Annotated in this window: 55 protein-coding genes and 1 riboswitch (1 of these 56 only partly in view); of the genes, 23 read left to right on the top strand and 32 right to left on the bottom strand. The window is 58.9% G+C overall.

Annotated elements, in window-relative coordinates:
* The 4 genes from WG622_RS08815 to cobU form a co-directional block, all read right to left on the bottom strand.
* Positions 1-860: magnesium chelatase domain-containing protein (locus WG622_RS08815; protein WP_339403267.1), on the bottom strand; the 860-nt coding region annotated here is incomplete at its 3' end.
* A 116-nt stretch (positions 861-976) separates the two neighbouring features.
* Positions 977-1,660 carry a glutathione S-transferase gene (locus tag WG622_RS08820; protein WP_339403268.1) on the bottom strand — a complete coding sequence of 228 codons (684 nt, stop codon included), beginning with the start codon at positions 1,658-1,660 and terminating at the stop codon, positions 977-979.
* Between the two features lie 58 nt (positions 1,661-1,718).
* The gene (locus WG622_RS08825; RefSeq protein ID WP_339403269.1) at positions 1,719-2,291 is read right to left on the bottom strand and encodes a histidine phosphatase family protein; all 573 of its coding nucleotides are present in this window, start codon (positions 2,289-2,291) and stop codon (positions 1,719-1,721) included.
* Positions 2,288-2,815, bottom strand: a complete 528-nt coding sequence (gene cobU / locus WG622_RS08830) for a bifunctional adenosylcobinamide kinase/adenosylcobinamide-phosphate guanylyltransferase (RefSeq protein WP_339403270.1) — start codon at positions 2,813-2,815, stop codon at positions 2,288-2,290. Before cobU ends, WG622_RS08825 begins: the two co-directional genes overlap by 4 nt.
* A gap of 77 nt (positions 2,816-2,892) precedes the next feature.
* On the opposite strand from cobU, the gene WG622_RS08835 reads away from it, so the two are divergent.
* Genes WG622_RS08835 through WG622_RS08855 form a run of 5 tightly spaced genes read left to right on the top strand, consistent with a single transcriptional unit; the run spans position 2,893 to position 8,588 of the window.
* A complete protein-coding gene (locus tag WG622_RS08835) occupies positions 2,893-3,753 on the top strand; it encodes an RNA polymerase factor sigma-32 (protein ID WP_339403271.1) in 861 nt (286 codons plus the stop codon).
* A 60-nt stretch (positions 3,754-3,813) separates the two neighbouring features.
* The gene (coaBC, locus tag WG622_RS08840; protein WP_339403272.1) at positions 3,814-5,010 is read left to right on the top strand and encodes a bifunctional phosphopantothenoylcysteine decarboxylase/phosphopantothenate--cysteine ligase CoaBC; all 1,197 of its coding nucleotides are present in this window, start codon (positions 3,814-3,816) and stop codon (positions 5,008-5,010) included.
* Between the two features lie 3 nt (positions 5,011-5,013).
* Positions 5,014-5,466 carry a dUTP diphosphatase gene (gene dut / locus WG622_RS08845; protein WP_339403273.1) on the top strand — a complete coding sequence of 151 codons (453 nt, stop codon included), beginning with the start codon at positions 5,014-5,016 and terminating at the stop codon, positions 5,464-5,466.
* The gene (locus WG622_RS08850; RefSeq protein WP_339403274.1) at positions 5,467-6,516 is read left to right on the top strand and encodes a HesA/MoeB/ThiF family protein; all 1,050 of its coding nucleotides are present in this window, start codon (positions 5,467-5,469) and stop codon (positions 6,514-6,516) included.
* A 59-nt stretch (positions 6,517-6,575) separates the two neighbouring features.
* Positions 6,576-8,588, top strand: coding sequence for a M3 family metallopeptidase (locus tag WG622_RS08855; RefSeq protein WP_339403275.1), 2,013 nt, complete (start codon positions 6,576-6,578; stop codon positions 8,586-8,588).
* 180 nt (positions 8,589-8,768) lie between these two features.
* Here WG622_RS08855 and kdsA read toward each other — a convergent pair whose 3' ends face one another.
* From kdsA to WG622_RS08885, 6 genes are all read right to left on the bottom strand, one after another.
* Complete coding sequence (kdsA, locus tag WG622_RS08860) at positions 8,769-9,602, bottom strand: 3-deoxy-8-phosphooctulonate synthase (protein WP_339403276.1); 834 nt, start codon at positions 9,600-9,602, stop codon at positions 8,769-8,771.
* Positions 9,602-11,377, bottom strand: a complete 1,776-nt coding sequence (locus WG622_RS08865) for a KpsE/RkpR family capsule polysaccharide export protein (RefSeq protein ID WP_339403277.1) — start codon at positions 11,375-11,377, stop codon at positions 9,602-9,604. Before WG622_RS08865 ends, kdsA begins: the two co-directional genes overlap by 1 nt.
* Positions 11,355-12,014, bottom strand: coding sequence for an ABC transporter ATP-binding protein (locus WG622_RS08870; RefSeq protein WP_209357283.1), 660 nt, complete (start codon positions 12,012-12,014; stop codon positions 11,355-11,357). The genes WG622_RS08865 and WG622_RS08870 overlap by 23 nt, the downstream gene beginning before the upstream one ends.
* Positions 12,015-12,216: 202 nt before the next feature.
* The gene (locus WG622_RS08875; protein ID WP_339403278.1) at positions 12,217-13,515 is read right to left on the bottom strand and encodes a Na+/H+ antiporter NhaA; all 1,299 of its coding nucleotides are present in this window, start codon (positions 13,513-13,515) and stop codon (positions 12,217-12,219) included.
* Between the two features lie 191 nt (positions 13,516-13,706).
* Complete coding sequence (locus WG622_RS08880; protein ID WP_339403279.1) at positions 13,707-14,735, bottom strand: permease; 1,029 nt, start codon at positions 14,733-14,735, stop codon at positions 13,707-13,709.
* Positions 14,728-15,066, bottom strand: a complete 339-nt coding sequence (locus tag WG622_RS08885) for an ArsR/SmtB family transcription factor (protein WP_339403280.1) — start codon at positions 15,064-15,066, stop codon at positions 14,728-14,730. The genes WG622_RS08880 and WG622_RS08885 overlap by 8 nt, the downstream gene beginning before the upstream one ends.
* A gap of 120 nt (positions 15,067-15,186) precedes the next feature.
* On the opposite strand from WG622_RS08885, the gene WG622_RS08890 reads away from it, so the two are divergent.
* Positions 15,187-15,765, top strand: coding sequence for a uracil-DNA glycosylase family protein (locus tag WG622_RS08890; RefSeq protein WP_339403281.1), 579 nt, complete (start codon positions 15,187-15,189; stop codon positions 15,763-15,765).
* Positions 15,762-16,550, top strand: a complete 789-nt coding sequence (locus WG622_RS08895; RefSeq protein ID WP_339403282.1) for an SseB family protein — start codon at positions 15,762-15,764, stop codon at positions 16,548-16,550. Before WG622_RS08890 ends, WG622_RS08895 begins: the two co-directional genes overlap by 4 nt.
* A 66-nt stretch (positions 16,551-16,616) precedes the next feature.
* On the opposite strand, the gene WG622_RS08900 is transcribed toward WG622_RS08895, so the two are convergent.
* From WG622_RS08900 to WG622_RS08930, 7 genes are all read right to left on the bottom strand, one after another.
* The gene (locus WG622_RS08900; protein WP_339403283.1) at positions 16,617-17,546 is read right to left on the bottom strand and encodes a 2-hydroxyacid dehydrogenase; all 930 of its coding nucleotides are present in this window, start codon (positions 17,544-17,546) and stop codon (positions 16,617-16,619) included.
* Positions 17,543-17,953: a VOC family protein gene (locus WG622_RS08905; RefSeq protein ID WP_209357276.1), complete on the bottom strand. Its 411-nt coding sequence runs from the start codon at positions 17,951-17,953 to the stop codon at positions 17,543-17,545. Before WG622_RS08905 ends, WG622_RS08900 begins: the two co-directional genes overlap by 4 nt.
* A gap of 12 nt (positions 17,954-17,965) precedes the next feature.
* Positions 17,966-19,105: a rod shape-determining protein RodA gene (gene rodA, locus WG622_RS08910; RefSeq protein ID WP_339403284.1), complete on the bottom strand. Its 1,140-nt coding sequence runs from the start codon at positions 19,103-19,105 to the stop codon at positions 17,966-17,968.
* Positions 19,102-21,045, bottom strand: coding sequence for a penicillin-binding protein 2 (gene mrdA, locus WG622_RS08915; RefSeq protein ID WP_339403285.1), 1,944 nt, complete (start codon positions 21,043-21,045; stop codon positions 19,102-19,104). Before mrdA ends, rodA begins: the two co-directional genes overlap by 4 nt.
* Entirely contained in the window at positions 21,042-21,581 is a 540-nt protein-coding gene (locus tag WG622_RS08920; protein WP_339403286.1) for a rod shape-determining protein MreD, read from the bottom strand. The genes mrdA and WG622_RS08920 overlap by 4 nt, the downstream gene beginning before the upstream one ends.
* A complete protein-coding gene (gene mreC, locus WG622_RS08925; RefSeq protein ID WP_209357272.1) occupies positions 21,574-22,482 on the bottom strand; it encodes a rod shape-determining protein MreC in 909 nt (302 codons plus the stop codon). Before mreC ends, WG622_RS08920 begins: the two co-directional genes overlap by 8 nt.
* 93 nt (positions 22,483-22,575) lie before the next feature.
* Positions 22,576-23,616, bottom strand: coding sequence for a rod shape-determining protein (locus WG622_RS08930; RefSeq protein ID WP_209357271.1), 1,041 nt, complete (start codon positions 23,614-23,616; stop codon positions 22,576-22,578).
* Positions 23,617-23,823: 207 nt separating this feature from the next.
* On the opposite strand from WG622_RS08930, the gene rlmJ reads away from it, so the two are divergent.
* Positions 23,824-24,603 (top strand): 23S rRNA (adenine(2030)-N(6))-methyltransferase RlmJ, encoded by a 780-nt coding sequence (gene rlmJ, locus WG622_RS08935; protein WP_339403287.1) that lies wholly within the window; start codon positions 23,824-23,826, stop codon positions 24,601-24,603.
* A 106-nt stretch (positions 24,604-24,709) separates the two neighbouring features.
* Here rlmJ and WG622_RS08940 read toward each other — a convergent pair whose 3' ends face one another.
* Genes WG622_RS08940 through WG622_RS08950 form a run of 3 tightly spaced genes read right to left on the bottom strand, consistent with a single transcriptional unit; the run spans position 24,710 to position 27,286 of the window.
* A complete protein-coding gene (locus tag WG622_RS08940) occupies positions 24,710-25,273 on the bottom strand; it encodes a CIA30 family protein (RefSeq protein WP_339403288.1) in 564 nt (187 codons plus the stop codon).
* Between the two features lie 57 nt (positions 25,274-25,330).
* Positions 25,331-26,902, bottom strand: a complete 1,572-nt coding sequence (locus tag WG622_RS08945) for a 2-isopropylmalate synthase (RefSeq protein WP_339403289.1) — start codon at positions 26,900-26,902, stop codon at positions 25,331-25,333.
* 15 nt (positions 26,903-26,917) lie between these two features.
* Positions 26,918-27,286, bottom strand: a complete 369-nt coding sequence (locus WG622_RS08950) for a cupin domain-containing protein (RefSeq protein WP_339403290.1) — start codon at positions 27,284-27,286, stop codon at positions 26,918-26,920.
* A 294-nt stretch (positions 27,287-27,580) separates the two neighbouring features.
* Between WG622_RS08950 and WG622_RS08955 the strand changes: the two genes are divergently transcribed.
* Entirely contained in the window at positions 27,581-28,243 is a 663-nt protein-coding gene (locus WG622_RS08955) for an SDR family oxidoreductase (RefSeq protein ID WP_339403291.1), read from the top strand.
* A 3-nt stretch (positions 28,244-28,246) separates the two neighbouring features.
* Here WG622_RS08955 and WG622_RS08960 read toward each other — a convergent pair whose 3' ends face one another.
* Complete coding sequence (locus WG622_RS08960; protein WP_438839163.1) at positions 28,247-29,647, bottom strand: MORN repeat-containing protein; 1,401 nt, start codon at positions 29,645-29,647, stop codon at positions 28,247-28,249.
* 176 nt (positions 29,648-29,823) lie between these two features.
* On the opposite strand from WG622_RS08960, the gene WG622_RS08965 reads away from it, so the two are divergent.
* The gene (locus tag WG622_RS08965; RefSeq protein WP_339403292.1) at positions 29,824-31,488 is read left to right on the top strand and encodes an NAD+ synthase; all 1,665 of its coding nucleotides are present in this window, start codon (positions 29,824-29,826) and stop codon (positions 31,486-31,488) included.
* Here WG622_RS08965 and WG622_RS08970 read toward each other — a convergent pair.
* Positions 31,485-32,090, bottom strand: coding sequence for a Pr6Pr family membrane protein (locus WG622_RS08970; protein WP_339403293.1), 606 nt, complete (start codon positions 32,088-32,090; stop codon positions 31,485-31,487). The two genes, WG622_RS08965 and WG622_RS08970, sit on opposite strands and share 4 nt — an antisense overlap.
* Positions 32,091-32,221: 131 nt before the next feature.
* Here WG622_RS08970 and WG622_RS08975 point away from each other — a divergent pair, with 131 nt between their 5' ends.
* From WG622_RS08975 to WG622_RS08990, 4 genes are all read left to right on the top strand, one after another.
* Positions 32,222-32,650 (top strand): DUF1801 domain-containing protein, encoded by a 429-nt coding sequence (locus WG622_RS08975; protein WP_339403294.1) that lies wholly within the window; start codon positions 32,222-32,224, stop codon positions 32,648-32,650.
* A 318-nt stretch (positions 32,651-32,968) separates the two neighbouring features.
* Positions 32,969-33,367, top strand: a complete 399-nt coding sequence (locus WG622_RS08980; protein WP_339403295.1) for a Rap1a/Tai family immunity protein — start codon at positions 32,969-32,971, stop codon at positions 33,365-33,367.
* A gap of 67 nt (positions 33,368-33,434) precedes the next feature.
* A complete protein-coding gene (gltX, locus tag WG622_RS08985; protein ID WP_339403296.1) occupies positions 33,435-34,760 on the top strand; it encodes a glutamate--tRNA ligase in 1,326 nt (441 codons plus the stop codon).
* 150 nt (positions 34,761-34,910) lie between these two features.
* The gene (locus WG622_RS08990) at positions 34,911-36,299 is read left to right on the top strand and encodes an MATE family efflux transporter (RefSeq protein ID WP_339403297.1); all 1,389 of its coding nucleotides are present in this window, start codon (positions 34,911-34,913) and stop codon (positions 36,297-36,299) included.
* Here WG622_RS08990 and WG622_RS08995 read toward each other — a convergent pair.
* The gene (locus WG622_RS08995; RefSeq protein ID WP_339403298.1) at positions 36,296-36,850 is read right to left on the bottom strand and encodes a gamma-glutamylcyclotransferase family protein; all 555 of its coding nucleotides are present in this window, start codon (positions 36,848-36,850) and stop codon (positions 36,296-36,298) included. The two genes, WG622_RS08990 and WG622_RS08995, sit on opposite strands and share 4 nt — an antisense overlap.
* 231 nt (positions 36,851-37,081) lie before the next feature.
* Positions 37,082-37,169, top strand: a riboswitch (glycine riboswitch).
* Positions 37,170-37,324: 155 nt separating this feature from the next.
* Here WG622_RS08995 and gcvT point away from each other — a divergent pair.
* The 4 genes from gcvT (at position 37,325) to WG622_RS09015 (ending at position 42,820) form a co-directional block, all read left to right on the top strand.
* Positions 37,325-38,458, top strand: coding sequence for a glycine cleavage system aminomethyltransferase GcvT (gene gcvT, locus WG622_RS09000; protein WP_339403299.1), 1,134 nt, complete (start codon positions 37,325-37,327; stop codon positions 38,456-38,458).
* A gap of 18 nt (positions 38,459-38,476) precedes the next feature.
* Positions 38,477-38,836, top strand: coding sequence for a glycine cleavage system protein GcvH (gene gcvH, locus WG622_RS09005; protein ID WP_209357258.1), 360 nt, complete (start codon positions 38,477-38,479; stop codon positions 38,834-38,836).
* Between the two features lie 87 nt (positions 38,837-38,923).
* Entirely contained in the window at positions 38,924-41,773 is a 2,850-nt protein-coding gene (gcvP, locus tag WG622_RS09010) for an aminomethyl-transferring glycine dehydrogenase (RefSeq protein WP_339403300.1), read from the top strand.
* Between the two features lie 243 nt (positions 41,774-42,016).
* Positions 42,017-42,820, top strand: a complete 804-nt coding sequence (locus WG622_RS09015; RefSeq protein WP_339403301.1) for a LytTR family DNA-binding domain-containing protein — start codon at positions 42,017-42,019, stop codon at positions 42,818-42,820.
* Positions 42,821-43,205: 385 nt separating this feature from the next.
* Here the strand turns inward: WG622_RS09015 and WG622_RS09020 are convergent, their stop codons facing one another.
* Together WG622_RS09020 and WG622_RS09025 are read right to left on the bottom strand one after the other, a co-directional pair.
* Positions 43,206-45,734 (bottom strand): ABC transporter permease, encoded by a 2,529-nt coding sequence (locus WG622_RS09020; RefSeq protein ID WP_339403302.1) that lies wholly within the window; start codon positions 45,732-45,734, stop codon positions 43,206-43,208.
* Positions 45,731-46,417 carry an ABC transporter ATP-binding protein gene (locus tag WG622_RS09025; RefSeq protein ID WP_339403303.1) on the bottom strand — a complete coding sequence of 229 codons (687 nt, stop codon included), beginning with the start codon at positions 46,415-46,417 and terminating at the stop codon, positions 45,731-45,733. The genes WG622_RS09020 and WG622_RS09025 overlap by 4 nt, the downstream gene beginning before the upstream one ends.
* 15 nt (positions 46,418-46,432) lie before the next feature.
* On the opposite strand from WG622_RS09025, the gene WG622_RS09030 reads away from it, so the two are divergent.
* Complete coding sequence (locus WG622_RS09030) at positions 46,433-47,095, top strand: arylesterase (protein ID WP_339403304.1); 663 nt, start codon at positions 46,433-46,435, stop codon at positions 47,093-47,095.
* Here the strand turns inward: WG622_RS09030 and WG622_RS09035 are convergent.
* The 3 genes from WG622_RS09035 to WG622_RS09045 all read right to left on the bottom strand — a co-directional run bounded on the left by WG622_RS09035 (position 47,092) and on the right by WG622_RS09045 (position 49,801).
* Positions 47,092-48,264 (bottom strand): MFS transporter, encoded by a 1,173-nt coding sequence (locus WG622_RS09035; protein ID WP_339403305.1) that lies wholly within the window; start codon positions 48,262-48,264, stop codon positions 47,092-47,094. The two genes, WG622_RS09030 and WG622_RS09035, sit on opposite strands and share 4 nt — an antisense overlap.
* Before the next feature lie 16 nt (positions 48,265-48,280).
* Positions 48,281-49,444, bottom strand: a complete 1,164-nt coding sequence (locus WG622_RS09040) for a geranylgeranyl reductase family protein (protein WP_339403306.1) — start codon at positions 49,442-49,444, stop codon at positions 48,281-48,283.
* A gap of 189 nt (positions 49,445-49,633) precedes the next feature.
* The gene (locus WG622_RS09045; protein ID WP_339403307.1) at positions 49,634-49,801 is read right to left on the bottom strand and encodes a hypothetical protein; all 168 of its coding nucleotides are present in this window, start codon (positions 49,799-49,801) and stop codon (positions 49,634-49,636) included.
* A gap of 267 nt (positions 49,802-50,068) precedes the next feature.
* On the opposite strand from WG622_RS09045, the gene yciA reads away from it, so the two are divergent.
* Both yciA and WG622_RS09055 read left to right on the top strand, forming a co-directional pair.
* Positions 50,069-50,461: an acyl-CoA thioester hydrolase YciA gene (gene yciA / locus WG622_RS09050; protein WP_339403308.1), complete on the top strand. Its 393-nt coding sequence runs from the start codon at positions 50,069-50,071 to the stop codon at positions 50,459-50,461.
* Between the two features lie 3 nt (positions 50,462-50,464).
* Entirely contained in the window at positions 50,465-50,929 is a 465-nt protein-coding gene (locus tag WG622_RS09055; RefSeq protein ID WP_339403309.1) for a HugZ family pyridoxamine 5'-phosphate oxidase, read from the top strand.
* A gap of 6 nt (positions 50,930-50,935) precedes the next feature.
* Here WG622_RS09055 and WG622_RS09060 read toward each other — a convergent pair whose 3' ends face one another.
* From WG622_RS09060 to WG622_RS09075, 4 genes are all read right to left on the bottom strand, one after another.
* Positions 50,936-51,172, bottom strand: a complete 237-nt coding sequence (locus WG622_RS09060) for an HP1242/YdcH family protein (protein ID WP_339403310.1) — start codon at positions 51,170-51,172, stop codon at positions 50,936-50,938.
* A 239-nt stretch (positions 51,173-51,411) separates the two neighbouring features.
* Entirely contained in the window at positions 51,412-53,079 is a 1,668-nt protein-coding gene (gene ettA / locus WG622_RS09065; protein ID WP_339403311.1) for an energy-dependent translational throttle protein EttA, read from the bottom strand.
* Between the two features lie 102 nt (positions 53,080-53,181).
* Positions 53,182-53,565, bottom strand: a complete 384-nt coding sequence (locus WG622_RS09070) for a DUF1353 domain-containing protein (protein WP_339403312.1) — start codon at positions 53,563-53,565, stop codon at positions 53,182-53,184.
* A gap of 43 nt (positions 53,566-53,608) precedes the next feature.
* Positions 53,609-54,085 (bottom strand): GNAT family N-acetyltransferase, encoded by a 477-nt coding sequence (locus WG622_RS09075; RefSeq protein ID WP_339403313.1) that lies wholly within the window; start codon positions 54,083-54,085, stop codon positions 53,609-53,611.
* A gap of 128 nt (positions 54,086-54,213) precedes the next feature.
* Between WG622_RS09075 and WG622_RS09080 the strand changes: the two genes are divergently transcribed.
* Together WG622_RS09080 and dacB are read left to right on the top strand one after the other, a co-directional pair.
* Positions 54,214-54,786, top strand: coding sequence for a nicotinate-nucleotide adenylyltransferase (locus tag WG622_RS09080; RefSeq protein ID WP_438839164.1), 573 nt, complete (start codon positions 54,214-54,216; stop codon positions 54,784-54,786).
* A gap of 129 nt (positions 54,787-54,915) precedes the next feature.
* Positions 54,916-55,704, top strand: the 5' portion of a protein-coding gene (gene dacB, locus WG622_RS09085; RefSeq protein ID WP_339403483.1) for a D-alanyl-D-alanine carboxypeptidase/D-alanyl-D-alanine endopeptidase. 663 nt of this gene lie beyond the right edge of the window; only the first 789 of its 1,452 coding nucleotides appear in the window; its start codon is at positions 54,916-54,918; its stop codon lies off the right edge, out of view.

The following is a 55,704-nucleotide window of genomic DNA, read 5'->3' on the forward strand; positions in this document are numbered from 1 at the left end:
CGTAAAACAAAGCCGCCTGCGCTTCTTGTCTCGGTCCCATCATCACTCAATCCCCCGTTCAATATGGAAATTGAATCAGTGACTTCGGCCTCGATCAAGGGTGAGTTTTTCAACAGAATACGCCCTTCGCTGTTTTTCAGTAAGATCACATTGAAAGTTGAAATGGCCTTTCCGGTTTGAGAAATAGCATTGTGATTGGTTGTGTTAATTAGGCACAACGTTAAGAGATGATGCCGTCCCGCTGCCGCGATCTCGAGCGCGCGTTTGGCTCGATATTGGCTTTTGACGTCCCTGAGGTCTTTGAGCGAGTCTTCTTTAATGACTTCGCCGGGCTGACTGGGTGCAATCGGGTTTTGGCCGGTGAAATGTCGCAACGCTTCGGTCAGTCCCCGCGGCGCAATGACTTCGGTTGCGCCAACCCATGCGGCTTCGGGGCCCGAGGCGGCGGGGCAAAGCAATCTGCGATTTTCGCGCGCGGCTGTCATCGCGGCGGGGAGGGCGCCGGTGACGGGGATCAAGGTGCCATCCAGAGAGAGTTCGCCAAGAGCCAATGTGGCCTCGGCGGCGTCTTTTGGGATGATGTCCAGCACGGCCAGCAAAGCGATAGCGATCGGAAGGTCGAAATGACTGCCTTCCTTTGGAAGATCCGCCGGAGACAGGTTTACGGTGATGCGCTTGGACGGCAAAGCGATGGCGAGCGCATTCATTGCCGCGCGGATTCGCTCTCGCGCCTCAGAGACGGCTTTGTCTGGGAGGCCAACGATGGAGAACGCTGGCATGCCCGGGGTGATCGCACATTGAACTTCGACGAGATGGGCGTCCACGCCCTCAAAGGCGACGGTATAGCTGCGCGCGGACATGGGGCCTCTTACGGTTTTCGTCAGGCTAGGCGCGCTTGGTTAGCAAAGTGTTAAGGCCGCCTGAGTTTGCGAAGCAGGCGGCCTTGGATTTGAGTATTTTGAGCAAGATGAAAGGCTTAGGCGGGCCAGTCTTTGACCGGGTAGTCCTTTTTGTACCAAGGCAGGGTTTCGCCGATTTCCAGACCCAAGGCCCGCCATTTTTGGAAGGCGGGGTCGGTGAGGTGTGCGGTGACATAGGCTTCGGCCATCTCACTCATGGGAAGGCTATAGCCCGCGAGACGTGCCGCGACAGGCGCAAAGAAAGCGTCGGCTGCCGAGTAGTTTCCGCAGAGCCAGGGTGTGTCGCTTTCACATGTCTCGCGCGCCCAATTCCAGATGGTTTCCAGGCGGGCAACGTCGGCCAGAACTTCCTTGCGGGGGGCGCTGTCGGCATATGCGGTGCGTAGGTTCATCGGGCAATCGCCGCGCAGCGCCGTAAATCCAGAGTGCATTTCGGCCGCCAAAGTCCGGGCAACTGCGCGATGTTTAGGGTTAGTCGGCCAGAGGCCCGCGTCAGGGTGCCGGCTGGCGAGTTCTTCGGCGATGGCGAGGCTGTCGGACACGGGGATTCCGTCCTCGGTGACCATGGTCGGCACGGTTTTGGCCGGAGCGTGATCGGCCATCTGGGCCGCGACGCCTACGTCGTCAAAGAAACTGAGCAAAGTTTCCCTACGCGGAATGCCGAATTTTTCAAACAGCAGCCATCCACGCAGGGACCAGGAAGAATAGGCGTAATCGCCGAGGATCAAATGATAGGTCATGACGAGAGCCTAGGCGGCTTGTGCGGCCAGGTAAAACGAAGATCTGTCATGCGGCAGATCACGGGGTGTGATTGATCGTCATGGTGTGCCAGCCCGACTTTGTGATGTCGATTTCGGTCACTGAAAGGTTGTCGATCCGATGGCTAAAGGCCTCATAGGCTGTCAGCTTTTCTGAGCGTTGCAGCTGGGTCAGGATTGCGCCGAAGTGGGCGACAACAATCAGGTCTTTGTCTGGATGAGCCGCGAGAGCTGCGTCAACGGCTTTGCCAACGCGGGCTTCGAGTTCGTGCCATGATTCCCCGTTTGGCGGTTTTACATCGCCCGGGGTTTCCCAAAAGGCTCGGTAGGTTTCTTGGTCTTCGACCTCGTCAAAACGTTGCAGCTCCCAATCGCCGAAGTTCATTTCGCGCAAGTCGGGATCATGCGGGAGACGCATGCGTGCACCCTGAATTGCATCTGCAGTTGCGACGGCGCGGCTGAGGTCAGAGGAAATCACCAAAGCATCCGCTGGGAGGTGCTCTGCCAGCCGCGCGATCGCTGCATGATCGGAAAGGTCCGCTGGCAGATCACTCCAGCCGACCATGGTTTTGGCATGGGTTGGGCCATGGCGAACAAGGCAGAGCCGCCTCATGGCAGGTCGCCCTTCAGAACCTGTGGCAGGCCCGCGATCACGAAAACTGCGAGGTCCGCGGCTGCGGCCAGCCGTTGGTTCAGCTTTCCCTGCGCGATGCGAAACCTTCGGGCCAAGGCATTGTCGGGTACGATCCCCATGCCAACTTCGTTGGACACGACGATGACTCGTCCTTTGCATGCGGCAAGCGCCGCAATAAGCGCTTCGGTTTCTACCGCCAGATCGTGCTCTGCCATCATTTGATTGGTCAGCCACATGGAGGCGCAATCCAGTAACACGACCTGATCCTCGCCAACCTGAGAGAGAGCTTTGGCCATATCCAAAGGCTCTTCGATCGTGTGCCAGTCGTTCCCCCGCGCAGCCACGTGATCACGCACCTTTGCGGCCATTTCGTCATCATAGATCTGAGACGTGGCCACATAGACCCGAGGGGCTCCGGTCGCCACCACAAGTCCTTCTGCAAAAGCGGATTTTCCAGAGGACGCCCCGCCTAGTACGAATGTCAGCTTTGGCAGCTCTGCCATGGAATGCCTCAAAAAGTGATCCGTTCCGATGGTCCTTGCGTAACCAACATGAATATCCAGCGCAAGGAGGGGGCCTCATGACGCATATGGACCAAACTTTCATGCGTGGTGCCATGAAAGCGGAACTCTTGGATGCCGAGACGGAAACAGCTCTGGCGATTGCATGGCGCGATGACCGAGATGAACGCGCTCTGCACCGGTTGATCACCGCCTACATGCGGCTTGCCATTTCGATGGCGTCGAAGTTCCGCAGATACGGCGTGCCAATGAACGACCTGGTGCAAGAAGCGGGGCTTGGCCTCATGAAAGCTGCCGACAAATTTGACCCAGATCGTGGTGTGCGCTTTTCGACTTACGCCGTTTGGTGGATCAAAGCCTCGATTCAGGACCACGTAATGCGCAATTGGTCTTTGGTGCGCACCGGCTCGACCTCGGCCCAAAAATCCTTGTTCTTTAACCTCAAGCGGGTCGAGGCGCAGATTTTGCGGGAAAGCGGTGAGTCACTAGATTCCCATCAACTGACCGAAAAGATCGCCACGGAAATCGGTGTGTCCGTGCGGGATGTTGAAATGATGCAGGGCCGGTTGTCTGGGGGCGACTATTCCCTGAATGCTCAGCAGGGCGGCGATGAGGACGGCCGCGAATGGATCGATGTGCTCGAAGACGACACGATGCAAGGCTCCGAACAGGTTGACGAGGCGCGGGACTCTGCGGTTCTGAAATCCTGGCTCGAAGAGGCGATGGAGGACCTCAATGACCGCGAAAAGCTGATCGTGCGTCAGCGGCGTTTGTCTGAAAAGGGCCGTACGCTTGAGATGATCGGTCAGGATCTTGGGATCTCCAAAGAACGTGTGCGCCAGCTTGAGGTCGCAGCCCTCGCCAAGATGCGGACCAAGCTGGAACGCCATGGCGCCGAAGTGCGGGCGCTGATCGCCTGATCTTGTAACATCGCGATCAAGTGCATAGTGTCAGCCCACACCGAAGCTCGGAGTGGCCAAATGCTCGACAATAAACGCATTCTCCTGATTATTTCCGGAGGCATCGCAGCCTATAAATCGCTGGATCTGATCCGCCAATTGCGCAAAGCAGGGGCCTGGGTCACGCCGGTGATGACGGGGTCTGCCCGCGAGTTCGTGACTCCTTTGTCGGTCTCTGCTTTGGCCGAGGAGAAGGTCTATCAGGATCTTTTTGACCTGACGGATGAGGCCGAAATGGGCCATATCGAACTCTCCCGCTCTGCTGATCTGATCGTAGTTGCGCCCGCGACGGCCAACCTGATGGCCAAAATGGCGCAGGGGCTGGCCGATGATCTGGCTTCGACGCTTTTGCTTGCCACAGACACGCAGGTTCTGGTCGCCCCAGCGATGAACGTGCGCATGTGGGATCATCCCGCCACGCAACGCAATATCGCCACCTTGCGCGCGGATGGCGTTAGCTTTGTTGGCCCGAACGAAGGCGAAATGGCCTGTGGCGAATTCGGCCCCGGCCGGATGTCCGAGCCGCATGAAATCGTGTCTGCCATTCAGGCCGAATTCGAAGAAGGCCCTTTGACCGGCCGTCGCATCCTCGTGACCTCTGGGCCGACCCACGAGCCAATTGATCCCGTGCGCTACATCGCCAACCGTAGTTCCGGCGCGCAGGGCACCGCCATCGCGCGGGCGTTGACGGCGCTGGGCGCAGAGGTTGTCTTCGTCACCGGCCCCGCCGATGCCGCACGGCCAGACCGCGCGCGGATTGTCGAAGTGGAAACCGCGCAAGAGATGCTTGAGGCCGTCGAGGGCGTGATGCCAGTCGACGCAGCCGTCTTCGCCGCCGCCGTCGCGGATTGGCGTGTGGATGGCGCAAGCGACAGTAAAATCAAGAAACAAGCGGGCGCGCTGCCGACGCTTGGGTTCAAAGAAAACCCAGACATTCTGGCAACCGTGTCTCAGTTGAAACAAGGCCGACCTGATCTGGTTGTAGGCTTCGCGGCGGAAACAGATGATGTGATCGCCCATGCGACCGCCAAACGAGACCGTAAGGGCTGTGATTGGATCGTCGCCAACGACGTCAGTCCAGAAACCGGTATCATGGGCGGCTCGGAAAACGCTGTGACGCTGATCTCTGACGAAGGCGCGGAAAGCTGGCCGCGTATGGGCAAGGATGCTGTGGCCGAAGAACTGGCGGCGCGCATCGCCAAGGCTCTGGCGGAATAAACCATGTCAAAACAGGTGAAATTCAAACGTACAGAGGCCAATGGGGACCTGCCGCTACCAAGCTACGCAACCCCCGGAGCCGCCGCGATGGATCTGCGGGCTTGTCTGCCTGACGGCGCCGTGACTGTGGAGCCTGCGTCCTTGGTGATGCTCTCCATCGGCTTTTGCGTAGAGCTACCTCAAGGCACCGAAATGCAGATCCGCGCCCGTTCCGGCATGGCGCTGAAACGGCATCTGATGATCCCCAACGCGCCGGGCACGATCGACAGCGATTATCGCGGCGAGGTGAAAGTCGGGCTCTATAACTATGGCACTGAACCCGTGACCCTGAACCACGGCGACCGTATCGCACAGGCGGTTGTTGCCGATGTCTTGCAGGTCGACTGTCGCGAGGTCTCTGACCTGTCGGACACGGAACGCGGCGCGGGCGGTTTTGGCTCAACAGGCGTGAGTTAGATGTTTGCCGTCCTCGTCGCAGCGGGTGCCATCTGGGGCATCGGAGCCCTGATGAAAACGCCAAAGCCCGTGCGTTGGACCATGCTGGGCGTGCTCTATCTGGCGGTTTTGCTGATGCAGGCGGTCTTCCCGACCGGTCATCCCTTGCGAGAAGCCACCGGTGGATCCGTCGCGCCTTGGCTTTTGATCGGCGGCATCGGGCTTTTGGTGTTTGTCTATCGCAAAGGCTTGCAATGGCTGCGCAGCCGCGCCGAAGGACAAGCGGAGGCCCAGGCCGAGGCGCCTGCGAAAACCGGAACTTTCTTGGACACGGAACTCAATCGCTACGCCCGCCATATCGTGCTGCGCGAAATCGGTGGACCGGGGCAGAAAAAACTCAAAGAGGCCAAGGTGCTGGTGATCGGAGCAGGGGGGCTGGGGTCTCCGGCGCTGCTTTATTTGGCCGCCGCAGGCGTGGGCACCATCGGCGTTGTGGATGACGATGAGGTCGACAATTCCAACCTGCAGCGCCAAGTCATCCATCAGGATGCTGGCATAGGCATGCCCAAAGTGCATTCCGCCGCCGCCGTCATGCGAGCGCAGAACCCATTTGTCGAGGTGCGCCCTTACAACCGTCGCCTCATTGTCGACGAAGCCGAGACGCTGATTGCCGACTACGATCTGGTGCTGGACGGCACCGACAATTTCGACACCCGCTATCTGGTCAATGCCGCCTGCGTCGCGCTGGGCAAACCGCTGATCTCGGGTGCTTTGACCCAATGGGAAGGCCAGGTCAGCGTCTTTGATCCCGCCGAGGACGCACCTTGCTATCAATGCATTTTCCCCGAGGCTCCAGCCCCCGGCCTTTCACCCAGCTGCGCCGAAGCAGGCGTGATTGGGCCGCTGCCCGGCGTGATAGGTTCGATCATGGCGATGGAAGCCGTGAAGATCATCGCGAGTGCAGGCATCGCCTTACGCGGTGAAATGCTGATCTATGACGGGCTCTACGGCGAAACCCGGAAAATCGGCCTGAAACGTCGCGCCGATTGCCCCTGTTGCGGATCAAAATAACGTTTGCCCATTGCGCGCGGCGCGTCACGGCATAGGTTGATCTCAAAGGAGATCACCGCATGACAAACCCGCTGCTTTCCACTTGGAATACCCCCTTTGAAATCGCGCCTTTTGACTTGATCAAAGACGAAGATTTCTCGCCCGCCTTTGAGGCCGCTCTCGCCGAGGATCTGGCCGAAGTTGAGGCCGTCGCGACTAACGCCGACGCCCCAAGTTTCGCCAATACCATCGAAGGGCTGATGAAAACCGGACAGGCATTGGATCGCGTTGCAGGCGCGTTTTACACGGTTGCGGGCGCTGACAGTAACCCCGCGCGCGAAGAGATCATGCGCGAGATGTCTCCGAAACTCGCGGCGCATGGATCGGCGATCTATGGCAACAAACAGCTCTTCGCCCGCATTCAGGCCGTTTGGGATCAGCGCGACAGCCTCGATCTGAGTGACGAACAACAGCGCGTCCTCATGCTGACCCATCGCAATTTCGTCCGCGCCGGTGCCGCGCTGGAAGGCAAGGCTGATGCCCGCATGAAAGAAATCAAATCGCGGCTCGCGGTTTTGGGTACAGAGTTCACTCAGAACCTTCTCGCCGATGAACGGGATTGGTTCATGCCTCTGGCTGAGGCCGACCTCGAAGGCCTCCCAGATTTCGCCATCGCCGCGGCGCGGGCCGCGGGTGAAGAAAAGGGGCAGGACGGTCCGGTTGTGACTTTGTCTCGGTCGATTATTGTCCCGTTCCTGCAATTCTCGCCACGCCGCGATCTGCGCGAAAAGGCCTTCGCCGCATGGACCGCACGCGGGGCCAACGGAGGCGACACAGACAACCGCGACATCGCCGCCGAGATCCTGAAACTGCGCGAAGAAAGGGCGCAGCTTTTGGGCTATGAAACTTTCGCCGACTACAAGCTGGAAACCGAAATGGCCAAGACGCCTGACGCGGTGCGCGGCCTGTTGATGGACGTCTGGGAACCCGCCAAGGCGCAGGCGGACAAAGACGCCGAGGTCCTGACCCAAATGATGCATGACGATGGCATCAACGCAGACCTCGCCCCTTGGGACTGGCGCTATTATGCGGAAAAACGGCGCAAGGCCGAGCATGATCTGGATGAGGCTTTGTTGAAACCCTACCTGCAGCTCGACCGCATGATCGAGGCGCAATTTGCTTGTGCAAACCGCCTGTTTGGCCTTGAGTTCGCACCGCTGAAAATTCCGCTCTATCACGAGGATTGCCGCGCATGGGAAGTGACACGGAACGGCGAACATGTGGCCGTCTTCATCGGCGACTATTTCGCGCGAGGCTCCAAACGATCGGGCGCGTGGTGCTCGGCCATGCGCGCGCAGGCGAAGTTCCCGGAGGTTCAAGCGCCAGTCGTTATCAACGTGTGCAACTTCGCGAAATCTGAGCCCGCGCTCCTGTCCTATGACGACGCCCGCACCCTGTTCCATGAGTTCGGGCACGCGCTGCACCAGATGCTCTCGAATGTGACTTATGAAAGCGTCTCTGGAACTTCGGTAGCGCGTGATTTTGTGGAACTTCCAAGCCAGCTTTATGAACACTGGCTTGAGGTGCCCGAAGTGCTGCAAGAATTCGCAACCCACGCGGAGACGGGCGAGGCGATGCCTGCTGAAATGCTCGAAAAGGTGCTTGGCGCGGCCAACTTCGACATGGGCTTTGCGACCGTGGAATATGTGGCCTCAGCGCTCGTTGACCTGGCCTTCCACGAAGGCACAGCCCCCACCGATCCAATGGCGAAACAGGCCGAAGTCCTTGCCGACCTCGGCATGCCCGCCGCGATCACCATGCGCCACGCGACGCCGCATTTCGCGCATGTCTTTGCGGGCGACGGCTATTCCAGCGGATACTACAGCTACATGTGGTCCGAAGTCATGGACGCAGACGCCTTTGCGGCCTTTGAGGAGGCAGGCGGGGCCTTTGACCCTGAAATGGCCAAATCGCTTGAGGCCAATATCCTATCGATGGGCGGTTCAGTCGATGCCGGAGAGCTTTACGAGCGGTTCCGAGGTCGGTTGCCGGGCGTTGAAGCTCTGCTGAAAGGGCGCGGGCTGGCAGCCTAAAGAGAAACGCCCAAGCGCCCCATCGAAGGGCCCTTGGGCGTTGCCAAATCTGCGATTTGTCTAAAGCGTTTCGCGATTAACCTGAGATACAGGTTGATTGGGAAACGCCCACAACATCGATAGGGTCCGAGCGTTTCGCGTCAAACTTTTGTGTCAAGTTTAACGCGAAACGCTTTGGGGCTAGATCTCGATCGGGTTGGCTTTGGCCAGCCGGTCGAACTGCATCAGCGTGTCGATCAGTTTCGGCATATCGCGCAGGTAAATCATGTTCGGCCCATCACAGGGCGCATTGTCGGGATCTTGGTGGGTTTCTGTGAACACAGCGCCCACTCCGGTCGCAACCGCGGCGCGCGCGAGAACAGGGGCAAATTCACGCTGACCACCCGACGCGCCGCCCAGCCCGCCGGGCTGCGCCACGGCGTGGGTTGCGTCCATTACGACGGGATATCCGGTGCGCGCCATTTCCGGCAGAGACTGCATGTCCACGACCAAACGGTTATAGCCAAAGGACACGCCGCGTTCCGTCAATAAGATGCGCTCGTTTCCGGTGCTTTCGATCTTGGCAACCACGTTGGGCATGTCCCAAGGGGCCAGAAACTGCCCCTTTTTCACATTGATCGCAGCACCGGTTTTGCCCGCCGCCAACAAAAGCGCCGTCTGGCGGCACAGAAAGGCCGGGATCTGCATGATGTCCACAACCTCAGCCACAGGCGCGCATTGCTCTTTCTCGTGGATGTCGGTGATGACCGGCACGCCGATCTCTTTCTTGACGCTCTCCAGAACCTTCAGGCCTTCGTCCAAGCCCAATGCAGGCTTTGCATTCAAAGACGTGCGGTTGGCCTTATCAAAAGAGCCCTTAAAGACATATTGCGCCCCTGCAGCCGCACAGGCCTCTTTCAGAGTGCCTGCAATCATCTGCGCGTGATCTGCGCTTTCCAATTGGCAGGGGCCCGCGAGCAAAGTCAGCGGCTGGTCATTGGCAATCGTCAGATTGCCGACGGAAACATGTTTCATTACGAAGATACCTGTTCGCGAAGGATAGAACCCGTGAGGGAGATCATCAGGTAAATGCCTGAAAACACCAGAAAGGCCAAGATCGTGTTTTCAAACTTGCGCGGATAGCTTGGGTCCTCTGAGGCGACAGGTGCCACCGAGGTCGTCAGATAGCGCACCTGACGGCTGGCTTCGAGCTCGGTTTGCTTCAATGTCTGCAAGGCAGATTGCATAATCAGATCCGCCGTTGCGAGGTCCGCCAAGGCAATCTGTATCTGGCTGTTTTGGCGCGCAAGGGAGTCCTCACCGCCGCGCGCAGCCGTCATGCGTTCCTGTAGTCCCTGCAACACGCCTTCAAGCCGGCGGATCGATCCGCGCGCGCCATCGACGCGGGCTTGGTTGGGCCGTGCGTTGTCCAAAAGCTGCGTCAGTTCCAGCTGCTTTTCCTGTAGCTCCAGTTCATAGGTCGAAATCTGTTGCCGCAGGCTCGCGATCAGGCCCTCTGGGTCAAGCACCGTGCCTTCTTGCAAGTCAACCAGAGTGGTCTGGGCCGCGCGGCGATCTGCCTTGGCTTGCTCCAATGAACGGCGCGCGTCCTTCACTTGGTCTTCGCGTTTGCGTTGGCTGAGTTCATCCACGCGCTCTTCGGCGTATGTGATCAAAGCCTGCGCGTAGCGTTGTGAAATCGCCGGATCAGGAGAGGCGACTTCCATGCGGATCACGCCTTCGGTCGGGTCATAGCCGATTTTGACGAATTTTTTGTAGACCGAATAGGCGGCCTCGTTTGAGGGGTTCTCTTCAAGCCGCTGCAAGGGATCCACAGACTGATCAGAGAAGACAGACTTAAACCCTTCGTCCGCGTCCAGCCGCAGCATCGCGTCTTTGGATTGCAGATAGGATTGCGTCGCGATGGAATCCTGATTGGTGGCCATCTGCGTGCCCGAGAAAAGGCCCCCAAGACCGCCAGCTCCGCCAGAGCTTTCGGATTGGATGATCAGGAACTCGGACTTGGTCGAATACATCGGCGTTGCGACCGAATAGTAGTAATAGCCTGCCAGCAACGTCGGAAGCGCCACAAAGGCCAGCAGGCGCGAGAACATCAGGAATGTCTTGCGGCGACGCCGTTTGGCGATGTCTTTCTGGATGTCGCCGATCTCGCGCTCTCGGGTGGAGGCGGGCGAGGCCATCTCGGTCGAAGGCATCGTGTTGCCCTGAGGCCGGGTCTGCGGCAGTTGCACGTCGTTAGAGACGACTTCCAGCATATTGCGCGTGCTGAACGGGTCGCGTCCCGATTCACGCAATAGGCGCACGGCGTCATAGTCGGATGTCGCGGCAAGCCCATGTTTCTGCGCCAAGCGGCGGGCCATGCGCAATTGGCGTCCTGTTAGGCCTTCTTGGCGGATCGCCGCAATCGATTGTTCTGGGCTGACGGCTGCGGGCATCGAGGCTGGCGGCGCGGTTGTGCCAGAGGGCGCAGGGGCTGCCGCCGGAGCGGGCGCGCTGTCGGCCATGGCGTTTAGCCCGCCCATGTCCTCTTCGGGCGAGGTGGGCATCGGGCTGTCTTCGACCGGAGCGATTTTAGCACGACGTTCCGCAGCCCGCGCCAAACGCGCTTCGCGGCGTGAGGCACGGTCGCTTGGGGCTGCGGCCGGTTCGGGTGCGGTCTGCGCAACAGGTGTTGTTTCAGGCGTCGCGGCTGGGGCCGCCTCGGGCGTCTCTGCCTGAGGCGCTGTCGCAGAGGTGCCTTGGCCACCGCGACGGATGCGGAATTTCTTAGCCTTGGGTTTGGTAGTCATAAAGCTGCTTGGCCTCTTCCAAGGTGTCGAACATATGAAGCTTGCCGTTCCTCAGAACAGCCGCGCTCTTGGCGAATTTTTCCAGCGTCTTGGGCTGGTGGCTGACGATGATCATCGTGGTGGTGCGCAGACGTTCCTTCAGCACCTCGCCTGCCTTGCGGTTAAAGTCCACATCGGTCGAAGACGGCATGCCCTCATCGACCAGATAGATGTCAAAATCCAGGGCCAGCATCAGCGCGAAAGAAAACCGCGCCCGCATGCCCGAGGAATAGGTGCCCAAAGGTTGGTCGAAATATTCGCCCAAACCACAGAGCCAACGGCAGAAGGCCTCGACATAATCCGGGTCCAGCCCATAGAGCCGCGCGATATAGCGGCTGTTTTCCACCGCCGTGTGTTTGTTCACCACCCCACCCATGAACCCCAGCGGGAACGAGATACGGCAAGTGCGGCGGATTTCGCCTTCATCGGGCTTTTCCAGACCGGCCATCATATTGATGATCGTGGTCTTACCAGAGCCATTGCGCGCAAGGATGCCAACCGACGTCCCTAGTTCCACGCGAAAAGAAGCGCGTTCAAGGATGACCTTGCGCTGCTTGCCAGTCCAATAGGACTTACTCACGTTGTCGAACTCGAGCATTACACTGCTCCGGCGCTGCTCTGCCTATATCTCTCCTTAGCGGAGAAGTCTTAATACCCTTTTGGGCTTTGAGGCTCATTATGTCGGATTAGCCCCTCATCTGACAATAACTGACTGCCAATTTATTTGATTTTTAACAAAGAAACCGGCGCTTTGACGCCGGTTTCGGGGGTTTCGTTGCTGAATTGAATCAGTCTTGAGGTTACATCTCGATCTTTTTCACACGCAGAACGCGACCTGCGATGATCGAGATGATCGCGGCTCCAAAGCTCAGGAGCGCGCCCATCTTGGCTGCATCCTGCACCGGTCCTGCGTCAAAGGCGACCGAGGCCACAAAGAGCGAGACGGTGAAACCAATGGCCGCAACAAAGCCGATAATGACCAGATCGATGATGCGCATCCCCTCGGGCATGCCCAGTCGCATGGGCGAGGCCGCGATCCAGCCAAAGATCAGAATGCCCACCGGTTTACCAATGATCAGACCGGCCAGAACCAACCAGGTTGCATCGCCAATGGCGCTGAATTCGACGCCCGCATTCAAGAGGCCAAAGAAGAACAGGATGATCTCGACGGGGTGTTTCAGCGCATGCTCGATCACGTTCAGCAAGTCATGCAGGTGCTTTTCTGCATCCGAAAAGATCCCAAAGGCACGGTCCGCATGTGGGATCGCAGGCACCACTGGCAGAAGGCCCAGCGCCGGGTGCAGGCCAGAGCGCATAAAGCCATACCAGCTGATCGCCGCCGCCGCAGCATAAGGCAGGAAGTGCAGGTTTTTGCGCACCCATGTGGAGTTCGGACGCGCTTGGTTGCCGCGGTCCATGCGACGGGGCAACCAGTTGAACAGGATGTAAACGCCCAGCGCACCGCCAAAAGAGGCCAAGAGCCAAACGGGGGCGAGGTCTCCGGACGGGTAGAAGATCGCAAGGATGATCAGGCCCGCCGCGTCGTCGGCAATCGCCAACAACAGCAGGAAGCGCACAGCCGGGTGGCCTGCGCCAAAGACCAGACGGCCTACAAGATAGGAAAACGCGATGTCTGTCGCCGTCGGGATCGCCCAGCCATTGGCGACTGCGTTATAAGTGTCGGACCCAAGGAAAGCCGCCAAACCAAGATACACCGCAATCGGGCCAAACATGCCGCCCGCCGTTGCAAACAAGGGCGTCGCCGCCTTTTTGCCGCGCAGAGAGCCATCTTTCAGAACAACCGCTTCCCAGACTTCTTTCGCGGCAATCGCAAAGAAGAAGGCCATCAGCACGTCGTTCACGAGGTAGTGGAACGACAGAACCTTCGCCGTGCCAGGAGAGCCAAAGGCGTCATAGCCCTTGCCGTAGACTTTCTTCCAATAGTCATAGTCGAGGCCAACCCAGTCGTTGAACCAGACGGGGTATTCCACAAGGTGGTGGTAGCTATGTGCATCTGTGTTTGCCCAGACTAACGCAATCAACGCCCCTATGATCAAAAGCAGGGAATAGTTGGTTAAAAAGTTCCAAACGCGATACATACTTGCTCCTCCAAAGCTTTCAACGGGGATAGCCTAATGGGGCAGGGTCTTCAACGTTTTGGACGCGCGTTTCGCCTTTTCCCATATCACTACGGCGTGTTAGCGCCCCCATCTCAGGGTCTTGGGAGGAACGCACAAAAAAGAGGCTGCGCAATTGCACAGCCTCTTTGGTTTGTTGCGTTTAAGCGATGTCAGGCGATCATCTGCCACGCGATGCCAGCGATGAAACTGCCCACCAGTGCAAAGCCAAGGTACGCCACAAACACACGCGGTTTCACCAAAGCCCAGACCGCGATGGCGGCGGGGATAGAGCTGACGCCGCCCGCGATCATGAAACTCATCGCGGCTCCGGCGGCCATGCCTTGCTGCAGGAGCGCGTCAACAAGGGCAGGGGCGGCGTAGCCGTTCAGATAGGCGGGTGCACCTACCAGCGAGCCCAGGAAGATAGGCAGCACTCCGTCGCCACCCAGAACACTCGCGATCAGGTCAGCAGGCACATAGCGCACCATCAGGGCCTCGATTGTGTAAGCCAAGGCCAGCCATTTCAGCAGGAAAAGCGCATTCTCAAGCCCGGTGTCACGGAAGGTTTCACGACGCGCGGACTCGGTCCAAAATTTCCAGACAGGTGTTTCAGAGAAAGGCTTTTTCACGCCGCAGCAGCCGCCGACCTGAGGCTTTTCCCGCAAAGGTTCGTCAAAGACTGCGGATTTCGCGAAACTCATGGTGACAAAGCCACCAAACAGACCCAGCGACACAGCCGCGATGGTTTTCGCGATGGTGAAGTCCAGACCCAGAGTGCCCGCCGTGATCGAAAACATCGCAGGATCCATCAAAGGTGAAGCCAGCCAGAAGGCCATAACGGCAGACAAAGGCGCGCCAGCAGCGAGCAGCGCTGCGATAAACGGAATGACTTCGCAGGAGCAAAACGGTGACAGCCCGCCCAGCAAGGCCGCAAAGATGATCATGCGGCTTTCCCTGCCGATAAAGGCCTTTGCGAGGACGTTCTCTGCGCCGCTCGCTTTCATGTAGGCGATGGCGACGACGGCAAAGAGGATGAAGGGGGCCGTGCCCGCCAGAGCATCCAGCGCAAAGCTGACAGTTGGGACAAACTCGGCAAAATCGAGCACTGCCACTGCGATCAGGATCAGGGCTATTGCCAACCAAACGCGGTCAATCCGTTTGATCAGCGGCGTGCGGGGAGAGTGGGAGATATCAGCCATGGTTATGGGTCTCGTCAGGTGCATCGGCGCAGCATTCTTTCACTAGGAAGTCCGAAAGCGCACGCAGTTCTTCAAATTCAACGGCCGCGCAAATGATGCTGCGACCCTCTTTATGCTGCCGGATTAGACCCGATTGCAGCAGGATCTTCAGATGATGGGTCAGCGTAGACCCCGTGACGCCCGTGCGATCCCCGAGTTCTCCGATCGACAGGCCTTGGGTGCCCGCGCGCGTCAGGCTGCGCAGAACGGCAAGGCGTTGCTCGCTGCCAAGGGCTGCGAAGGTAGAGGCGGCGACTTCGAGTGAGAGGTCATTGGTGTCTGAATGTTTCATATTTCTAGAATTGTCGAAATAACGAGTCGGTGCAAGTTTTATTTTCATATTTTTCGAAATATCGAAATGAAGCGTGATTTTTTGGCTTTCCCTTGGGGCGTCAATCGGCAGGATAGGGCGATGGATATTCGCGACGACATCCGCGCCTGCCGCATCTGTGGAGAGCGTTTCGCAACCACCCATACCGCGCATGCCCCGCGCCCGGTGGTGTGGTTTCGCCCCTCGGCGCGGCTTTTGATCTGTGGTCAGGCTCCGGGGGCCAAAGTGCATGAAAGCGGCGTGCCCTTTACCGATCCCTCTGGCGTACGCTTGCGCGATTGGATGGGGGTGGATGAGGCCACCTTCTATGACCGCGACCGCATTGGCATTCTGCCGATGGCGTTTTGCTTTCCGGGCTATGATACCAAGGGCTCCGATCTGCCGCCTCCACCGATCTGTGCCAAGACATGGCGGCAAACGGCGCTGGACATGCTGCCGAACGTCGAGTTGATCCTATTGGTCGGCGGCCACGCTCAGAAATGGCATCTCGGCACCAAAAACGTCTCCGACACTGTACGCGACTGGCGCGCGCATGGGCCGCGGGTCTTGCCCTTGCCTCATCCGTCCTGGCGCAATACGGCTTGGCTCAAGAAGAATCCCTGGTTTGAAGCAGAGCTATTGCCGGTTCTGCGGGCGAGGGTGAAAGAGGTTTTAGCATGACCGACACCCCTCTGGACCTTGCCCATGCCGCGATGGAATCCGCGCCCGAAGACGAGCGCGCGCGCTTGCGGTTTTATGAGCGACTGGCCGATGCAGAGTTGTTCCTCCTCTTGAGCGATGAGGCCACGGGCGAGACGATCAAACCCGAGGTTTTCGAGCTGCAGGACGCGAGCTTTGTTTTGGTTTTCGACACAGAAGAGCGTCTTGCCTCTTTCGTTGGAAAGCCCGCGCCTTTTGCCGCCTTGTCTGGCCGCATGATCGCGCAGATGCTCGCGCCGTCTGGCATCGGCATGGGTGTGAACCTCGAAGTCGCGCCCTCGTCGATCCTGATCCCGCCTTCTGCCGTTACGTGGCTGGTTGAAACGCTGGACAATGCACCCGATGAGGTGGAACAGAAGCTCTCAGAAGTGACCGCGCCCGCAGGCCTGCCCGAGGTGCTGATCGAGGCCTTGGACACCAAGCTCTCCACCGCCATGGGTCTGGCGCGCTGGGCCTATCTGGTGGGGACCGTCTGTGAAGCGGGCGGGCGTGGCCATATGCTGGGCTTTGTCGGGGCCATCCCCGAAGCGCAGGATGCTTTGGCGAAAGCCGTCTCAGAAGCGCTGAGTTTCACCGGTCTTGAGGCAGGCACTTTGGATGTCGGCTTCTTTGATGCCGCCCATCCCGTGGCCGCGCAACTCGCGCAGGTCGGCTTGCGCTTTGATTTGCCGCAGCCAGAGGTTCAGACTGAAATGGTCCCTATGGCCCCAGGCAGCGATCCCGACAAACCGCCGCGCTTGAAATAAGAGAGGGGCGCTGCCCCTCGGCTCTGTGGGCCTCACCCCGGAGTATTTGGGGCAAGATGAAAGCGCTCAGTAGCCTGCTTCGCGGTCGACGAGGTGCAGGAGTGGTTCACCTGCTTCGCCGCGGCGGATGTTTTCGGCGATCACTTCAGAGGCTGTGATAGCGCGGGTTTCGGCGGCGATATGGGGCGTGACCGTGACCTTTGGGTGCGCCCAATAGGGGTGGTCTTTGGGCAAAGGCTCGATGCGGAAAACGTCGAGGGTGGCATGGGCGATCTGGCCTGTGTCGAGCGCGTCAAGCAAGGCTTCGTCGTCGATCAGTGGACCACGACCCGGATTGATGATCCGCGCGCCTTTAGGCAGCAGATCTAGCGTGTTTGCGTCCAAAAGGTTGGTCGTGGCAGGCGTGTCCGGCAGAAGCAGGATCAGGATTTCAGCTGTCGAAAGCGCGTCCTCCAGCCCTTCGGCGTCGTGCAGGCAGGTGATGCCTTCGATCTGTTTCGCCCGCCGTGCCCAGCCCGTGACGTTGAACCCCAATGAGGCCAAAGTGGTCGCACAGGCGGTGCCAAGTTCGCCCAAGCCCAAGACCGTCACATTGCGTTGAGACGCAAGAGGTGGGCAGACTGGAGACCATTCTCCGCCTTGGTGATTAATCCAATGATCAATGTCCAAGTGGTAGCGCAGCGTGTGGCCCGTGACCCATTCCACCATGCCCTGCGTCAGCCCCGGATCCACCATCCGGCAAAGAGGTTGGGTCAGGGTCGTATTGCCCGTAATGGCCTCCACGCCAGCCCAGAGGTTCAGGACCGCTTTGCAGCGCGTATAGGCCGTGAAGTCCTGCAGGTCTGAATTAGGGGCATAGACAATATAGTCGACATCCTCGGGCGCGTGATCCAGACGCAGATCCACAGCTAGGCCAAATTTCTCAAAGGCCGCGCGCAGGGGCGCTTCATAGGTCTCCCAACGCTCAGGCAGGGCCGCGAATTGTACGTTGATCATGATGCGAAAACTCCAGATGCCTCAGCAAAGCCTTTGACTTCAATCGGGTTGCCTGAAGGGTCGCGGAAGAACATGGTGCCCTGCTCGCCGGGTTCTCCGGCAAAGCGGACGAAGGGGGCGAGTTCAAATTCCAGGCCTTCCTCAGTGAGACGATCCGCCAGCATCTGCCAGTCCTCCATCGGAAGGATCACGCCCATATGGGGCATCGGGACCATATGGTCTCCGACTTTGCCGGTGTTGGTGGTCTCAAACGGCTTGCCGAGATGCAGGGAAATCTGGTGGCCGAAGAAGTCGAAATCCACCCACGTGTCGGTGCTGCGCCCCTCGGCACAGCCCAGAAGGCCTCCGTAAAAGGCACGCGCCTCGTCTAGGTCCGTGACGTGATAGGCGAGATGAAAGATCGACATGGGGGCTCCTACTTAACGGGGGCGATGCACATGGGCGCTTTGGACAATGCCAAAGGCCATCATCAGAACCAGCATTGATGATCCGCCCCAGCTTACCAAGGGCAGCGGCACGCCGACGACGGGGGCCATGCCCATGACCATCGACATATTGACCGCAAAGAACAGAAAGAACGTGCCCGCCATGCCCATTGTCATCAGCGATGAGAAGCGGTCTCGGTTGGAGAGCGCGCTGAGCACGCAGAAGATGATGATGAGGGCATAGAGGCTGAGCAAAGAGACAGCGCCTAGGAAGCCGAATTCCTCAGCCAATGTCGTGAAGATAAAGTCGGTGTGTTTTTCTGGCAGAAAGTTCAGACGGCTTTGCGTGCCTTGCATGAACCCACGCCCGGTCCAGCCGCCAGAGCCCAAAGCGATCTTGGATTGCGTGATGTGATAGCCCGCGCCCAAAGGATCAGAGGCCGGATCCAGGAACGTATCGATGCGGCGGTATTGATAGTCCTGCAAAAGCTGCCAGCCGGTACCGCGGCTTTGAAAGACCGCGGTGATCAACCCGATGCCCGCCGTGATCACCACGGCGAAATAGCCCCAATGGACGCCTGCCATAAAGATCACGGTCGCTCCGCCCATCAAGAGCAACAGCGAGGTGCCAAGATCCGGTTGGCGCAGCACCAGCATCACCGGCACCATGATGATCACAATCGGGATCAAGAGCCACAGCGGATGCGACGTGCGATTAAGCGGCAGCCAGTCGTAATAGGCCGCCAAGAACATCACCATGGCGATCTTCATCAGCTCTGACGGCTGCAGGCGCATGAAGCCAAGGTCGATCCAGCGCTGGGCCCCCATTTGCACGGTGCCAAAAAACTCGACCCCGACCAGCAAAAGCAATGCACCGGCGTAGAACACCGCCGAGACATTGCGCCAGAACCAGATAGGCACCATGGCCATGCCAAACATCAGGAAGAGCCCCATGGCAAAGCGTTTCATCTGCGCTTCGGCCCATGGGTTAAACGAGCCGCCCGCGACCGAATAGAGCATCAGAAAGCCGACGCTTGAGACGGCGATCAAGAGGATCACCAAGGCCCAATTGATATAGAAAATCTTCCGCAGCCCCGTGGGGACATGTTTGACCGTATACTCGAGATAACTCATGCGCGATCACGCCCGCTGTTGCGCAGCTGCGGATAGTCGCGTTTCAGGCGCGCTTGCTGCAGGCGGATCTTTTCGCGGTCTTTTGTTGGATAGGCCTCAAGCGGCGGGTCGCCATCATAGAGCGCCTGCAGCGTGATGTCGCGTGCAATGGGCGCGGCTGCGGTAGAACCGCCTCCACCATGTTCCACAACCACGCAGACCGCGATTTTCGGGTCGTCATAGGGCGCAAAATTCACAAAAAGCGCGTGGTCGCGGCGGTTCCACGGCAGGTCTTCGTTTTTGGTCACGCCTGCTTCGCGTTCGGCCGCCGTGATGTTGCGGACCTGACTGGTGCCGGTTTTGCCAGCAAGGCGGAACTCGTCTTCGATGATGCGGCTGGAATAGGCCGTGCCCCGCCGGTGGTTGGACACAGCAAACATGGATTTGCGCACCAGCCGCAGATGGTTTTCATTCACGCCCAGTGGCGAGAGGCCGCGCACCGGTTGCTCGACACCATCGACGGATTTCACCAAACGCGGCGCTAGCTGCAATCCAGACGCCAAACGCGCCGTCATCACCGCCAATTGCAGCGGCGAGGCCAGTACAAATCCCTGACCAATCGAGGCGTTCACTGTATCGCCGGGTAGCCACGCGGCATCTCTGTTGCGCAGCTTCCAGTCCATCGTCGGTGCAAGCCCCTGCGCAACCGCCGACATCGGAATATTGTGGCGCACACCCAGACCCAAACGCCGCGCCATGGCTGAAATCTTCTCGATCCCCACCTTCAGAGCGATCTCATAAAAATAGACGTCACAGCTCTCGCGCAGCGCGGTCTCGAAATTCACATTCCCATGCCCGCCGCGCTTCCAGCAGTGAAACTTGCGATTGCTGACCTCAAGGTGGCCCGGGCAATAGAAGGTGTCTTCGCTGTCGATGAGGCCTTCTTCCAGCGCGGCCAGCGCGGTGATCATCTTGAAGGTCGAACCCGGCGGATAGGTGCCTTGCACGGACTTCGTCGCAAGCGGGCGGTGATCGTTCTCGGTGAGTTTCGAGTAATCCGCGACCGAAATCCCGCGCACAAAGAGGTTGGGATCAAAGGTCGGGGACGAGTTGATCGACAGGATGTCACCCGTTTTGACGTCCATCACAACGGCCGCTGCGCTTTCCTCTCCGAGGCGCGCTTGTGTATAGGTTTGCAGTTTCTGATCTACAGTCAGCTGCATATCGGCACCCGCAAGGCCTTCGCGGCGATCCAACTCGCGCATCACGCGGCCGACAGCGTTGACTTCGACCCGCTTGGTGCCGGCTTTGCCACGCAGGGACTCTTCGCGTTTGGCCTCGATACCGACTTTGCCGATCTGGAAGCGCGGGATCAGCAAGAGCTGATCGGGGTCTTCGATCTTGGACAGGTCATAGTCCGACACCGGCCCCACATAGCCGATCACATGGGCGAAATCCCCGTCGTGCAGATACCGCCGCGACAGGCCGACCTCGGGGGTGATCCCCGGTAGGGCAGGCGCATTCACGGCCACGCGCGACATCTCTTCCCAGGAAATCCGTTCCGCCACGGTGACTGGCAAAAACGGCGGCGAGCGTTTCATCTCTGTCATCGCGCGATTGAGCGCCGTGGCGTCGAGCTCCACCAGATTGGACAGTTTCGCGATCACCGCATCCACATCACCCGCGTCTTCGCGCACGATGGTGATCCGGTAGCTTGGTTCATTCACCGCCAAGGTGCGCCCGTTGCGGTCAAAGATCTCTCCGCGGGCGGGCGGGATCAGACGAATATTGATCCGGTTTTCTTCGGCCAAAAGGCGGAACTCATCGGCTTGGTCCACCTGCAGATGCCGCATGCGCAGACCCAAAACACCCATAAACGCCAATTGCGCACCGCCTAGAAATAGCGCGCGCCGCGTCATGCGGGCCTGGTTCGCGACGATATCGGCTTGCGTCTTTCTCATACGCGCCCCTGCAGGAGTTCCGGATCCGATGGGTTGATTTTCCGCAAGCCAATGAAGACGAAAAGCAGGATTGCCACAAGCGGGTAGGCCAGCACGCTCATGATCAGTTGAATAAGCGTGAGCCCTAGGCTTGCGTGATCCAAAAGGAAGATGGTCTCAAGCAGACGGTTGCCCAGCACAATTGCGGTCATGCCACCCGCCGCCGTCAGCCATTCCACGCTAAACGGCATGTCACGCACGCCTGTTGAGCGATTGCGCAGGTTCTCGCAGACCAAATAGGTCGCCAAAGCCATCAGGCCGGGCGGGCGCAGGAACACAAAGTCCGCCAGAAGCATCACGCCCGCGATGGCCACAGGTGGCGCGTAATCCGGGCGACGCAGCACCCAAAGCACGCACATCACCAAGAGCATATCCGGCCCCGTGAAACGACGCGGCACGGTCTCCATCGGCAAGAGCTGCCAAAAGATCACCAAAAGCGCGAGCGCCACGAATGCCGCGCGCATTAGCCAAAGGCGAGCGGTGAGGTTCTCACTCATCCTCAACCTCTTCGGCAATGATGGCAGGTTCGGGATCGGCTAGCTGGTCTGGCGCGATGAGGCCACCAGTGCCTGTGATGCTTTCCTTGCCATGGTCACGCAACACACGCAGGAATTCGAGCCGTTCATAATCGGCCGAGAGGCGCACGCGCAGACGGCCTCCGGGATCAGAGGCCACGTGGCCGATCAGCAGACCCGAGGGGAAAACTCCGCCATCGCCAGAGGAAACCACTCGGTCGCCGGGACGCACCTGATCAGGGTTCTCGAGGAAATCAATCACCGGCGCGACGGAGTTATCTCCGACCACCAATGCGGTCTCTCCCGAAGGCTGGATCGTTGCCGGAATCCGCGAAGAACTATCAGACAACAGCATCACACGGCTGGTCGTATTGCCCACGCCCGAGATCCGGCCCACGAGCCCAATCCCGTCCATCGCGGCCCAACCGTCGACGATCCCATCGCGGGCACCGATGTTCAGCAACACCGACTGCCGGAACGGAGATCCCGCGTCCGCCAACACAACGCCGGTCACAAAGGTCAGTTGCGGATCCAGACGCACATTGTTCAGATCCAAAAGCCGCGCGTTTTCCTGCTCCAATTGCAGAGCTGCCTCTTTCCAGGCCTTCATCTGCTGAAGCTCACGCCGCAGCTCTTTGTTCTGGTCGACCACACGCTGATAGCTCTGGAATTCGCGGATCAGATTGATCGAGCCGGTGACCGGCGCCATGGCCCAATCCATCGAGGGCACAAAGCGGTCAATCACCATCGCGCGGAACCGTTCCACGCGCGGGCTGTCGATGCGCCATAAAAGGAAGGTCAGCAGCAAAATCGCAATCGTAAGCACGTAAAGCAGCCGCTTGAGCGGTGTTACGAAATCCTCCTGATTGCGATCTCGAGCCATTACGTCTCCGGTCTCAGGGCCTTACGCCTTCGGCGCATATGTAGCACGGGGTGCGGATTGGCCCAAAACATCGCTGTTTCAGGCCCTTTTTGTTTAGCTTTCGTAATCAATCGCGTGGCGTAGCTGGTTTTCGTATTCCAGCGCTTTACCAGTGCCCAAAGCCACACAGTTGAGGCTTTCGTCTGCGATCGAAACGGCCAGACCGGTCTGCTCACGCAGCGCCAGATCCAGATCACCCAGCAGAGCACCGCCACCCGTCAGCATCACACCACGGTCAACGATATCTGCTGCCAGATCCGGAGGCGTTGCCTCAAGCGCGGTCATCACCGCTTCGCAAATCTGCTGCACCGGTTCTGCGAGCGCTTCGGCCACCTGAGCCTGCGAAATCTCGGTTTCCTTCGGCACACCGTTCAGCAAGTCACGGCCACGTACCAGCATAGAGGCTCCACGGCCGTCATCCGGCATCCGCGCAGTGCCGATGGATGTCTTGATCCGCTCAGCAGAGCTCTCGCCCACAAGCAAGTTCTGTTGACGACGCAGGTAGGAAATGATCGCCTCATCCATCCGGTCGCCCCCAACGCGGACAGAGCGCGCGTAAACGATGTCACCCAGCGACAGAACCGCAACCTCGGTGGTCCCGCCGCCGATGTCGACAACCATGTTGCCCGTCGGATCCGTGATCGGCATACCCGCGCCAATGGCGGCTGCAATCGGCTCGGCAATCAGACCCGCGCGACGGGCGCCCGCCGACAAAACCGACTGACGGATCGCACGTTTCTCAACGGGGGTGGCACCATGAGGCACACAGACGATGATCTTGGGCTTAGAGAAGGTCGAGCGCTTGTGCACCTTGCGGATGAAGTGTTTGATCATCTCTTCCGCGGTGTCAAAATCCGCGATGACACCTTCGCGCATCGGACGGATCGCTTCGATGGATCCAGGCGTCCGGCCCAGCATCAATTTCGCGTCTTCTCCGACGGCCAGAACCTTCTTCACACCATCCTTGACGTGATAGGCCACAACCGATGGTTCTGACATGACGACACCTTTGCCTTTGACATAGACCAGCGTGTTCGCCGTGCCCAAATCAATCGCCATGTCTGACGAAAACAGCCCGCCCAGATTTCCCAGCATAAAGTCTCGTTCCCCAGTAATGTTTCGGGTCCGCGACTCTGGGACGAGCGCGAACCGCTTTGTTATAGGCGGGCCTTAAGAAATGGGGAAGTGAGTCGCTGCGCAAAATCAGCGCGAATCCGCCGCGAAATGGGGTAGGGATGGTGTTTGACACTGTCTTAGGCGGCAAATCTGGCCTATGTGGGCAGAAAACACGGGGCACGCGCCATGCTGAGCTATCAACATATCTATCACGCAGGCAATCTGGCGGATGTGCAGAAACACGCGCTGATGGCCTGGGTGCTGGACTATATGACGGCCAAAGATAAGCCGCTGAGCTATCTGGAAACCCACGCTGGGCGGGGACTGTATGATCTGGGATCCGAGGAAGCCGCCAAGACCGAAGAGGCTGCGGCAGGGATCGCCATCGCCGAGGCTTGGTTTGATGAAGACCACCCCTATCGCCGTGCGCTCGCCGCTGTGCGCGCCCAGTTTGGCGAGAACGCCTATGCCGGATCACCCCTCTTGGCCGCCAACCTGCTGCGCCCTTCAGACAAACTCCACCTTGCAGAGCTCCATCCCGGAGAAGGCGATGCACTTGAGGACGCGATGGCGATGTTCTCGGTAAAAATTCACCGTCAGGACGGCTTTGCCATGGCCCATGCGGTTTGCCCGCCTGAGCCGCGCCGCGGGGTTCTTTTGATCGATCCAAGCTATGAGATCAAAACCGACTTCGACCGTATCCCCGGCATCATCGAAAAGCTGCATAAGAAGTGGAATGTCGGCGTTATTGCGCTCTGGTATCCGATCCTTAAAGACGGCAGTCACTTGCCAATGGTTACAGCGCTTGAGTTCAAGAACCTGCCCAAAACCCTGCGCCACGAAGTGCGCTTCCCGCCCGCCAAGGACAAGCACCGGATGATCGGCTCGGGCATGTTCTTTGTGAATGCGCCCTGGGGGCTTGAGGCAGAGACCCAAAAGATCAGCACAAAGTTTGAGACGCTTTAGGGGCTTTGCCCCTCAGCCCTCGCGGGCTTCACCCCAGGATATTTCCCGCAAGAGAAAAAGCGCTTTCATTCTCTTGCTTTAAATATCCTCGCCGAAGGCAATGGCGCTATTGCGCCATGACCAGGCCTAGATCAGAGACCAATAGGTCGGCGTCAAAGTCGCGACCATAGGCCACAAAACCGATTCCAGTTATGTTTTCGGGGGTAAATGTCTGCGGCAATTCCGCGTGCGACGCTGTGAAGGACGCTAAGTCCAGATCTACAACACGCCAGTCCTCTGTCGCTGTGAAACTTGCGCGATAGCTGTGCCACGGGCGCTTGCGGTCTGTTGTTCGGATGAAGACATAGTAGCTTTCGCCGTTGCCTTTGACCCGCAGTCTGAGGCCTGCTGTCTCTGATGGCAATCCGCCCCGGATACCCGCGCGAAACTGGATAAAACCGCCGTTGTTGTCGGTGCTGACGCGGCCCTTCAGTCGCGCGAATGAGGCTCCGTCTGCTTCTTCGAATGTAAGATCGCCTTCGGATACGCCGCCCATCACGCCATCTTGCACATAGCTCCATCGCTGTTGCGCGTCCGCGTCGAAGGTCTCGATCCATAGATCGGCGCGCGCCTCGCCCGCGGCGACGGTCAAAAATCCGATCATTGCGCCTGTTTTGAGTGTCATTGTCATCCAGCTACCTCTCGTGCTGAGAGGTAGCTGAATCAGGGTATTCGACAAGCCCGCGGCTTATGCCATGTCTTTGTAAGACACTTCCCGCGCGTCTGCGCCTTCGCCCATTTTGCTGCGGCGAACGTGCAAGCGGTTCAGCGCGTGGATATAGGCTTTGGCGGAGGCCACGACCGTGTCGGTATCGGCGGATTCACCGGTCGCGACATTGCCATCCTCGGTCAGGCGCACAGACACGGTCGCCTGCGCATCGGTGCCTTGAGTGACCGCATGCACTTGATAAAGTTCCAGCCGCGCTGCATTCGGGTGCAGTTTGCGGATTGCTTTGAACGCCGCATCCACTGGGCCGTCGCCTTTTTCGATGGCGGTTTTCTCTTCGCCGTCCACCGTCATGACAAGCGTTGCATCCGCAGGACCACCGGTGCCGCAAACGACACGCAGGGTCACCAGTTTCAGCAGATCATTCGCGTCATCCTCACCGATCCGCATCAAGGCGATCAGGTCGTCGTCAAAGACCTCTTTCTTGCGGTCCGCCAGATCTTTGAAGCGCACAAACAGATCCTTCAGCTGGTTATCCGCCAGCTCATAGCCCATCTGGTCCAGCTTATCGCGAAGTGCTGCGCGGCCCGAGTGTTTGCCCAGTGGCAGGGACGTGCCTGCGAGTCCCACATCTTCGGGGCGCATGATCTCGAAGGTCTCTTTGTTCTTCAGCATGCCATCCTGGTGGATGCCCGATTCATGCGCGAAGGCGTTCTTGCCGACGATGGCTTTGTTGGGCTGCACCTGGAAGCCGGAAACGGTGGAGACACGGCGCGAGATGGCCATGATCTTGGTGGTGTCGATCTCGGTACGCCAGGGCATGATGTCGTTGCGGGTTTTCATAGCCATGACGACTTCTTCCAGTGCCGTGTTGCCCGCACGCTCGCCCAAACCGTTGATTGTACACTCAATTTGTCGCGCACCGCCTGCGACAGCCGCCAAAGAGTTCGCGGTCGCCATGCCCAGATCGTTGTGGCAGTGTGTCGCGAAGACCACCTCATCCGCACCCGGTACAGTCTCGATCAGACGTTTGATCAGATCGGCGGACTCAACAGGTGCGGTGTAGCCCACAGTGTCTGGGATATTGATCGTGGTCGCACCCGCTTTAATGGCGATTTCGATGACGCGGCAGAGGTAGTCCCATTCCGTGCGCGTCGCATCCATCGGAGACCACTGCACGTTCTCAACCAGATTGCGCGCGTGGGTCACGGTCTCGTGGATTTTCTCGGCCATCTCGTCCTTGGTGAGGTTCGGAATGGCGCGGTGCAGAGGCGAGGTGCCGATGAAGGTGTGAATGCGGCTGAGGCCTGCGTGTTTCACTGCCTCAGCGCAACGATCGATATCGGCGAAATTGGCGCGGGCCAGACCGCAGATGCGGGCGTTCTTAGAGCGTTTCGCGATCTCGGACACGGCGCGAAAATCGCCTTCGGAAGCGATCGGGAAGCCTGCCTCGATGATGTCGACGCCCATGTCATCGAGCATTTCTGCGATCTCGAGCTTTTCCTCATGGGTCATGGTCGCGCCGGGGCTTTGCTCGCCGTCGCGCAGGGTGGTGTCAAAGATATAGACGCGGTTTTGATCGGTGGTGGTCATGTTGAATTTTCCTGATCAGATATGCGGTTTTGGCGCGGGCGTGACGCCGCTGTCGCCGGTATTGGGTTCGCCGGTAGGTTCGATCAAAAGCACTTTGACCTCCTCGGCGGCGCGGGGGCGGTGGACGACGCCTTTGGGCACGATCACGATCTCTCCGGCCCCGAAAGTGACGGGGGCGTGACCCTCGTAGTCCATGGTGACTTCGCCTTCGAGTACGAGGAAGAAATCATCTGTGTCATCATGTTTGTGGAAGGGAAATTCGCCTTTGAATTTCACCACCATGACGTCGTTGCCATTGTAGTTGGCGACGACATGCGGGTCCCAATGGCTGTCAAACATCGCCAGTTTCTGGGCGAGGTTTATAGCTGGGGCGGGGTGGGTCATCTGTTGTCTCCTAAATGCGGGTATCTAGGCGCATGTCGCATATCCTCTGAGCGGGTGCGCCGAACCGGCCGCACTCAGAGGCGCGTTAGGAGTAGGTCTAGACCACGCGCAAAAGGCGCCGGAAGGCGCGCGTCAGTTGCGATATGGGTCTTGATAGCCATGCGCCGGACTATAGCTGGGAAATTCGGAATGAAAAGGGAGAAGTTTGGATTGCGTGGCAAGCGCGGGATTTGAGTATTTGTGGCAAGATGAAATTGAGGTGGTTTGGTTGAATGGGCGCGCTATATCAGGGACATGGAACGCGCATTAATCATAGGGGCTTCGGGTGGCATTGGCGCGGCCTTTGCTACGGCCTTGGATGCGAGAGGTGTGGACGTCGTTGCACTTTCGCGGCGAACGCATGGGCTCGAATTCTCGGACCCTCCGGCGGCAGAGGCTTTGCTGGCGCGCGTTGAGGGGCCATTTGATTTGGTGTTGGTCGTGACAGGGGCGCTCACATCGACCCGGGATCGGCCCGAAAAGAGCTTGGTAGAGCTGAGTGCCGAGGAAATGGCGGCGCAATTTGCGGTGAACACCATTGGGCCAGCCTTGGTGATGAAACACGCCAAGCGGTGGTTGCCGCGCAAGGGGCGCTCGGTTTTCGCTGTCTTGTCCGCGCGCGTGGGGTCGATTGGCGACAATCGTTTGGGCGGATGGTATTCCTATCGTGCCTCAAAGGCGGCGCTCAATCAGGTGCTGAAAACGGGATCGATCGAGCTAGCCCGCACCCACAAAGAGGCGCTCTGTGTGGCCTTGCATCCGGGGACTGTATCCACACCATTTACCGAGAATTTCGCGGCCCCAAACAAGCTGACACCCGATGAGTCTGCGCAGCATTTGTTGACTGTGCTCGACACACTTGGCCCCGAGCACAGCGGATCGTTTTATGATTGGAAGGGCGAAGAGATCCCCTGGTAGCGCTTAGTTCTGTTTCAGCGCGCCATTGTCCCACTCGCCGGAGGCCTCTTGGCCAGAGGCATATTTCATCAGCCCCGCACCCTGACGTTTGCCCGCGCGGAACGTGCCTTCATAGACATCGCCGTTTGAATAGGTCGCGACACCCTGGCCTTCGATCTCGCCGGCTTTCCACGAACCGGTATAGGTGAAGCCATCGGGCATGGTGATCGTGCCTTGCCCGTCTCGCTGACCGTTAAAGAAGGTGCCCGAATAGACCGTGCCATCCGGATAGGTCGCGGTGCCCTGACCGTGACGCTGACCATTTTCCCAGTCGCCCTCATAGCGATAGCCATCGGCATAGGTCATCACGCCCTTGCCGTGGTTCTTTGCGTTCACAAAGTCGCCCTCATAGGTCAGCCCGTTCGCATAGGTCGCTTTGCCTACACCCTGAATGATGCCCTGAGACCAGCCGCCTTCGTAAACGGACCCATCAGGGTAGGTGATCATGCCCTGACCATCGGCCAGATCCGCCATGAAGTCGCCAACGTAGACCGAGCCGTCAGGGTAGGTCACAGTGCCCGCCCCCTCGATACGGCCTTCGATCCAGGCGCCGTCGTATTTATAGCCATCCGCACCGATAAAGACGCCTTGGCCGTGGCGGCGGTCGCCCGCGAAATCGCCTTCGTAAACGTCTCCATTGGCATAGAACACACGGCCCACGCCCTGACGCTGGCCGCCCACAAGCGTGCCTTCGTAGACGTCGCCATTCGGCTGAGTCAGCTTGCCGGTGCCGTCGATCTGACCTGCGCTCCAGAGGCCCTCATAGATCAACCCATCAGGCATGGTCAGCGTGCCTTGGCCCTGTCGTTGACCAGCGATGATCGCGCCGACATAGACCGCACCGTCAGGATAGGTGATCTGACCGTCGCCTTCCTTGACGCCATTGACCCAAGAGCCCTCATAGACATAGCCACCGGGGCTTTTCATCATGCCCTGACCGTGGTGCAGCGCATTCACAAAGCCGCCTTCATAGACCACGCCATTGGCGTAGATCGCGACGCCCTGACCGGTGATCTTTCCGTCGGCCCATTGGCCCTCATAGGTGCCGCCATCGGCGAAGGTGATCTTCCCTGTGCCTTCAGGTTTACCCTTGGAAAACTCGCCTTGATAGACCGAGCCATTCGGGAACCGTGCCTGACCGATGCCGCGAATTTCGCCATCAATCCAATCACCGGAATATTCGTAGCCATTCGGCAGACGATAGGTGCCCTTGCCGTGCTGCAGCCCATCCTTGAAGGTGCCTTCATAGATGCCGCCATCGTCGTATTGTTTGGTCAATACGTCGCTGGATTGCGCTATGGCCACACCGGCCGTGCTCAACATGAAAAGGACCGATGCAATCGAGATTGCTGTTCTGCTGGTCATCTATTTGCCCCTGCTTGGGAATTCGCCCTGCCGGGCACAAGCGGCGCGTCCCCCACGCCTTTTCGCGAAATTAGTGCAGGAAATGCGCTCTGACAACGGGTTTTGCGGCTTTGAGCTTTTCCTCGCGCATGTATCTGGTAAATCAATCACATCTGACTGATGAGTGAGGCACCGATATGGCCGACAGATTCCGCGTAACGATTGCTCAGGCGAACCCAACTATGGGCGATTTGGCAGGCAATGCGGCCAAGGCGAAAGCGGCTTGGGAGGCGGGGAAATCGGCGGGCTCTGACTTTGTCGCGCTGCCTGAAATGTTCATCCTTGGCTACAACGCGCAGGATCTGGTGATGAAGCCCGCGCTTCAGGCGGCCTGTCTTGAGCAGATCAAAGCGCTGGCTGCGGACTGCGCTGATGGTCCCGCAATGGGGATCGGTGGACCGTTTGCCGAAGACGGCAAGCTCTATAACGCCTATTTCATCCTGAACGGCGGGCGGACCGTCAGCAAACAGCTTAAGCATCACCTGCCGAACTACACCGTCTTTGACGAGGTTCGTCTGTTTGACTCTGGCCCGCTTGGCGGCCCTTATGCGGTCGGCAACACCCGCATCGGAAGCCCGATCTGCGAGGACGCCTGGTTCCCGGATGTGGCGGAAACCCTTGAGGAATCTGGCGCGGAATTCCTCGTCGTGCCCAATGGCTCGCCCTATTACCGCGATAAGTTTGACCGCCGCATGAGCCATATGGTGGCCCGCGTGATCGAGACTGGCATGCCTTTGATCTATGTGAATATGGTCGGCGGTCAGGACGATCAGGTCTTTGACGGCGGCTCGTTTGTGCTCAATCCCGGCGGGCATCTGGCTGTGCAACTGCCGGTCTTTGACGAAGTCACCGCCCATGTGGATCTGGTCCGCGACGGGGATGGCTGGCGCTGCGAAGAGGGCGAGAAGGCCGTGCTGCCTGCGGGCGAAGAGCAGGATTATCGCGTCTGTGTCGAAGCCCTGCGCGACTATATGGGCAAGACCGGCTTTAAGAAGGTGCTGCTTGGGTTGTCCGGGGGCATCGACTCGGCCATTGTCGCGACCATCGCCGTGGACGCGCTGGGCGCTGAAAACGTGCGCTGCGTGATGCTTCCGTCGGAATATACCTCGCAAGGCTCGCTCGATGACGCCGAAGACATCGCGAAACGGCTCGGCGTGCATTACGACTATGTGCCGATTTCCGAGAGCCGTCAGGCCGTGACCAACACGCTCGCACCGCTCTTTGCAGGGCTGGACGAAGGCCTGACCGAGGAAAACATCCAGTCCCGCCTGCGTGGACTTTTGCTGATGGCCATGTCCAATAAACTTGGCGAGATGCTGCTGACCACCGGGAATAAATCTGAGGTGGCCGTGGGCTATGCCACGATCTATGGCGATATGAACGGCGGCTATAACCCGATCAAAGACATGTATAAAACCCGCGTCTTTGAAACCTGCCGCTGGCGCAACGCCAATCACCGCGATTGGATGAACGGTCCTGCGGGCGAAGTCATTCCGGTCTCGATCATCGAGAAACCGCCCTCCGCTGAATTGCGCCCTGATCAAAAAGACGAAGACAGCCTGCCGCCTTACGATATCCTCGATGGTATCCTGCATATGCTGGTGGACGAAGAGGCCTCTGTTGCCGATTGCGTCGCCGCGGGATACGCGCGCGAAACGGTCAAACGGGTCGAGCATCTTTTGTACATCAGCGAATACAAACGCTTCCAATCGGCCCCCGGCGCGCGCCTGTCCAAGAAGGCTTTCTGGATGGACCGCCGCTACCCCATCGTGAACCGGTTCAGGGACGACAGCGGAGCCTAGCGCGCCGCCCGTTTTGCTACCAACACCAGCAGCGCGCCTGCCACGTAAAACAGAGCGCCAAGCCCGACCATATAGGCGAAAACTCCGAGCCAGCCTGTGGTTTCAGGGTTCAGGAAGAAATAGGGGAACCGCCCGTCAAACAGCCCTCTGACCATCGCATAGATGGAATACCCCAGAGGGCAAATGACCCAGACCAGCGGCTGCATAAACGTCAGCCCGGCCTTAGGTGCAAAAGCCACCCAGAAAACCAAAGTCGCAATCGGAACCGCCGTGTGCTGGATCTCGTTGATCACCGCATTGATGCCCGTCGGATTGTGATCCGCCGCCAAAAGCGCGTGATAAACGATCCCCACCATAACAATCCACGTGGTCACAGCAGCCATCCACCCAACCGACGCATGGGCGCGCCGCATGACCATCAGCGCAAACGTCACACCGGTTGTAACCACCATCAAAACCGTAAAATACCGCGCCTGACGCCAGAGGGACTCAAGCAAGCCCATCCCTTCGCCAAGATCCAAAACCGTCTGCGTGATCTGCGCCCCAAGCGCCGCAATCGCGATCAAAGCAGCGAAAAGCCTTTGTGTGCTGGTCAAAGTCATACTCTCTCCCCTTTGCCGCAGGCTTGCGAGACCCAGATGAGAGGTCAAGACAAGCGTGGCGTCAAGCAGGGGGCGCATTGCCATTTGGGAGAAACGCCCGGACCGCGTAAACTGGCCCTAAGGAGCCAGCCATGTCGCAAAACAAAACCACCGCCACCGCCGCCGACCCCCGCGCCTTTGTCGAGGCAATCGAACACCCCACCCGGCGCGCCGATGGGCTTGTGTTGCTGGACCTCTTTGCCGAGGTCTCGGGCTTTCAGCCGGTCATGTGGGGCGGCAGTATCGTGGGCTATGGCCGCTATCACTATCGCTACAAAACGGGGCGCGAAGGGGATTTTCTGGCCACCGGTTTCAGCCCGCGCAAGGCGAACCTCTCGATCTATATCATGCCGGGCTATCAGGATTATTCCGAGATCATGGGGCGGTTGGGCAAGCACAAGCTGGGCAAAAGCTGCCTCTATGTGAACAAGCTTGCGGATATTGATCTGGACGTGCTGCGGGAGTTGATCGCGGCGGGCTTGCGGGATTTGGATAAGATTTGGAAGGTTGAGTCGGGCTAAACCTGCTAAACGCAAGATCCTATGTTGTTATTAGATTCGATTTTGAAAATTGGCACATTGAAGGCCCTAGCAGTTTGGATTGCTTCCATACCCCTGTTTTTGTTGCTGCCACGAGTAGATGAAAACTTGGCTCTATATGTATTCTGGCTTGCATCATCTATGTGGGGGTGCAGTTCAGTCGTGCTAATGTTGCAAGGATTGCATTTCTTGATCCGCGGGATATTGCGGCTTGGCCAAGGGATCTGGGTGAGACTTGGAAGGTGAGGCGGGGTAGGTATCCGCCATAGTGTTCCAGCTTTTTTGTGGTATGCCTTGATAATGAATAGTTTCCAAAAATTTACTTTAGTGGTCGTTTTCGCATTTGTTGCGCCACAGTCATTCGCAAATCCAACTGCTGGTCAGGTAATTTGGGAGTATTGCTCCACAAAGGATGGGAAGATCGGCGGCGCGTTCTGTCTCGGCTTCGCCACAGGCCTCATTGACGGAGCAACAGGTGGTGCGTTGAAAATGACGCATCATCTTGAGGGTGACCTTTCAGAAGCCGAGTTCGCTAACAACCTTGAATCAGGGCTAAACTTCTGCGTTCCTTCGACGGTGACCAAAGGTGAAATGGTAAAGACTTTCATAGACTATTTGGAGCGCTCGCCCGATGAACTCCAAAGACCTGCCGTTCAGCTCTATTTAGAAGCGATGTCTGAGAAGTACCCTTGTACCTAGGTTCCACCCAAATTCTGGACAAACCCCGCCCCTTGTGACAAGAGCGCTCCGTACTCTGGAGACTCTCATGACCACCACCCGTTTCGCCCCATCCCCTACGGGCTATATCCACGTCGGCAACCTGCGGACCGCGCTCATGAACTATCTGATCGCGCGCAAGGCGGGCGGCACGTTCATTCTGCGGATCGATGACACGGATCCTGAACGCTCTAAGCAGGAATATGTGGATGCGATCCAGCAGGATCTGGAGTGGCTGGGCCTGACCTGGGACAAGATCGAACACCAATCCGCGCGGCTCGATCGCTATGATGCGGCGGCGGATAAGCTGCGCGAGATGGGCCGGTTCTATGAGTGTTTTGAAACCCCGACCGAACTAGATCTGAAACGTAAGAAGCAGCTCAATATGGGCAAGCCGCCGGTCTACGATCGCGGTGCGCTGGCTCTGTCAGAAGACGAGAAAGCCGCGCTGCGGGCGGACCGTGGAAACGGCCACTGGCGCTTCAAGCTGGATCAGGAACGCATCAACTGGGTCGATGGCGTGTTGGGAGAGATCTCGATTGACGCGGCCTCTGTGTCCGATCCGGTGCTGATCCGTGGGGACGGGCAGTATCTCTACACGCTGGCCTCTGTGGTGGATGACACCGAGATGGGCGTGACCCATGTTGTGCGCGGCTCGGACCACGTGACCAACACGGCGACCCAGATCCAGATGATCGAGGCGCTGGGCGGTGTGGTGCCGACCTTTGCGCACCATTCCCTGCTGACCGGCTCGCAAGGCGAGAGCCTGTCCAAACGTCTGGGCACCCTCAGCCTGCGCGACTTGCGCGAGGGTGGGGTGGAGCCTGAGGCGCTGCTGAGCCTCATGGCGCGTCTGGGATCGAGCCATCCGGTCGAGCTGCGCGCGTCCTTGGATGAGATCGCCGAGGGCTTTGATATCGACCAATTCGGCTCTGCGCCGACCAAGTTTGACGTCGAAGACCTCTACCCGCTGACCGCCCGCCATCTGGGCGCACAGCCTTTGGCCGCTGTCTCGGACGATGTCGCATCTGCGGGCGTGGACGGAGCCGAAGCCGAGGCCTTCTGGGCCGTGATCCGCGAAAACATCACCACTCGCAAAGACATCGCCGCTTGGGCCGACCTCTTTGCCAATGGTGCCGATCCTGTGATTGACGATGAAGACAAAGACTTCGTCGCCGAGGCGCTGGCCTTGCTGCCCGAAGGTCCGTTTGACGCAGACACCTGGGGCGTTTGGACCAAGGCTGTCAAAGAAGCGACAGGCCGCAAAGGCCGAGGCCTGTTCATGCCTCTGCGCAAGGCGCTGACGGGTCAGAGCCATGGGCCGGATATGTCCGCCGTTCTTCCTCTGCTTAAGGTGATCAAGGCAAAGGGGTAACGGATTTTCCAAAAATCCGTGCCTGCGGCGCGAGTATTTTTCGCAAGATGAAACAGAGGCCTCGCGATCTGCGGCTCCTCTGTGCATTTTTGCAGATTGGCAATCAAAGCTGTGCGTGATTTTCTTGCCGCGTGAGTGAGAGGTGAGATCATGGCAGACGCATCTGCAAAGTTCCTGACGGGCAATCTGTTCAAACATGTCACGGTGATGTCCCTGACGGCGTCGATCGGGCTGGTCGCGATCTTTTTGGTCGACCTTGTGGACATGATCTTTATCTCGATGCTGGGACGGGATGAGCTGGCCGCTGCGGTTGGTTACGCGGGTGCGATCCTGTTTTTTACCACCGCCTTCAGCATCGGCATGGCGATCTCGGCCGGGGCTTTGGTGGCGAGGGCTTTGGGCGAGGGCGATCAGCATAAAGCGCGCCGTCGCGCGGCGACTTCAACCATCTATGGTTTTGTTATTGCGTCTATTTTTTCGGCCGTCGTTTGGTTTAATCTGGAAAGCCTCGCGACCTTGATGGGGGCCTCGGGCCCGACTTTGGAGCTGTCTGTTCACTATATGCAGATCATCGTGCCGAGCCTGCCGATCCTCATGCTCGGCATGGTCGGCGGCGCGATCCTGAGGGCGCATGGAGACGCCCGACGCGCGATGATGGCGACGCTTTTGGGCGGCGTGGTGAATGGTGTGCTTGATCCGATCCTGATCTTTGGTCTGGGGCTTGATCTAACCGGTGCAGCTCTCGCCTCGGTCGCCGCGCGGTTCACCATCGGGTTTTGTTCTATGTATCCGGTATTCAAACACTATGGCGGCTTTGACAAACCCACGAGCGCCGAAATGCGCGTCGATCTGCCTGATATCGCGGCCATTGCCGGCCCCGCGATCCTGACGCAGTTCGCGACCCCCATTGGGCAGGCCTTCGTCACCCGTTCCATGTCGGAATTCGGCGAAGAGGCGGTTGCGGGCATGGCCATCGTTGGCCGTCTGGTCCCTGTAGCCTTTGGCGCGATCTTTGCGCTTTCGGGCGCAGTCGGCCCGATCATCGGCCAGAACTATGGGGCAGGGCAGCACGATCGGGTGCGCGGCGCCTTCCGAGACGCGATGATCTTTACAGCGCTTTGGGTCGTGGGGGCTGCGCTTTTGTTGTTCCTTCTGCGCGTGCCGCTGGCGGGGCTGTTTAACGCCGAAGGTATGGCCGTTACGCTCTTGTTCCTTTTCTGCGGTCCGCTTGCGTTGATGTATGTCTTTGACGGTCTGATCTTTGTCGGCAACGCGTCCTTCAATAACCTCGGCCATCCGTTTTATTCGACCATGATCAACTGGGGGCGTCAGACCCTTGGCACCATCCCTTGCGTCACCATAGGCGCCACGCTTTGGGGCGCGCCGGGTATCCTGATCGGTCAGGCTGTCGGGGGCGCGATCTTTGGCTTGATCTCACTATTCCTTGTGCTGCGCGTCATGGGTGTTCGCAAACCGCACGAACAGGGCGCGTTCGCGCGCGAGGGCCGTCAGATGAGCCTCTGGCACGGGCGGCGCTAAACCGAAATTCCAAGCCGTTTTAGTTCGGCGTCCACCATTGCGGTCTCGTGAGGCGCGAGCTTTTGGTGGCGCGGATATTTCGGAACATCCCGGTCATTGTCGATTGGATGATCCCAGCCTGCCGTCGTGTCAAAAAACGCGCGCACGCCGCTTTCGCCGAACTCTTTGAGAAATCCCTGAATGACCACGTCCAGATAGCTGAGCAGGATCGGCCCCTTCTCCAGCTGCAACTTAGGCGCAGGCTTTGGCACGACATAGATCGCTAGCTCTGGATCATCGTCGCGTGCGTGCTTCACGCGATCCGTACTCAGCCGATCATAGCCATATTCCCGCGCGTCCAGTTGCGCCCAATCGCCGTCGGGCACGTGCGCGATCAGACCCTGGATCGCACAGCCGTCCTGGGGCTCAATCGACAGGAAGGGATGCGGCCTTAGGGGCGTCATTTGCCAGACACGTCGCCAGCCTTGCAGCTCTGCGGTCGAGGTCTCACTATACGTATGCGTATGGATATTCACGAGGCTGCCATAGCCAAAAAAGAAGGGTCTGCTCATGGGCGAAATGAGGCGGTTTTTGAGGCGCGAGTCAATTGCAAAAACCGGCATGCAGTTGCATGCCAGCCGCATATGCTCCATGTCGTTTTCTCGCGTCTAACTAAGTATCATGAGGAAGATGCGTGCATAATTATTAAGCAGATTCATGATCTTACGAAAAAGTGTCGAATGTCGTTTTTCGCGTCGTATTTTGCCTTGAACCGGTCGGTTTTCCTGCATAACGTTAAGGAACATGGTGACTCGGGAGAACCGATTTAGTTCGGTGCCGAAGGAGCAACCGCCCCGGAAACTCTCAGGCCGATGGGACCGAGACCGCCATGAATGAACTCTGGAGAGAGGCGCGAAATGCGTCCGCCGAAGGGATAACGATCTCAGGCGAAAGGACAGAGGGGGCATCGCGCGCATGGGTGACATGCGCTTTGTGATGCCGGGTGCTTTTTCGATGAAATTGCCTCCGGAATGGAGGAACGAGTGATGGCTGAAACCGGTGACCTGCACCGCACGGCTTTGTACGACATGCACGTTGGCCTTGGGGCCAAAATGGTGCCATTCGCGGGCTATGATATGCCGGTGCAATACCCGATGGGGGTGATGAAAGAACACCTGCATTGCCGCGCCGAGGCAGGTTTGTTTGACGTAAGCCATATGGGGCAGGTGATCCTGCGCGGGTCGAGCTACGAGGCTATTGCCACTGCGTTTGAGACGCTGGTTCCCATGGATGTTCTGGGCTTGGGCGAGGGGCGTCAGCGCTATGGGTTGTTCACCAATGAGGCGGGCGGGATCGAGGATGATCTGATGTTTGCCAACCGTGGTGATCATCTGTTTGTGGTCGTGAATGCGGCCTGCAAAGAGGCCGACATCACTCGCATGAAAGCCGCGCTTGAGCCGCAGATCGTGGTCGAGGTCATCACGGATCGCGCATTGATCGCCTTGCAGGGCCCGGCGGCGGAAACCGCGTTGTCGCGTCTGAATCCAGCGGCTGCTGATATGAAATTCATGGACGTCGCGACACTGGAATTGCAGGGCGTGGACTGTTGGGTCTCGCGCTCTGGCTACACCGGCGAGGACGGTTACGAAATCTCTGTGCCCGAAGGCTCGGCCGTTGCCCTCTGCGAAGCCTTGCTCGCAATGGAAGAGGTCGCGCCCATCGGTCTTGGCGCGCGCGACAGCCTGAGGCTGGAGGCCGGACTTTGCTTTTATGGCAACGACATCGACGCACAAAGCGACCCAGGTGCCGCGGGCCTGACATGGGCCATCCAAAAAGTGCGCCGCGCGGGCGGCGATCGCGCCGGAGGCTTCCCGGGATCCGACCATATCCTCAAGGTTCTCAGTGAAGGGGCCAGCCGCAAACGCGTTGGCTTGCTGCCCGAAGGCCGCGCCCCAATGCGCGCGGGCACGCAGATATTTGCCAGCGAGGAAGCAGAAACCCCCATCGGCGCGGTCACATCAGGCGGCTTTGGCCCCTCGGTCAACGGCCCGGTCGCCATGGGCTATGTCACAGCCGACCTCGCCTCTGAGGGCACGCAACTCTTTGGCGAAGTGCGCAATAAACGCATGCCGCTCAAGGTCGCCAAACTTCCCTTCATCCCCGCCAACTTCAAACGTTAAGCCAACAGGAGACACCCCATGAAATTCACCGAAGAGCACGAATGGCTCCGCGAAGAAGACGGCCTGATTGTCGTCGGCATCACTGAGCACGCAGCCGAGCAATTGGGCGATGTGGTGTTCGTCGAACTGCCCGAGACTGACACTGAGGTCAGCAAGGACGATGAGGTCTGTGTGATCGAATCCGTCAAAGCGGCGTCTGACATCCTCGCGCCCATCGACGGTGAAATCGTCGAGGTCAATGAGGCCCTCGTGGACGAGCCCGGCAAGGTGAACGAAGACCCTCTGGGCGATGCATGGTTCTTCAAAATGAAGGCGGCCGATGCAAGCCAGATGGACGATATGATGGACGAAGCCGCCTACAAAGACTTCATCGGCTAAGGCCACCAAACTTTGCGGGCGTGACGCCCAATCCCCTAGGGGCCACTTGGCCCCGCTCATAACCTGTACCCGTATCCGGAGGCCAATATGCCTTTCAAACCAACAGATTACCTGCCGTATGACTTCGCCAATCGCCGTCACATCGGCCCGTCCCCCGAAGAAATGGACGATATGCTGGCCGTGGTCGGCGCCTCTGATCTGGACGCTCTGATCGACGATACTCTGCCGCAATCGATCTGTCAGAAAGAGCCGCTCGAGATGGGGCGCCCTCTGTCAGAGCGTGAGCTGTTGCACCGGATGCGGGAAGTGGCGGGCAAGAACAAACTGATGAAAAGCCTCATCGGTCAGGGCTACCACGGCACCGTCACACCGCCTGCAATTCAGCGCAATATTCTGGAGAACCCGGCGTGGTACACCGCCTATACGCCCTATCAGCCAGAGATCTCGCAGGGCCGTCTTGAGGCGCTCTTGAACTTCCAGACCATGGTTAGCGATCTGACGGGTCTCGAGATTGCCAACGCATCGCTCTTGGATGAATCCACCGCCTGCGCCGAAGCCATGACCATGGCGCAGCGGGTTAGCAAGTCCAAAGCCAAGGCCTTCTTTGTCGACCGCGACTGCCACCCGCAAAACATCGCCGTCGTGCAAACCCGCGCAGCCCCTTTGGGCATCGAGGTCATCGTCGGCAACCCCGACAAGATGAACGCGGACGAGGTCTTTGGCGCGCTGTTCCAATACCCCGGAACATACGGTCACGTACGGGACTTCACCGCCCATATCGAAAAGCTGCATGCCGCTAAAGGCATCGCAGTTGTGGCCGCAGATCCTCTGTCCCTGACCCTGCTCAAAGAACCCGGCGCAATGGGGGCCGATATCGCTGTCGGCTCAACCCAGCGGTTCGGAGTGCCCATGGGCTATGGCGGCCCGCACGCGGCCTACATGGCCACGAAAGAAGCCCACAAACGCGCGATGCCCGGCCGACTGGTCGGGGTCTCGGTGGATGCGCATGGCAATCGCGCCTACCGCCTGTCCCTTCAAACCCGCGAACAGCATATCCGTCGTGAAAAAGCGACCTCGAATGTTTGTACAGCCCAGGCGCTGCTTGCAGTCATGGCGTCGATGTATGCTGTTTTCCACGGGCCAAAGGGGCTTAAGGCGATTGCGCAGCGCATCCACCGTAAGACGGTTCGCATGGCCGAAGGGCTCGAAAACGCGGGCTTCAAAGTCGACCCGCAGAGCTTCTTTGACACGATCACCGTGGACGTTGGCCCTCTGCAAGCTGCCGTCATGAAATCCGCGCGGGACGAAGGCCTGAACCTGCGTCAGGTCGGAGAAAAACGCGTCGGGATCACGCTGGATGAAACCACGCGGCCTGAAACAATCGAGGCGGTTTGGCGCGCCTTTGGCGTCGTCAAAGCCGACGATGATTTTACTCCGAAATACCGCGTGCCTGAAAACATGCACCGCCAGTCAGACTACCTAACCCACCCGATCTTCCACATGAACCGCGCGGAAACCGAGATGATGCGCTATATGCGCCGTCTCGCGGATCGCGACCTCGCGCTTGACCGCGCGATGATCCCGCTGGGTTCCTGTACCATGAAGCTGAATGCTGCGGCAGAAATGATGCCCATCAGCTGGCCCGAGTTCGCCCATATGCACCCCTTCGCGCCGGTCGATCAGGCCGCAGGCTATACAGAAATGGTCACGGATCTGTCGGACAAGCTCTGTCAGATCACCGGCTATGACGCGATTTCCATGCAGCCGAACTCTGGCGCGCAGGGCGAATACGCGGGCCTCCTGACCATCGCCGCCTACCACCGCGCGCGCGGTGAGGGGCACCGCAACATTTGTCTCATCCCGATGAGCGCGCATGGCACCAACCCGGCCTCCGCTCAGATGGTGGGTTGGAAAGTTGTCCCTGTGGCCTCAGACGACAAAGGCGACATTGATCTGGATGACTTCCGCGACAAGGCCGCCAAACACGCCGAGAACCTCGCGGGCTGTATGATCACATACCCATCCACCCACGGCGTCTTTGAGGAAACCGTGCATGAGGTCTGCAAAATCACCCATGACGCCGGTGGTCAGGTCTATATCGACGGCGCGAATATGAACGCCATGGTCGGCCTTAGCCGTCCCGGAGACCTCGGCGGCGACGTCAGTCACCTCAACCTGCATAAAACCTTCGCCATCCCCCATGGCGGCGGCGGCCCCGGCATGGGTCCGATTGGCGTCAAAGCGCATTTGGAACCGCATCTGCCGGGTCACCCGGAAACGGATGGCACCGAAGGCCCGGTCTCTGCCGCGCCCTACGGTTCGGCCTCGATCCTCGCAATCAGCTGGGCCTATTGCCTCTTGATGGGCGGAGATGGACTGACCCAAGCCACCCGTGTCGCTATCCTGAATGCGAACTACATCGCCAAGCGGCTCGAAGGTGCGTTTGACGTGCTTTACAAAGGCCCCACCGGTCGCGTCGCGCATGAATGTATCCTTGATACGCGCCCCTTTGCGGATAGCGCCCACATCACCGTGGACGACATCGCCAAGCGTCTGATCGACAACGGCTTCCACGCGCCAACCATGAGCTGGCCCGTCGCAGGCACGCTGATGATCGAGCCGACCGAGTCCGAGACCAAAGCCGAGCTTGACCGTTTCATCGACGCCATGCTGTCGATCCGCGACGAGATCCAGGCGGTCGAGGACGGCACCTCAGATGCGGAAAACAACCCGCTCAAGAATGCGCCGCACACGATGGAAGACCTCGTGCGCGATTGGGACCGCCCATATAGCCGCGAACAGGGCTGTTTCCCGCCCGGAGCCTTCCGCGTCGACAAATACTGGCCTCCGGTCAACCGTGTCGACAACGCCTATGGTGACCGCCATCTGGTTTGCACCTGCCCTCCGATGGACGACTACGCCGAAGCGGCGGAATAGACGCGAATGAAAACTTGACGAAACCTGGGCCAGCTGACCTTTGAAGGTGAGCTGGCCTTTCGTTGTTAAAGAACAGTCACGAACCAAGGGGCAATCCACCTAAAGTATACAACAAAGGGAGTGGACTCTCGTTATTGGGCCATTTTAGCATCTAGATCAACATCGCGCAGAACGCGCGACAGACATCAGAGTATCCGGAAGGCTATGTACAGAAGTCTATATAACCGAAACTGGCGCTTATTCTTGGCTAATGGCGATGAATTGGCCTTTACGACCTGTGAACTATACAGTTTTCTGACCTCGCGCCGTTTTCTGTCAGCCCTCGCATTGGTCTTTGTGATCCTGGTGGCTACGGATCCGCCCCTTTTTCAGGAAAGCCTTCCGATTCTTGAACGCGCTGCGTTTTGGCTTGTGACGATCATTTTCTACGTCGTGCTTTTGCTGGCAGGCCTCGCCGGGGTGAAACTCTATAATCTCCGGAGAGATGACAAAGCCATTGTCCTGCCGTTTATCTCCGTGCCCGTCCTGTGCATCACGGCCTTGCTCGCCGTTGGTTTCGGAGTTTCTGCCTTTGGCGCGCATGCTCCGGAGGCAAGTGTCACACGTGCGCCAATCATTCTGGCAACCAGTCTCGTGGCATCTCAATGTTTCGAATTTGTCATCGCAAAATGGATCTTCGTGGAACACCTCAGAGAGTCCCGCAGCGCCTCCGAAGGAAAACCTATCGAGCCGCTTCTGGTCACCAGCGGCGGGTCAATTCCTCTGTCCAGTATCCTCTATCTTGAAGCGCGCGAGCATTATGTCGATATCGTGCAGGTGGACCGGCTGGTGACCGTCAGGTCCACTTTGTCTGCCCTGACAAACCAACTTCCGGCAGATGCGGGGTTTCGGGTGCACCGCTCGTTCTGGGTTGCCAAATCAACTCTGCAAAGCGCGCAAAACACTGCGGCTTTCAAGGACGTCCGTGTTTCCGGAGGTCGCTCAATTCCTGTGGCGCGATCGCGGCAAAAGGACTTCCGTGACTGGTATCAGGAAAACTTCCGTTAGCTCGATTGGGGATCGCTTTCTATCAATCCCAAAACGCTATCGCTTCGCGAAACATAGAGAAATCCACGCTGCATTTCATGAATCATGATCGGTATTGTCACGTTTTTCGCGAATTTTTGGACGACACCCACGAGTCCACAGTCGCCCGCAAGCGCTTACAGATGTAGACAAATCAAGACGGCGGCCAAACCCGCTCCCCAAAGTTAAATCGTTGGTCAGCAAAGTTAATGATCTCAATGGGGTGCGTAAATTGGTTGCCTCGATCCCCGAATGGCTGACCGCATTCCCCATGGGTCATCCCAAAAGCCGTTCAATTTTATCGCCTGTCGCACGCGTCTCCCATAGCGCGTGCGATAGTGCATTTTGGGGGAGTGAACGAAACGGGTCAGTCCGCACTGCGCAACGTCCGCGCGGGCTTGGTCGCAAGAGGGGCAGCGGCGAATGCAAGTCCAGCCAGAAGCGTGGCGATTACGCCGCCTGCGACAATGGCCAATGCGTTGTTCCAGATGATCTCGTAATCGGTTTCCAGAATATAGAAACTGACCGCCCAGCCGCCGATGATCCCTGCAGTTAGGGCCACCAGACCAGCCGCCGTTCCCAAAAGCGCAGAACGCAAGGCAAAGCTCATCAGAATACGCTGGCGGGTCGCCCCAAGCGTTTTCAGGATCGCCGCCTCATAGGTGCGGTTCTGCTGGCCTGCGGCGGCGGCTCCGATCAGAACCAGGAAGCCTGTCAGCAAGGTGGCCGCCGCGCCGTATGACGTCGCCGCCGCAATCGATCCAAGGATGTTGCTGACGTTGTCGATCGCGTCGCGTACCGAGATCGCGGTGATGTTTGGATTGGCACTCGTGATGTCGCGCAGGATCGCGGCTTCGGCCTCTTTCTCGGCATAGACGGTTGCGATGAAACTATGCGGGGCGCCAGCCAGGGCGGCTTCGTTCATGACCAGCACAAAACCCATGCCTGCAGTCGAGAAATCAACATCGCGGAAGCTCGTGACCGTGCCAGTGATGTCGCGACCCAGAATGTTGACAGTCATCGCGTCACCGAGCTTGAGGCCGATTTCTTCCGCCTCTTCCGCGGCGAAACTGATCTGAGGCGCGCCCGTGTAATCAGCGCCCCACCATTCCCCCTCAAGGATCTCGGTGGTCTCGGGCAGGGCATCGGCATAGCTGACGCCACGGTCGCCTTGGATGACCCAGTGATCTCCGGCGACCTCAGTGGCTGGCATGCCATTGATCCGCGTTATCACGCCGCGCAGCATGGGGGCGCTTTCGACGTTGCTGACGGCGGGATCGCTCTCCATCCGTTCAAGAAAGCCGGGCATCTGATCGCGCTGGATGTCTACAAAGAAATAGCTCGGCGCAACGCTCGGCAAGTCCCGCGAAATCGCGCCACGCAGGTTACCGTCGATCTGGCCAACAGCGGCCAGAACCGACAGGCCAAGGCCCAGCGACAGTACGACAGAGGCGGCCCCTTCTCGTGGGCTGGAAATTGCCGCCAAAGCCCAACGCAGTGCAGGGCGACGGCGTGAGCGTCGCGTTGCTCGACGCGAGATCCAACGGATCGCCACAGAGGCCAGCGCCAATAACAGCAGCGCGCCTGCAATGCCGCCCGTCGTCCAAAGCGTCAGGGTCAGGTTGCCCGAGAACCACGAGGCCGCAGCGACGAGCAAAGCGAGGAGCGCCCCTGTCGCCAAAAGATACCGAACAGCCGGAATACCCGGAGCCGCATTCATCGCGTCACGAAACAGCGACGCCGCGCGCACATCCTCCGTCCGTGCCAGTGGCCAAAGGGTAAAGATCAGCGCGGTCAACGCACCATAGACCGACGCCTCCAGCAGCGCCTCTGCATGTACTGCAATTACCGTCGGCAAAGGCAAGACCGCCGAAATCACCGGCGCCAAAGCAATCGGGGCCAAGGTGCCCAAAGTCAAACCAATCGCGATGCCCAAAATACTCAGCGCGCCGATCTGCAGGAAATAGGTCAGAAAGATCGTCGCCCGCGAGGCCCCCAAAGAGCGCAGGGTCGCGATCACCTGCGTTTTGCTCGCCAGATAGGCGCGGATGGCGGCCGAGACGCCCACGCCTCCGACCGCAAGGCCTGCGAGCCCCACGAGGATCAGGAATGCCCCCAAGCGGTCTACGAATTCCGAGATACCTGGCGCACCATTGCGACTGTCGCTCCAGCGCATGCCGGTGTCTTCAAACCGCTGTGTGGCGTCGGATTTGGCGACGTCCATGTCGACACCCTCGGCCAAAAGCATCCGGTATTGCGTGTCAAAGAGCGTGCCGGGGGAAAGCAGGGCTGAGTCCGCAAGGTCCTTGGTCAGCACCATTGTGCGCGGCCCAAGACCGAAACCACCACCCGCGCTATCAGGCTCGGATTGAAGCAATGCCGCTACCGAAAATTCCTGCAGGCCGAGCTTGAACGTATCACCAATCTCCAGCGCCAATTGCGCTGCTAATTGCGGATGGATCACCGCGCCGGGCAGGCCGTTTTGCCCCGCAAAAGCCGTCGCCAGATCCGCGCCGCCTTCCAGTTTGAGCTCACCCACCAGCGGGTAAAGATCATCGACGGCCTTGATCTGGGTCAGGCCGCGTTCGGTGGTGCCATCTCGTTCCACCACGGCCATGGATCTGAAATCCACCACCTCTGAAATCGCGGTGGCTTGCTCTGCCATCCACGCACGTTCTTCGCCAGAGGCGTAGCGATAGGTGAACTGCATCTGAGCGTCCCCGCCCAAGAGCGTGGCGCCTTGATCGGCGATGCCTGCTTCGATCGAAGAGCGAACCGAGCCGATCCCTGCGATCGCGGCCACGCCAAGCGCCAGACAAGCGAGGAAGATGCGAAACCCCTTCAGGCCTCCGCGTAATTCACGCCGGGCAAAGCGGGCGGCGATTTTCAGGCTCATTTTGCGGCCTCTTGTGCGGTATCCACGCGGCCATCGCGCAGGCGGATCACACGGTCACAGCGCGCCGCCAAAGCGCGGGAGTGTGTCACCAGAACCAAGGTCGCGCCGTGGCGGTCGCGCAGGCCGAACAAGAGGTCCATGATGGCCTCGCCATTGGCCCCGTCAAGGTTGCCCGTCGGCTCATCCGCCAACAAGAGCTTCGGGCGCGGCGCTGCGGCGCGGGCCAGCGCAACACGCTGTTGTTCACCGCCAGACATTTGCGAGGGGTAGTGATCGGCGCGATGCCCAAGACCGACGGCCTCAAGTTCCTCCGCCGCGCGGTCAAAGGCGTCAGCATGACCTGCCAACTCAAGCGGGGTGGCGACGTTTTCTAGCGCTGTCATGGTCGGGATCAGATGAAAGCTCTGAAACACCACGCCCATGTTTTCGCGCCGAAATCGCGCTAGCCCGTCTTCGTTCATGTGGGTCAGATCCTGATCCAATGCGGTGATCGTCCCAGAACTCGCGCGCTCCAGTCCGCCCATCAGCATCAAGAGCGAGGATTTGCCGGATCCAGACGGCCCGATCAGCCCCAAAGTTTCCCCCGCCGCGACATCCAATGTAATGCCATGCAAGATTTCCACCAATCCGGCGTTGCTTTCCAGCGCCAAACGCACATCTTTGAGAGAGAGAACCGAGGTCATAAGGAGGGCCTGTCTATGAGTATTGCATCGCAATATGGGATCAGCACGTGGCGAAGCAAGGCGCTGGCGCTGGTTTTTGGACTGATCGGTTCAGTTTCTGCGGCCGAGACCACGATTGTCGCCTTCGGGGACAGTCTGATCCATGGCTTTGGTCTGCCACAGGGCGATGGTTTTGTGCCGCAGATGCAGGCCTGGCTGACGGCGCAAGGCAAGGACGTGACGGTGATCAATGGAGGCGTGTCGGGTGACACCACCATGGGAGGCTTGTCCCGCGTGGCCTGGACTCTGACGCCTGAAGTGGACGCAATGATCGTGACGCTTGGCGGCAATGATTTCCTGCGTGGCCTCGATCCTGCGGCCAGCAAGGCCAATATCACGGGCATTGTTGAGACAGCTAAAGCGCAGGGGGTCGAGGTGCTTTTGACGGGCATGCAGGCGCCGGGCAACTACGGGCCTGACTACAAGGCCGCGTTCGATGCGCTCTATGGCGAGGTGGCGGCGGCCAATGATGCGCTGTTGGCAGAGAGCTATTTTGCTGGGCTGCCGTCTGAGGACCCCGCCCAGCTAGGTGCCTTGATGCAAGCCGATGGAATTCATCCGAATAGAGAAGGCGTCAGCCTGATCGTTGAGGCTCTTGGCCCGCATGTTCTTGAGCTGATCGCGCGGGTAGAAGGCTAGTCACCACCTTTGGGCGGCTTCATCGCGGGCGCTGTGAATAGCATCACACCGCCCAAGGCCAGCAAAAGCAGCAGCGCAGTATGGAGCGAGGTTGCCTCGGCAATAAACCCGATCAGCGGTGGCCCCAACAAAATGCCGCCATAGGCAAAGGTCGCGACGCCGGCCACTGCCATCGCCTTGGGCATGGTCCGCGAGGCACCCGCACGTGCCATGGCCAATGGCATGGCAAGCGCATAGCCCAACCCCAGCGCGACAAAGCCGATGAGGGCCATGGTTTCTGATCCTGCCAAGGCGACGATGGCCGCGCCAAGTCCGGCGAAGCCTGCGCTCACAAACGCGGCCCGCAGGGGGCCCAGACGCCCGATGACAATCGCACCCGACAGACGCATGACCACCATGGCTGTGGCAAAGACAGCCAGACCGATGGGGGCACGGGCCTCGGAGGTCGCGGTGACCTCTATCAGATATAGCGCACTCCAATCTGCGATGGCGCCTTCGCCCAATGTGGCGCAGAGCGTGAAGAAGCCGACCAGCAAGAGCTTTCCCTTTAGGATTGGCAAGAAAGGGGTCTTTTCTGCGGGTTGCGGGGTGAAAGACCAGGGAATGCGCATGCCCCAGATCGCCAAGGGCAGGGCCAGCGTGGCGACAATGGCGAAGTGGGTGCCGTGGCTCCAGCCCCAAGGGATAACGACCAGACCGCTGAGCGCACCCAGAACGGACCCAAGGCTCCACATGGCGTGAAAGCTCGGCATCCAGATCTTGCCTGTGTCGTCCTCGGCTTCAGTCGCCCAGACGTTCATCGCCACATCCATGCCACCTCCGCTTAGACCAAAGCAGATGATGGCGAGCGCCAGAAGCCAGATGCTTGGGGCCAGAGCAAGTCCCAACATCGACAGCACCATAAGCGCCCAAAGGATGCGTGTGATCTGTGCGCCGCCGTGACGATCCGCGAGTTTGCCTGCGATAGGAAAGCCGCAAATGGCCCCGGCCGCCATTAGCAAGAGCAGAAGGCCTAAAGCATCATGCGACAGATCAAAGCTCTGTTTGATCGCAGGCAGCCGAGCGGCCCATGTGCCAAACAAGATACTATTGGCCAGAAAGGCTGCCGCGATGGCGATCCAAATTCTTTTGGGGGCAAGGTCTGTGTTTGACATAAGAGGTCCGGTCATCAAGGGCTCGGGTGCACTATGACCGACGGCGCAGACCACGCAATACAAAACGCGGCAAACTGAGGCCGGATTTGAGCAAGAGGGCAGGGTATTCCTGTTTGCCGGCCAGGACATTCAGATATTCGTGTCGCAAGCGGCCCGACTGGGCCATCTTCTGAAAAAAGGCGTCCTTGAAGCGTCCGGAAAACACGAGCTTGCGTAGGGTCCGCGCGATGCGAAGGTTGCGATGGATCGGTTTCAGCTTGCGCAGATAGATCGCGAAGGCGCGGTCTGGGGTGTTCGCCTTGAGGGCTTCGATTGCGGCCTCAGCGGCCAAATGGCCCGACTTGATCGCGTAGGCGATACCTTCTCCGGTGATCGGGTCCACCAGCCCGGCAGCGTCTCCGGCCAAGAGGGTCGCGCCGCGACCAGGCTGTGTTTTGAAATGGCCAAAGGGCAGGAAATGGCCTTTGAGTTTGGGTATGCTTTTGAGGTTGAGCAGATCCGTATAGCTCCGCATCCGCGCCTTCATGTCGGGGTTATGCGAGGTAAGGCCTCCGACCCCGATGGTGACGCTGTCTTGCTTGGGGAAACGCCACCCATAGCCCCAATCCGCCGCGTTGAAATCAATCCGAAGTGCGGCGCTGTCGTCTTCTTTGGGGGCTTCAACCTCGAGGGCGAAACCGATCTGGTCGTGATCAAACGCTGCGCCAAAGAGGTGGCGGGCGACCTGACTGTTCACCCCATCCGCGCCGATCAGAACTTTGGCTTCAAGGGACGTCCCGCCCGCGAGTTCAATGCTGGTGCCGTTGATGTCCGTGACCCGATGGCCCGAATAGTCGAGCCCGCCCAACGAAACGGCATGTCTAAACATCTGATCGTCAAATGACAGACGCATGGCGAGGTGGATCGGGGCCTGGGCCTGCATGTGCGACAGCCGCTGACCGGCATGCCAGAATTCAACCTCTTGGGTGCTGAGGATATCGTCAAACTGGATGTCATGGCCGAAAGCGTCTTTGAAGTAGGATCGACTGCGCTCGGTGACGCCGCCGCCGCAAAGTTTGTCTCTGGGGAAGCTGGCTTTGTCCACCAAAGCCACCGAAAGGCCTGCGCGCGCTGCCACCGCCGCAGCAGCACTCCCAGCTGGGCCCGCGCCCAGAACAATCACATCAACCTGCGGCATGACTGCGCCACGTCCCATTTAACACGCCCTATCTGAGGCTGCCTTCGGGGTGAGGTCAACGAGATAGTGAGGCGTGCCTAAAAATGCAGCGGTAAAAATGAAATCGCGCCCGGAGCCTTTGGAGGGAAGAGAGGCTCCGGACGCGATGAATGGCGCTGATTAGTCAGTAGGTTCGACCCCCACGCGCCCTAGAGAAACTGGTGGCGCTTAGGCGCGGCGGTTTGCCCGCATGGCGAGCAGGGTCACCATCGGCAGTCCGACTGAAAGAAATGCGTATGTGTTCAGGGCAACCGTGAAATCAAATCCAAGGGCCAGTTGGGTGATGGCACCGGTCAAGCCGAGTGCGCTTCCAAAAAGAAACATAACGAGAGCCATAGCAATCTCCTCTATCTTCTGAACGTTACCGGCCGCATTCTGCTTGCCAAAGTTCCCGAGTGACGGGTGCTATAGTCGCTTGAATCCATTAAACCCTGAATTGGGGCACAAATTGGGCAAGGCTGTGGCAAGACAAGGAAACTGCCTGTCTGACATCAGTTTGCGAGGCAAAATGTTAAGAATTCATTGCACGCTTGAGTATTTCTCGAGGGATGAGTGGACAAGGACATTGCAGCGCGTAGTCTGGGCTAAATCGAGGAAGAGCCCATGACCGACCATTCAGAACCTTCTGGCGAACTTACTTTGCGCACATTGGCGATGCCCTCGGACGTCAATGTGAACGGTGATATCTTTGGCGGCTGGGTGCTGAGCCAGATGGACATCGCCGCAGGGATTGTGTCCCGGGAAACCAGTCAGGGGCGTGCTGCGACCATTGCGGTGGATGCGATGAAATTCATCCGTCCCGTCAAGGTCGGCGACGTGCTTTGTGTCTACGCAAGTTTGGCGCGGGTTGGCCGGACGTCGATGGCGATTGAAGTCGAAGCCTGGGTGCGGCGCGGCACCATCGGCACGCGGGAGAAAGTGACCGAAGCGGTCTTTACCTTTGTGGCGATCGACGAAGAGGGGCGGCCGCGGGCAGTGCCTCAGCCTGAGGGTTAGACCTTGGTCAAAGACCCTTTCCGAGAGTTGGATGACGAAGCCCATGCGGTGATGAACGGGCTGCTAGAGTCCGCGACCCATGCGGCATTGGCGGTGGTGCGCGAGGATGGGTCTCCGTCGGTGACGCGGGTGGCCTTCTCCGTGGATAAGGGCAGAGTCCCTGTCACTTTAATCTCTGATTTATCTTTACATACAAAGGCTTTACGCAACGGTCGGGCCTGTTCGTTGTTGATTGGGGAGCCTGGTGAAAAGGGAGATCCTCTAACCCATCCGAGGCTGACTTTGCATTGCCTGCCGCAGTTCGTGACGCGGGAGGATGCGGGGTATTCGGATTTGCGCGCGTGGTATCTAGAGCGGCGGCCCAAGGCGAAGCTCTATGCGGACTTCGCGGATTTCAATTTTGTGCGGTTTGAGGTTTTGGATGGCCTTCTCAACGCTGGGTTTGGGAAGGCCTATAAGATCGGGTAGCCGTGGTTAGTTCGCCAGCATCCGGTAGATTTCATCTTTCAATGCGGCGCGTTTCTTGCGCAGTTCGATGGTTTCCATGTCTCCCATCGGTTCCACATTGGTTTCGACCGGATGCACGGTGCGGTTCACGTCGTGATAATCGTCCGCCAGCCGCGCGAAATGCGCGTCGGTTTGTTTTAGGGTCGAGATTTTGGTGACATGTTCTGGAAATTCTGCAGCCAGTTCGTGCGGGGTCTTGCCCATGATGTCTCTCCGTTTTGTGGTTTCAGAGGGAGACTAACGCGCTGGTGCAGGGTTGGATTTGATCGGGATCAAATTTGGAAAGGTTTTGCGCAGAACAAGGCCGTCTGGCCGCTGCGCCAGCGTCGACCTGCCGGACTGTCCGGGCTCCGCTTCAAGGCAGAGCGTAGGGTGGGATTATACCCCACCATTCCGAATGAAGGTGACCGGGTAGGGTGGGTTGGAAACCCACCCTACGGTGCTTATCGGGTAAACTTCTTATGCTTCAACCGTTTAGGCTCTAGAGCATCCGGTCCCAAGCGCCGCTTCTTATCTTCTTCGTAGTCCTCAAAGTTGCCCTCAAACCACTCCACATGCGCGTCGCCTTCAAAGGCCAGAATATGCGTGCAGATCCGGTCGAGGAAGAAACGGTCGTGCGAGATGACCACCGCGCAGCCTGCGAAATCGACCAGCGCGTCTTCCAAAGCCCGCAGGGTTTCGACGTCCAAATCGTTGGTTGGTTCGTCAAGCAACAGCACGTTGCCGCCCTCTTTCAGCAGGCGCGCCATGTGGACGCGGTTGCGTTCGCCACCGGACAGCAGATTGAGCTTCTTCTGCTGGTCTCCGCCTTTGAAGTTGAAGGACGAGCAATAGGCGCGGGAGTTGACCTGCGCGTCGCCCAGTTCGATGATTTCGGCCCCGCCGGAAATCGCTTCCCAGACGGTGTCGCCGTCGTTCAGATCATCGCGGCTTTGGTCGACATAAGACAGCTGCACTGTGTCGCCATAGGTCACAGACCCGCCGTCGGGCTGTTCTTGGCCGGTCAGCATCTTAAAGAGCGTTGATTTACCGGCGCCGTTGGGGCCGATGACACCGACGATGCCGCCCGGCGGCAGGCTGAATTCGAGGTTCTCGATCAGCTGTTTGTCGCCGTAGTGCTTAGAGAGCCCCTCGACCTCGATCACCTTGGAGCCCAGACGCGGGCCATTCGGGATAACGATCTGGGCGCGGGTGATCTTTTCGCGCTCGGATTGGGAGGCGAGGTCGTTATAGGCCGCGATCCGCGCCTTGGATTTGGCCTGACGCGCCTTTTGACCCTGCTGCATCCATTCAAGCTCGCGCTCGAGCGTCTTTTGCTTCGCCTTATCCTCGCGCGCTTCCTGCGCCAGACGTTTGGCTTTTTGCTCAAGCCAGCTGGAATAGTTGCCCTCGTAAGGAATGCCACGGCCGCGGTCGAGTTCCAGGATCCAGCCGGTGATGTCATCCAGGAAGTAACGGTCGTGGGTGACGCAGAGGATGGTGCCTTTGTAGTCAATCAGGTGCTGTTGCAGCCAGGCGATGGTTTCCGCATCCAGGTGGTTGGTGGGTTCGTCGAGCAAGAGCATATCTGGCGCTTCAAGCAGCAGTTTGCAGAGCGCCACGCGGCGTTTTTCACCGCCAGACAGGTCAGCGATATTGGCGTCGTCGGGTGGGCATCGCAGGGCCTCCATGGCGACATCAATCTGGCTGTCCAGATCCCAGAGGTTCTCCGCGTCGATGCCGTCTTGCAGCTCGGTCATCTCTTCCATCAGCTCGTCGGTATAGTTCTCGGCGATCTCCATGGCGATGGCGTTGAAACGGTCCACTTTGGCCTTTTTCTCGGCCACGCCTAGCATGACGTTTTCGCGCACAGAGAGGCTTTCATCAAGCTGAGGCTCCTGCGGCAGGTAGCCGACCTTGGCGCCCTCGGCAGACCAGGCCTCGCCGGTGAAGTCTTTGTCCAGCCCCGCCATGATCTTCATCAGGGTCGATTTACCCGCGCCGTTGACGCCGACGACGCCGATTTTCACGCCGGGCAGGAAGCTTAGGTGGATGTTTTCAAAGCATTTCTTGCCGCCGGGGTAGGTCTTGGACACACCCTGCATGTGATAGACGTATTGATAGGCTGCCATGGGTCGGGCTCCGCTTTAGGGGAATCTTTGGGCGCTTTCGCGCGTCAGAGGGGGTGATAGCGGATGGGGTGGGGGATGGCAAACTCAATGAGGCGAGGTCGATCACCCCCGATTGATTGCGTCTTTCCCCAAAATCCACCGGATAAACCGACGAAGCCGCATCCCTGAATACGCGAGCCATGTTCTAAGCGGATGGGCGTGTACGCTGAGCGCAGCCTCGAACCACTGACTGTCAGCGAAAGCGCGTCGAAACCCGAGTTCCAGGAGCGTGTCGTGGATGAGAGCTGATTTAAGGAAAAAGGGGTCGTCTGGGTCAAACACCCACCTCAATAGCGGTGGGACTGAGCTTTCGAATTCGCGGCCAGGCGGGATCGAAAACACCCACCCACTTTTGTTTTTACCAATATCCCACTCAACAGTTTCGATTGTTATCCACCCTCGAGAGCCACCTTTTTTACACCAACTGATATCGGGAATGTCGCTCATGAAGGCCTCAAAAAGTGTTCAACGAAAGTTCACGCAGTCTAGCCTAAACCACCCACTTCTCAAAAAACAGATCCGGATAGGGATCATCATTAAACCGCTCAATCTCGACCCAGCCGAGCTTTTCATAGAGCCGTGCCGCCTCGGGCAGGGCGGAATTTGTGTCCAGCCGCAAGACCTTGATCCCCAAGTCCCGCGCGGCTGCGTCGCAGCGCTCCATCAGACGGGTTGCGAGGCCCAAACCCCGCGCGGCCTCAGAGACCCAGAGCCGTTTGATCTCTGCCTGCCCGTCACCCCAGCCTTTGAGGCCGACGCAGCCCAGGGCCTGCCCGTCTGACATCGCCACAAAGAACGCGCCTTTTGGGTGAATCATGTCGCTGGCCTCGGGGTCGCGGGAGAGGTTGACGTCAAAACCTCGGTCAAAGCGGCGTTCGAGTTCGGCGTAGTACTGGCCCAAGCACCAGACGGCGGCGTCATCGCGGGGGTCGCATTGCACAAGAGAGACGGAATTTGGGTCGATCATGGGCGCAGGCTACGGGCGTCGCAGGCGCGAGAAAAGCCCTAATGTCCCGATTATCGGCTGGACAATCTGCATGGTGAACTTTCTATTTGGCGACCATGAGGAAACGCGTGACATATCTGACGGCGGGCATGACCGTTGGGCTGCTTGGCGGATCGTTTGACCCGCCGCATGCGGGGCATGTGCATATCACGCGCGAGGCTTTGAAGCGCTTTGGGCTGGATCGGGTCTGGTGGCTGGTAAGCCCGGGCAATCCTTTGAAAGAACGAGGCCCCGCGGCGATGGAGCGGCGGATGGCGGCGGCGCGGGCGATCATGCGGCATCCGCGTGTGACGATCAGCGATTTTGAGGCGCGCAGTGGCACGACCTATACGGCGGAGACGCTGGCGGCTTTGAAGGCGCGCTATCCGGGGGTGCGGTTTGTCTGGCTGATGGGGGCGGATAACCTCGCGCAGTTTCATCGCTGGAAGGACTGGCGGTTCATTATGGAGAACTTCCATGTGGGCGTGCTGGCGCGGCCCGGCGATCGGATCCCGGCCAAGACCGCGAAGGCTGCGGCGGTCTATGATTTCGCCAAGATTCCCGGCAAGCAGAGCCGGCGCTTGGTGAAAGCGCAAACGCCTGCCTGGTGTTTCACCAATGTGCCCATGGTGGATCTGAGCTCGACCGAGATCCGTGCCCAAGGCAAATGGGCGTCACGCTGAGATCACATTCCCTTTTGTAATGGTTAACCGCACTTGTTTGGTCAGGCGAACTATGGCTTGCTTTGATCTGGGGAATTTGACTGCCAGGTTATGTTGACGCAATTTTCACGACGCGCGTTTTTGACGAGTATGTTTGGGTTTGCCGCGACCGCCGGTGTGGCGGAGGCGCCCAAGACGTCGTTGCGGCCAAAACTGCGGCCGATCTCTGTGAAAATCCAAGGCGATGTGCCGATCCCCGCAGCGATCGAGCAAGCCAAGCTGGGTGGGAAAACCGGCGTGGCTGTGGTTGATTTGGCTTCTGGCAAACTGCTCGAAAGCCATGGCGGCAAAGAGAAACTGCCACCCGCGAGTGTCGCGAAATCGATCACGGCGCTTTATGCGTTGGATACTTTGGGTGCGGATTTCCGATTCCAGACGCGGGTTGTGGCCAATGGGTCGATTGAGAACGGGACGTTGGATGGCGATCTGATCCTTGTCGGTGGCGGCGATCCGACGCTGGATACGGACGACCTGAACGCTCTGGCCAAAGCGACGGCGGCGCGGGGGATCAAAAAGGTGACAGGGCGGCTGCTGGTCTATGGCGGCGCATTGCCATCGGTGGAGAGCATTGACGGCGGGCAGCCGGTGCATGTGGGCTATTCGCCTGCGATCTCGGGTATCTGCCTGAATTTCAATCGCGTGTTCTTTGAGTGGCGCAATGGGGCTGAAGGGCTGTCGGTCACCTTGGATGCGCGCAGCGAGCGGGTGCGGCCTCCGGTCAAGTCGGTGAAGGTGGTGTTAGATCCGCGGGCGGCGCCGATTTATGAATATCGCAAGCGTGGTGGCGTCGAGGAATGGTCTGTGTCGCGACCCGCGCTGGGGGGCAATGGGGGGCGGTGGCTGCCTGTGCGCCAGCCTGAGGTCTATGCGGGCGAAGTC

The sequence above is a fragment of the Cognatishimia coralii genome, from assembly GCF_037478305.1.
Lineage (GTDB): Bacteria > Pseudomonadota > Alphaproteobacteria > Rhodobacterales > Rhodobacteraceae > Cognatishimia > Cognatishimia coralii.

Excerpts from the sequence above, each read along its gene's own strand:
- kdsA (WP_339403276.1), bottom strand. The coding sequence starts at position 9,602 with ATGAAACATGTTTCCGTCGGCAATCTGACGATTGCCAATGACCAGCCG.
- WG622_RS09080 (WP_438839164.1), top strand. The coding sequence starts at position 54,214 with ATGACCGTTGGGCTGCTTGGCGGATCGTTTGACCCGCCGCATGCGGGG.
- WG622_RS09070 (WP_339403312.1), bottom strand. The coding sequence starts at position 53,565 with ATGAGCGACATTCCCGATATCAGTTGGTGTAAAAAAGGTGGCTCTCGA.
- WG622_RS09025 (WP_339403303.1), bottom strand. The coding sequence starts at position 46,417 with ATGACCTCGGTTCTCTCTCTCAAAGATGTGCGTTTGGCGCTGGAAAGC.
- cobU (WP_339403270.1), bottom strand. The coding sequence starts at position 2,815 with ATGGCAGAGCTGCCAAAGCTGACATTCGTACTAGGCGGGGCGTCCTCT.
- WG622_RS08970 (WP_339403293.1), bottom strand. The coding sequence starts at position 32,090 with ATGACTTTGACCAGCACACAAAGGCTTTTCGCTGCTTTGATCGCGATT.
- WG622_RS08900 (WP_339403283.1), bottom strand. The coding sequence starts at position 17,546 with ATGATCAACGTACAATTCGCGGCCCTGCCTGAGCGTTGGGAGACCTAT.
- WG622_RS08885 (WP_339403280.1), bottom strand. The coding sequence starts at position 15,066 with ATGAAACATTCAGACACCAATGACCTCTCACTCGAAGTCGCCGCCTCT.
- WG622_RS08905 (WP_209357276.1), bottom strand. The coding sequence starts at position 17,953 with ATGTCGATCTTTCATCTCGCCTATCACGTCACGGACCTAGACGAGGCG.
- mrdA (WP_339403285.1), bottom strand. The coding sequence starts at position 21,045 with ATGAGAAAGACGCAAGCCGATATCGTCGCGAACCAGGCCCGCATGACG.
- mreC (WP_209357272.1), bottom strand. The coding sequence starts at position 22,482 with ATGGCTCGAGATCGCAATCAGGAGGATTTCGTAACACCGCTCAAGCGG.
- rodA (WP_339403284.1), bottom strand. The coding sequence starts at position 19,105 with ATGAGTTATCTCGAGTATACGGTCAAACATGTCCCCACGGGGCTGCGG.
- WG622_RS08850 (WP_339403274.1), top strand. The coding sequence starts at position 5,467 with ATGTTTGCCGTCCTCGTCGCAGCGGGTGCCATCTGGGGCATCGGAGCC.
- yciA (WP_339403308.1), top strand. The coding sequence starts at position 50,069 with ATGACCGACCATTCAGAACCTTCTGGCGAACTTACTTTGCGCACATTG.
- WG622_RS09020 (WP_339403302.1), bottom strand. The coding sequence starts at position 45,734 with ATGAGCCTGAAAATCGCCGCCCGCTTTGCCCGGCGTGAATTACGCGGA.
- WG622_RS08920 (WP_339403286.1), bottom strand. The coding sequence starts at position 21,581 with ATGAGTGAGAACCTCACCGCTCGCCTTTGGCTAATGCGCGCGGCATTC.
- WG622_RS09040 (WP_339403306.1), bottom strand. The coding sequence starts at position 49,444 with ATGGGACGTGGCGCAGTCATGCCGCAGGTTGATGTGATTGTTCTGGGC.
- WG622_RS09030 (WP_339403304.1), top strand. The coding sequence starts at position 46,433 with ATGAGTATTGCATCGCAATATGGGATCAGCACGTGGCGAAGCAAGGCG.
- WG622_RS08835 (WP_339403271.1), top strand. The coding sequence starts at position 2,893 with ATGACGCATATGGACCAAACTTTCATGCGTGGTGCCATGAAAGCGGAA.
- ettA (WP_339403311.1), bottom strand. The coding sequence starts at position 53,079 with ATGGCAGCCTATCAATACGTCTATCACATGCAGGGTGTGTCCAAGACC.
- gcvH (WP_209357258.1), top strand. The coding sequence starts at position 38,477 with ATGAAATTCACCGAAGAGCACGAATGGCTCCGCGAAGAAGACGGCCTG.
- WG622_RS09075 (WP_339403313.1), bottom strand. The coding sequence starts at position 54,085 with ATGATCGACCCAAATTCCGTCTCTCTTGTGCAATGCGACCCCCGCGAT.
- WG622_RS08950 (WP_339403290.1), bottom strand. The coding sequence starts at position 27,286 with ATGACCCACCCCGCCCCAGCTATAAACCTCGCCCAGAAACTGGCGATG.
- WG622_RS09060 (WP_339403310.1), bottom strand. The coding sequence starts at position 51,172 with ATGGGCAAGACCCCGCACGAACTGGCTGCAGAATTTCCAGAACATGTC.
- rlmJ (WP_339403287.1), top strand. The coding sequence starts at position 23,824 with ATGCTGAGCTATCAACATATCTATCACGCAGGCAATCTGGCGGATGTG.
- WG622_RS09035 (WP_339403305.1), bottom strand. The coding sequence starts at position 48,264 with ATGACCGGACCTCTTATGTCAAACACAGACCTTGCCCCCAAAAGAATT.
- gcvT (WP_339403299.1), top strand. The coding sequence starts at position 37,325 with ATGGCTGAAACCGGTGACCTGCACCGCACGGCTTTGTACGACATGCAC.
- WG622_RS08855 (WP_339403275.1), top strand. The coding sequence starts at position 6,576 with ATGACAAACCCGCTGCTTTCCACTTGGAATACCCCCTTTGAAATCGCG.
- WG622_RS08825 (WP_339403269.1), bottom strand. The coding sequence starts at position 2,291 with ATGAGGCGGCTCTGCCTTGTTCGCCATGGCCCAACCCATGCCAAAACC.
- WG622_RS08945 (WP_339403289.1), bottom strand. The coding sequence starts at position 26,902 with ATGACCACCACCGATCAAAACCGCGTCTATATCTTTGACACCACCCTG.
- WG622_RS08880 (WP_339403279.1), bottom strand. The coding sequence starts at position 14,735 with ATGGCTGATATCTCCCACTCTCCCCGCACGCCGCTGATCAAACGGATT.
- WG622_RS08820 (WP_339403268.1), bottom strand. The coding sequence starts at position 1,660 with ATGACCTATCATTTGATCCTCGGCGATTACGCCTATTCTTCCTGGTCC.
- WG622_RS08965 (WP_339403292.1), top strand. The coding sequence starts at position 29,824 with ATGGCCGACAGATTCCGCGTAACGATTGCTCAGGCGAACCCAACTATG.
- coaBC (WP_339403272.1), top strand. The coding sequence starts at position 3,814 with ATGCTCGACAATAAACGCATTCTCCTGATTATTTCCGGAGGCATCGCA.
- WG622_RS09045 (WP_339403307.1), bottom strand. The coding sequence starts at position 49,801 with ATGGCTCTCGTTATGTTTCTTTTTGGAAGCGCACTCGGCTTGACCGGT.
- gcvP (WP_339403300.1), top strand. The coding sequence starts at position 38,924 with ATGCCTTTCAAACCAACAGATTACCTGCCGTATGACTTCGCCAATCGC.
- WG622_RS08895 (WP_339403282.1), top strand. The coding sequence starts at position 15,762 with ATGACCGACACCCCTCTGGACCTTGCCCATGCCGCGATGGAATCCGCG.
- WG622_RS08870 (WP_209357283.1), bottom strand. The coding sequence starts at position 12,014 with ATGCTCGAGTTCGACAACGTGAGTAAGTCCTATTGGACTGGCAAGCAG.
- WG622_RS08890 (WP_339403281.1), top strand. The coding sequence starts at position 15,187 with ATGGATATTCGCGACGACATCCGCGCCTGCCGCATCTGTGGAGAGCGT.
- WG622_RS08955 (WP_339403291.1), top strand. The coding sequence starts at position 27,581 with ATGGAACGCGCATTAATCATAGGGGCTTCGGGTGGCATTGGCGCGGCC.
- WG622_RS08975 (WP_339403294.1), top strand. The coding sequence starts at position 32,222 with ATGTCGCAAAACAAAACCACCGCCACCGCCGCCGACCCCCGCGCCTTT.
- WG622_RS08875 (WP_339403278.1), bottom strand. The coding sequence starts at position 13,515 with ATGTATCGCGTTTGGAACTTTTTAACCAACTATTCCCTGCTTTTGATC.
- WG622_RS08930 (WP_209357271.1), bottom strand. The coding sequence starts at position 23,616 with ATGCTGGGAAATCTGGGCGGGCTGTTTTCGTCAGACATGGCGATTGAT.
- WG622_RS08940 (WP_339403288.1), bottom strand. The coding sequence starts at position 25,273 with ATGACAATGACACTCAAAACAGGCGCAATGATCGGATTTTTGACCGTC.
- WG622_RS08995 (WP_339403298.1), bottom strand. The coding sequence starts at position 36,850 with ATGAGCAGACCCTTCTTTTTTGGCTATGGCAGCCTCGTGAATATCCAT.
- gltX (WP_339403296.1), top strand. The coding sequence starts at position 33,435 with ATGACCACCACCCGTTTCGCCCCATCCCCTACGGGCTATATCCACGTC.
- WG622_RS08990 (WP_339403297.1), top strand. The coding sequence starts at position 34,911 with ATGGCAGACGCATCTGCAAAGTTCCTGACGGGCAATCTGTTCAAACAT.
- WG622_RS08960 (WP_438839163.1), bottom strand. The coding sequence starts at position 29,647 with ATGACCAGCAGAACAGCAATCTCGATTGCATCGGTCCTTTTCATGTTG.
- WG622_RS08865 (WP_339403277.1), bottom strand. The coding sequence starts at position 11,377 with ATGACTACCAAACCCAAGGCTAAGAAATTCCGCATCCGTCGCGGTGGC.
- dut (WP_339403273.1), top strand. The coding sequence starts at position 5,014 with ATGTCAAAACAGGTGAAATTCAAACGTACAGAGGCCAATGGGGACCTG.
- WG622_RS08980 (WP_339403295.1), top strand. The coding sequence starts at position 32,969 with ATGAATAGTTTCCAAAAATTTACTTTAGTGGTCGTTTTCGCATTTGTT.